Below are 57,671 nucleotides of genomic sequence, written 5' to 3'. Positions count from 1 at the left end.
GCGACCAAGACAAGATTGAAGCCGAATTTGGCGACGTTTTATTCTCCATGATAAACTATGCCCGATTTTTGAAAATCAACCCAGAAGATGCCTTAGAAAGGACCAATAAAAAGTTTATCAAAAGATTCCAATATTTGGAAAGCAAAGCTGGCGAATTAGGAAAACAATTGTCAGACATGACACTTGCGGAAATGGACGTTTTCTGGAATGAAGCCAAGAAGCTAAAATAAAAAGAGGCCCAACTGAGCCTCTTTAAATGAATTATAATTAACCGAAAACCTAGATATTATTTTCAATAATAGATTGCCATTTTTTTGCAATCATTTCATTTTCTTGCCAATAAGCTTTTCCGAGCTTGTCATTTTCTAGGTCATAAAGCACTACCGAATTCGTATTTCCGTTTTTAAGCTTGAACGTAAAAAGGATTTTATCGTCGTTGCCTGTTGATGTTTCTTCAACTCTGCAAGAAGTCACTTCTTTTAAGTCTACAAAAGAAGCTCTGTCGTTTTCTTTGTTTAAGTCGATAAAAAGAAATCCTTTGTTCGCCTCATCTAAAGCATAGATTTTCTTATAATGCGTTTCACGCGTTGAGAAATCGTATTTTCCTTGGCGGAAATGGTCAAAGATTTCCTTAATTTTCTTTTTGTTTTTTGCTTGACTATTGGCGATATAAAGTAATGGCAAGACGCAAACCAAAGTAAGCACTAGCCCTATTGTTAGAGATGCTGTATCCATTTTTTAGATTTTTTGTATAATGATGATTTGGCTGATAGAAGTATCAGCCCTAAATTTTTAGTGTACGATAAAAATCACCAAAAAAAGTGGAAGGGAAAAAGTAAGATTGAGACATTGTCACATCGATTGATGTCCTGTCTCAGAAAAGCTGCAGTAGCTTTGCAGGTGCTGAAACCTGAAAAACTTATGTCATAATACGATTCGAACCATTTGGCGTAAACAGGAAGATCTGCTCTCGGATTCGAAATAGAATGGATGCTTATTTCTTGATTTACAAAAGCCGAAGCTCTAAGATAATCAACCTGCTCAATGGATTTTTTATTGTTTTGTATAGCACCAAAAGCTTTTCCTTCGTCGCTATTGACAAAGAGAAAGGCTACCAGAAAAACGGAGAACAGCGCTATGTTTTTAATCCATTTCATCGGGCAAAGATACTTTTTATAAAAAAGGTATAAAAGGATTAGAGGCATAAATGCCACAAAATCATAAAAAAAGCCCTGCAATTTGCAGGGCTTTTGGAAATATACTTATTCTGTTTTTATATTTCGAATCTGTTTCAGTTTGTCTTTCCACATCTGAAGGCTTTCTTTATGTCGCTCGATGTTTTTCTTTACTTCAAGAACCATTGGATTGTCCTTTTTTGCATTCGCAAAAAACTGGATGTTATTCTCTAACTGGAAGATTTCTTGCTGTACTTCTTCAATCTTGCGAATCAAGAAAATCTTCTCGTTTTCAAGTTTTCTTGTATCATCAGAGCCAGAAAGCTGGTCGATTCTACTATTGAAACGAGCCATTTCAGAATCTTTTTTGCTTAAGCTCAATTTGTCGAACAAAGCATCTAGAATCTTATTGAATTTTCCTTCGATATGACGTCTAGCATGTGGCACCTTTCCGAAGCCTTTCCAAGTTTCGATATGCGCTTTTATGGCATCCAAATCAGCTTTGTGCTCTCCAGTCAAAGCAAAGTCTTTGATGGTTTCAAGGTACGCTTTCTTTTTATCGAAAGCTTCGATTTCTTCTGAATTTACCTCGTTTCTTTGTGCATGAAGCTTATCGAAATAATGATTGCAGGCTTCTTTAAAGTCTTTCCAGATGCTGTCGGAATATTTTCTTGGCACATGTCCAATCTGTTTCCATTCTTCTTGAATCTGCTTCATTATCGGAGTCGTTGCGGCAAAATCTTCGCTGTCTTTTAACGCATTTGCTCTTTCGACTAAAGCTAATTTCTTATTCAGATTGTCTTGTTGGTCTTTTTTGATATCCTTATAAAATGAATTTTTCAAGGCATTAAAGTCACGCACGGCATTTTTGAAAGCCGACCAAGTTTCTTCGTTAACATCGGAAGGCACTTTTCCGGTAGAGAAAAATTCGTTTCTCAAGGCTTCTACTTTTTCAATCTGACCTTGCCATGAAGAATGTGCTTCTACTTTTTCTTTCGCTAATTCTTCTATTTTTGAAATGATTTCTTTTTTCTTCTCAAGGTTTTCTTGCTCTGTGCCACGTTGTTTTTCGAACAGAAGTTCTCTTTTGTCATGGATTTTTTTAGTCAGTTCGCTAAACGTATTCCAGATGGCCTCGCGGTGTTCTCTTGAAACCGGACCGATATCTTCTTTCCAGATTTTATGAAGATCTTGCAATTCGCGGAATGCTTTGTTTACATCCGGCTCATTTACCAGCACTTCTACTCGAGTAATTATTTTTTGCTTCAACTCTAGGTTGTGCTTGAAATCCAAATCCCTAGCTTCTCTGTCCAAATGCAAGTAGTCATAAAAGTTTTCTACATGGAAATGGTAGTTATTCCAAACGTGGTTGTATTTGTCTCTCGGAATAGGCCCTGCATTTTTCCATCTTTCACGCAATTCATTGAAATGTTTTAGCGTATCCTTGATGTTTTCTTGAGGATTGATCAATTCTTTCAGCTCCTCTACGATAGCCAAACGTGCATCCAAGTTAGATTTCAAGTTGTTTTGAAGGCTCTTGAAGTGTGTGTTTTTCTTATCTCTATATTGGTTAAATAAAGTGTCAAATTTGACTTTTAAAGGAAGATGGTAATGAAAATCTTCAGTCGTATCTGGATTTTCAGCTAAAAACTCTTCTCTTTTTTCTTCTATAAAATGATTGTATTTTGAGAGGAAAGCAGACTTGATTTCTTCCACATGGTCTTTTACAGACATTACTTTTTCAACAGCGACTAGCTTTTCTAATTCCTGCACAAGCGATTCCATGTCCATTGCTTCATAATCTTGCATCGGAATTTCATGACGTTCCTTAAGAGTTTCGTCTTCACTTTCTTCTGCATTGGAGTGAGCAATAGCATCTAAGGCTTCTTGGTTTTCGCTGACAGCAATGGTTTCTTCTAATTCTTCAGGAGAAATTTCTACAGTGTCTGCATTTTCAGCAGCAACAGTCTCAGCTTCTGCTTCAACAGCATCAGCATTGTTTTCGCTTTGTTCTTCTATCTGCGGATTTTCATTTTGAGACACATCTTGTGTTTCATTTTCTTGACTTCCATCTGCTTCATGCAGGTTATCATTCTTTTCTTCTAACATCATTAAATGTTTAAGGTTGGTAATTCTTTAGTTTGGAAAGATAGTAAAGGCGGATGAAAATTCAAAGAAAAACCAATATTTAAAGTAATTTTTGCCACTATAGATGTTTTTGTCGCAATAGAACTTTAGAGATTTTTGTTGAAAAAGCTACTTATTCCAAATTTTCCATGATTTCTCAGCCTGATAGCGCAGCATTTCTAATCCGTTTTTAGTTTTGGCTTCGTATTTTTTAGCTTTCTTCAAAAAGATAGTTTCTTCGGGATTGTAGATCAAGTCATGGGCGATATGCTTTGGAGAGAAATATTCATAAGGAATAGGAGGAAAGGCATCTACATTAGGTGAAGTGCCAAGCGGCGTGCAGTTGATTACGATTTGATGATTGTCAAAAGTCGTAGCGTTGACTAGATTGTATCCGATGCTTTCACCGGAAGCTTCTCTGGACACAAAAGTGTATAAAATTCCGAGTTCTTCCAAGGCGAAAGCCACGCCTTTGGATGCGCCTCCGGTTCCTAAAATTAATGCTTTCTTATGATGTGGTTCTAATAAGGGTTCTAATGATTTTTTGAAACCGTAATAGTCGGAATTATACCCTTTTAATTTTCCTTTTCGTGTAAATTTTATGGTATTGACGGCTCCGATTCTTTCTGCTTTTTTTGAAATTTTATCAAGATAAGGCATTACGGCTTCTTTATAGGGAATGGTGACATTCATTCCTTTTAAATTAGGATGCTGCTTGATGATTGCTGGAAATTCCTCAATCAACGAAATGTCAAAATTGACATAATCGTAATTGTTTAGATTCAAAGATTTGAATTTTTCTGCAAAATATCCTTTTGAAAAAGAGTATCCGATATTTTTTCCGAGCAGCCCGAATAGGTGTGTGATTTTCATGCGTCTAAAATTAAAAAGCCTGGCAAAAGCGAAATTAATCATTTTTGCCAGGCTTCTAAAAGATATTCTTTTTGTTATTTTTTATGAATCATTTTTTGGACATCTTTTCTTTCCCAAACAGTAGGGAAGAGGGTTTCAAGAATGGTGTGGTTTTCGAAACTTACTCTCAATCCATTGCTGAGATGGAATTTTCCTTTTGTTTCGTCATCTTCCATAAAATATAAACCAGCAAGACGGTATTCTAATTGAAACTCTTCTGGGAAATACTCTGAAGCCTGCAATAATGTGTGTATGGCCGCTTCGAATTCTCCTAAATACTGCAGGATGTCAATCCAATACAGCCAAGTATCCAGCTCATAATCGCCAAATTCTACAGCTTTTCTATAACCTATTTCGGCTTCTTCTAGAAAATCTAAGGCTCTGTTGATGGTTGCATAACGTTTCCAGTACAATCTATTTTCGTTATCAATTCCAATGGCCTTATTTACATAAAACAATGCTTTTTGATAGTTTTTCTGTCTTACGTAAAAATCGGTAATCGCAATCCACCCTTTGTCCAATAATGGATCTTCGTGAACAGTCTTGTGAAAATATTTAAGCGCCAATGGCTTGTTGCCTAATTTTTCATAACATTTTCCGATTCGAAGCAAGGCATATGACGTTGGATCATCTAATTCAATGGTCCTGTTATAGCTTTCAATCGCTTCATCATAACGTTTAAGACGTTCTAGAGACTTGGCTTTTTCCATAAAAGCACCCATGAACTCATCGTCGATCATGGAAGCGTAATCGAAACATCTCAAGGCGTTCTCATAATCTTGCAGTCCGTAATAAAGTCTGCCGCTTTGGTGCCATGCGATTTCGCTGTAAGGATTTCTGTCAATATAGTTCTCAAGAAAGGCAATAGCTTCCTTGTTTTGGTCTAAAAATTCAAAACAGTATACCACATTGTATAATGCGGCTTGGTCTTCTACGTCTTCTTCAAGACATTTGATAAAATTCTCTTTGGCAAACTCCAAATTGTCCATGAAAAGGTATTCCATGCCAATCAAGTTGTAGACATCTGCATAATCATCCGTCAGTTTTAGGGCTTCCTGCAATAATTCTACAGCCTTCTCATGATTGTCTCTTTTGGAGTAAATGTTGGCTTTTTGGATAAAAATTTCTTCGTTTTGGGGCTCAATGGCGTAGAGTTCGTTTAACAGCTTTTCAGCTGTTTCTAGCTTGTCATCATACACCAGCATTTCTACTTGTACTAGTTTTAAGCCTGTAGAACGAGGGTGCTGCTCAAGCGCTAATTTTAAGGCTTTTTTAGCCAGAGACGCTTTACCCATATCCAGATAGTGAAGAATAATTTCTTCAAATTCTTCCGAATCAAAGAAGAGAACTTTGTTAGTTTTCAACATCGATTCGAACTTGGACAAGGATAAATTGTAATCTTCTTCATCGTGACTCAAATGCATACTCTTTGTTTTTAAAATTATCCTTAATAAATTTAGGGAACGTAAATCTTTTTGCGAGGTAAGGCTGAAATTGTTGTGAACAATTTAATTAACAAAACTACTCTCTGTAAGTTACGGATTTTTATTGTTAAATCCTAATTTTTCAGGGCGGATTGCACTTCATCCATTACTTCTAAAATAATGGCACAACCTTCTCTAATTTCTTGTTCAGATATCGTCAGCGGAGGCGTAATTCTAATCGCTTTGCCTTCAAACAGCAGCCAGAACAAAATCAGTCCTTTGTCTTGGCATTTTAAAATTACTTGGTTCGTAATTTCGGCATCTTCAGTCATTGCGGCAAGCATTAATCCTCGCCCTCTTACTTCTTGTATCAAAGGATGTACCAAAAGCGAACGGAAAAGCTTTTCTTTCTCCAGAGTCTGCGGTATCAGGTCGGTTTCGGTAATTTCTTGTAATGTTGCCAAGCTGGCTGCAGCTATGACAGGATGTCCGCCGAAAGTCGTGATATGCCCTAATTTGGGATTATCGCTCAATAAATCCATCATTTCTGACGAAGCTGTAAAAGCGCCAACCGGCATGCCGCCACCCATTCCTTTGCCTAATATAATTACGTCAGGAACGACATCATAGTTTTCAAAACCGAATAATTTTCCGGTTCTTCCGAAGCCAGGCTGGATTTCATCGACAATCATCAGCGCACCAACTTCTGTACATCTTTCTCTGACTTTTTTCAAGAAGCCGTTTTCTGGCTGTATGAATCCAGCGCCACCTTGAATACTTTCTAATATTATTCCTGCAGTTTTTGTCGTTATTTTCTGTAAATCTTCTTCGTTGTTAAACGTGATAAAATCGACATCAGGTATTAGCGGACGGAAAATTTGTTTTCTTTCCTCAAATCCCATAACGCTCATGGAGCCCATTGTATTGCCATGATAGGCATTATTGCAGGAAATCAATTGGCTTCTGCCTGTAACTCTTCTCGCGAGTTTTAAAGCACCTTCTGTAGCTTCTGTTCCCGAATTGACCAGATAGGTTTTTTCTAACGGTTTTGGAAGGAGAGAAGCTAATAGCTTGCAAAATTCGACAGCTGGATTTTGGGCATACTCGCCGTAAACCATAACGTGAGAATACTTGTCGAGTTGATTTTTTATGGCGTCATTGACTCTTTTGTTCTGGTGGCCTAATGTACAAGCGGAAACGCCGGCGACAAAGTCAAGGTATTTTTTGTTATTGGTATCGTAAATGTAAGAACCGATAGCGTGAGAAACTTCCATTCCCAAAGGATAAGGAGATGTTTGCGCTTGGTATTTGTGAAAATCTTTAATCATTGAAATCTATATCATTGTACTGTTTGATTGCTTCGCTGCAATCCTAAATCTGCAATCTAAAATCTTATTGCACTTTCGCTTTCTTCTCAGGATTCTTTTTGTCATATTCCAAAGTTTCTTTCCGGACCTCCATCGGGACATCTTCTTTGGCCTTGTCAATCTTGCTTTGCTTCACAATTTTTTCATGGAGCTCTTGTTCTTCTGGCGGAAAAATATCATCCTTGCTTTTTATAATCTCGTCGCCCCGCCAAATAAATCCTCGGAGTTTCCGGGCATTTTCGGGCAGGTCTTTTTCGGGATAACTTTCGCTTTCTGTATTTTTAAACGCGGTTACCGTCGTGATTTTGTTGTCTTCTAACTCAAGATGTATACTGCTGCTGATTCCTTTGTCGATAGCAGCTAATTGGCCTTTATCATAGGCATAATAAATCTTTTCGGTATTCTTGACGAGATCGACCTCATAGAGCTTATTGTCCCGAAATTTACCGTATAAATTGACGCCCTTGACCTGATTATATCCTTTGCCTAAGGTATCTTTGGAGGCAATAAAAGCATCTGTCAATACCTTGAGAGAATCTAATTTTTCAGTTTCTGTATTCGAAATAAGATGGATTACTTTTCCTGTCAATTGATTTTCTCCATTCCAAACTACTGGCCTTCCTATTAATTGCGTGAGTCCGTTTTTTTCGTTCGAGTGTAAGGAATCGCATTTTCCGCTCATGTCGATTTTATAAAAACGTACGTTATTGAAAGCCCGCATGATTCTATTTTCTGGCTTTCCGGTAACCATCAACTTTTTGCCATGAATATAAAGTGTGTCTTTTTCAATTAATGTCGCAGCAACAGCTCTTTTGGTCATCACTAAAGAGTCTTGGTTTCGATACACTTCGCCATAATGGCCTCGGACAATTCCTCTGTTGATAGAATCGGTGATTTTGACGTTGTTGGTTGCTGAAGCAAATTCCCTATTTCGGTCATAATACAAACTGTCGCCTTCGATAAGCCGGTTGTTGTATTTAATATAGGAATTCTTTACAAAATGAGCATAATTCTTTTTGGTGTCATAAAATCCTTTTTCGGTGTAGATAAAATTTTCCTTGCTGGTAATCGTCGACGGACCGAAAAGATAGGAGTGGCCTGAATTTGAATAATAATCCAAATGATTTGACTTGATGACGTATTTTGGATTTGTAATCGTAACGGCGGTCAGGAACTGGAATTTCTTTTCATTCAGGAAATACCTTCCGGATTTGCTTACTAAAGTGTTTTCTTGGTCTTTTATTGTGCCATATGTGTTATAATACGCCTGCTGGATTCTCCTGTCAAAATTAATCGTATCCGTTGTCAGTGTCATTTTTGGATCACGCATGACCACATTTCCTGTGGCATAAGCGAATTTTATGTTTCCTTGATATTCCGCATAGCGGCTGTCCATGAAAACCGTATCGCCTTGGTTCATTTTCACGTCGCCAAAAGCCTTTACATAGTTTTCTTTTTGGAATAGATAAGCCGTATTGCAGGTCATCCTAACACCATCGTGCAGAATCCTGACATTTCCTCTATATCGAATTGCGCCTGGAATTTCTTCCTGTTGGATATCGACAAAATCGGAATTTTCAACTACTATTTTTTTAGGAGGTGCCTGTGCTAGCAGTGTGTTGAAACTCAGTAGGATAAAAAAGCTTGCAAGAAATAAAAAGTTCTTCTTCAATGGATCGTATTTTGGCTCAAATTTAAGTAAAATCTCCAAATCTGATTTTTAATTAAGAATTATTTATAGGTAGCATAAAAAATAAAACGCCTTGACATTATCAAGGCGTTTTTATTATTTTGTAATAGTCTGGGTTCTGTCTGGCCCGACTGAAATTACCTTGATCGGAACTTCTACAAATTTCTCGATAAACTCGACATATTCTTTTAATTCTGAAGGAAGCTCGTCGTAAGAAGTCATTCCCGTCAAATCAGCTTTCCAGCCTTTTTTCTCAACATATACTGGAGAAACGTTTTCTGGTTCTATGTTGTAAGGAAGATGGTCGATTTCTGCTCCTTTGTATTTATAAGAAGTACAGATTTTTAGGGTATCAAATCCTGAAAGTACATCACCTTTCATCATGTATAAAGCAGTTACTCCGTTTACTTGAATTGCATATTTCAAAGCTACTAAGTCTAACCAGCCGCAACGTCTAGCACGACCTGTTACGGATCCGAATTCGTTTCCGACTTTTGCCATGGTTTCGCCGTCTTTGTCAAAAAGCTCCGTTGGGAAAGGTCCGCTGCCGACCCTTGTCGTATACGCTTTGAAAATTCCGAAGACTTCTTTTACACGGTTTGGAGCGATTCCTAAACCAGTACAAGCGCCTGCTGCAGTTGTATTGGAAGATGTCACGAAAGGATACGTTCCGAAATCAATATCTAAAAGTGAGCCTTGCGCGCCTTCTGCCAATATTGATTTTCCTTCTTTCATCGCTTTGTTGATGTATTCTTCACTATCGATGAATTGCAATGTTTTTAATACTTTGATAGACTCAAAAAACTCGTCTTCCAGTTCTTTCAAGTCGTATTGAAGATCGACATCATAAAAAGCAATCATAGCTTCATGCTTGTCGGCTAAAGTTCTATATCTTTCTTTAAAATCAGCCAGTTCGATATCGCCTACGCGAAGACCGTTTCTTCCTGTCTTGTCCATATAGGTTGGCCCAATTCCTTTTAAGGTTGAACCGATTTTAGCTTTGCCTTTTGATGCTTCAGAAGCAGCGTCAAGCAGACGATGCGTAGGCAAAATAAGGTGTGCTTTTCTTGATATGATCAATCTTGACTGGATGTCGATATCAAATTTTGCCAATCCTTCCAATTCTTTTTGGAAAACAACAGGGTCAATCACGACGCCGTTTCCGATAATGTTGATTGATTTTTTGTGAAAAATTCCAGAAGGGATAGTTCTCAAAACGTGCTTGATTCCATCAAATTCAAGCGTGTGTCCAGCATTTGGGCCGCCTTGAAAACGGGCAATAATATCGTACTTTGAAGTGAGAACGTCAACAATTTTTCCTTTGCCTTCGTCGCCCCACTGCAATCCGAGTAGTAAATCTACGGTCATTTTTTAGTTGTTTGTGTTTATTTATTCTTTAGGTGTAGTCTTTTTGTTTCCGTAAAGGTATAGAGAGTGGTTGTGGATTTCGATATCAAAAATTTCTTCAATAGTTTTTTTGATGCTTTGGATTCGCGGATCGCAGAATTCAATCACTTCACCAGAATCGGTCATGATGATATGATCGTGCTGTTTATCGAAATAAGATTTTTCGTAATGTGCCTGGTTTTGCCCAAATTGATGTTTTCTTACCAATGCACAGTCCAATAGAAGTTCAATCGTGTTGTAAAGCGTAGCTCTACTAACGCGGTAATTCTTGTTTTTCATCTTGATATAAAGAGATTCAATGTCGAAATGCTCTTCATTATCATAAATTTCCTGAAGTATAGCATAGCGTTCAGGAGTTTTGCGATGTCCTTTAGTTTCAAGATATTTTGTAAAAACATTTTTTACAATCTCTTGATTTTTATTGTTATCTACGGAAATTAGTGTCATATCCTGCAAAGATAAATTATTTTATTCAAGTATCAAGTTTCTCGTTTATTGATTTTTATATGTTTAACAAAAGATATAGACTATGAATTTTAATGAAGGATTTTGCTTGTGAAATTTCTGCGAAAATTCGAAAAACCGATTCTGAAACAAGTCTTTTTGAGGCTAGTTCTTGTTAATTCGGGTTACTTTATCAATTCCGTCTATCTTTTTAATGTTTTCAATCAATTTTTTGAGAATCGTATTGTTTTGTACAACAACTACAACTTGCCCGTTGAAAATTCCGGCATCACCGCTCAACGAAATACTTTGGATGTTTACGTGCATGTTGTTGGAAATTACTTTGGTCAATTCATTCGTCAGACCAAGCGTATCCATTCCAGTAATGTTCAGGATAGCCTTAAATTCTTGCTGCGTTGAGTCGATCCATTTCGCCTTGATGATTCGGTAAGCATAGTTAGATTGCAAGCTGATAGCATTTGGACAGTCTTTTTTATGGACTTTTATGCCTTCGTTGATAGTCACAAATCCAAAAACATCGTCTCCTGGAATCGGATTACAGCAAGTAGCTAATTTATAATCAAGCTTATCTTGTTCTTTCCCAAAAACCAGCATGTCATAATTGTTGCTGATTTCGGGCTTATTGATGATTTCAGGATTTGTAGTAGGAGAGCGCTTGATCTTGTTTTTGAAAAAGTTCATAAACGTATTGCTCTTCTGCGCGGCATAATCTTTCAACTGCTGGTTGTCGATAGCACCAATTCCCACGCGATAAAAGAGATCAAGGCTTGTTTTTAGCTTGAAATAATTGACCAGTTCATTGACAGTCGTTTCGTTTAAGGTCACTTTTAGATGACGCAATTTTCGAGTCAACAATTCTTTTCCGTCTTCAGCGGTTTTCTTCGTATTCTCGTTTAATACGTTTTTGATTTTCGTTTTTGCGCGCGAAGTTGTCACATAATCCAACCAATGCGATGTCGGCTTTTGGTTTGGAGAAGTGATAATTTCAATCTGGTCACCGCTGTTTAAGACATGATTTAGCGGGACTAATTTTCCGTTGACTCTTGTTCCGCGTGTCCTGATTCCGATTTCGGAGTGGATACTGAATGCAAAATCCAACGATGTGGCACCTTTCGGCAGCGACTTGATTTCGCCTTTCGGCGTAAATACATAAATTTCTTTAGAATATAAATTTAGCTTGAAATCTTCGACAAAGTCAACAGCATTTGTTGAGGCGTTTTCGAGAGCTTCTTTCAAGAGATTTAACCAGGTATCCAAACCGTGCTCTTCGTTGCCGCCCTGTTTGTATTTGTAATGGGCAGCGTAGCCTTTTTCGGCAATTTCGTCCATTCTTTCGCTTCGGACTTGAATTTCTACCCAACGGCCTTTTGGTCCCATTACCGTAATGTGCAAAGCTTCGTAGCCTGTCGATTTTGGCGAAGAAATCCAATCACGCAAACGGCTCGGGCTGGGACGATAATGGTCGGTAACGATAGAATAGATTTTCCAAGCCAAGAATTTCTCTTCGCTTGGTGCTGCTTTGTAAATGATTCGTAAGGCAAACTTATCATACACTTCGTCAAAGCTTACGCCTTGTGCCAGCATTTTCTTCCTGATTGAAAAAATGGATTTTGGACGACCTTTTATGATGTAGTCGATTCCTTCTGCATCTAGCGATTCTTTCAGTACATCTGAAATGGATTTGATGTATTCGTCCTGCTGTTCCTTGGTTTCTTTTATTTTGCTGACAATGTCATTGTAGATTTCAGGCTCGGTATATTTCAGGCCTAAATCTTCTAACTGATTTTTTATATTGTAAAGTCCCAAACGGTGGGCAAGAGGCGCATAAATATAGAGTGTTTCGGATGCAATTTTTGCCTGTTTGTAATCGACCATCGATTCCATAGTCTGCATGTTGTGCAAACGGTCGGCAATTTTGATAAGAATTACACGCACGTCATCATTCAGCGTCAATAGCATTTTGCGGAAGTTTTCCGCCTGCATCGAGATTTCGTTATCAGTTTTTACTTGGGCTATTTTGGTCAATCCTTCGACGATTTTTGCAATCTTCGGATTGAACATCTTTTCGATGTCTTCTACAGTAATATCAGTATCTTCAACAACATCATGCATCAGTGCAGCGGCAATAGAAGTGGCTCCCAGACCGATTTCTGATGCGACAATTTTTGCCACAGCAATCGGGTGGAAAATATACGCTTCGCCAGATTTTCTGCGTTGGTCTTTATGAGCGTCTACAGCAACATCAAATGCTTTGCGGATTAGTTTTTTATCATCTTCTGAAAGCGTCTGGTAACTGATTCGCAAAAGTTCTTTGTATTCTCTAGCAATTGCCTTGTTTTCTTGTTCTAAATCAATCTCTACCATGGCGTTTCTGATATTTGTTAGCTACTCACTAAAAGTAAAATAAAGTTTTGGATTTTCCAATTTTTTTGCTAGTTTGTATAGAAGCAAAAACCGCTCCAAATTGGGCGGTTTTTTTGTTGTATGGAGTTGTGTTTTATCGCTTTTATTTTATCCTGAAAAAGTTAAGGTCTTGAAAATCATAACTAAAATCTGTAGCAGGAGAAATAGGCTTCATCGTGAATTCTGCATTGTCTTTTTCGAAGAAGATATGCGCATCAGCGTGGAAATAGCGGTTGTCCCATTTTACAACGAAATTATTGTCTTTGTAAAAGAAAATTTCGCCTTTTAATTGCGGAGAACGCTTAGAAGCAAAATACATTTTTCCTTTCTTTTCTGTAATCGTAATTTCTCCGAGCCAATTGTCTTTATAGGTTCCAATATACTTCTTGAAATCGATTTTCTGGTTTTTATTGTTTGTGACAGTTTGCCATACTTCATCTGTAATTTTGTCTGCTTTTTCTTCGGTAGCTTTATTTCTATCGCTGTAGATTTTTACATGATCAATCGGTTCGATTCCGAGATAGCTGTCTTTAATCGTATTGGTGATGGCCGAAAAAGCAGCGCCAGATTGCTGATTCGTAAAAACAATGATTCCGAGCTGCAATTCGGGAATTAAAGTTACTTGGGTAACGATTCCTTCTAAACCGCCTGTATGTGAAACTTGCATCTTTCCTTTCACATCGGTTAATTGCCAGCCGAGACCATACGCTTTGAAAAGAGAATTATAAGGAGGCGCAGGCTTATTAGGCATCAGGGTTTGCGGTGTCCACATTTCTGCGTGTTCTTTTTCCGAAAACAATTTTTGTCCGTTACCGTATTTTCCTTTATTCAATTGCATGATGGCCCATTTGCTCATATCGTTTACGCTGGAATAAATACCCGCGGCTGCGTCAAAAGTTTGATTTTTATAGCGTGAAATGACCTTTAGCTTTCCATCGATAGGAACATGAGGTACGATTACGTTAGAAGTGTCTTTTAGGCGTACCCACGTAGAAGCTGTTTTGGTCATTTCCAACGGTTTCAGGATTTTAGTTTCTATAAAATCATTCCATGTTAGGCCGCTAGCTTTATGAACAACTTCTCCCGCGATGATATACAACAGATTGTCGTAATCGTATTTTGTCCTGAATCCAGAAACAGGCTTTAAGTATTGGATATTTTTAATAATGTCTTGTGCTTTAAAATCAGAACCGTCAGGCCAGATCATTAAGTCGCCTGCGCCAAGTCCGAGGCCGCTTCGATGTGTCAGCAGATCTCTGATAGTAAACTCGTTGGTCACATACTCATTATACATTTTGAATTCTGGCAAGTATTTGATGACTTTGTCGTCCCATTTGATTTTACCTTCGTCAACAAGCATTGCCAAAGCAGCGCTGGTAAAAGCTTTGCTGTTGGATGCAATTCCAAATAAAGTATTTTCGTCTACTTTTTGTTTGGTGATTATCGATTTGACGCCATAGCCTTTGGAATGGATTACTTTTCCGTCTTTTACGACAGCAACCGCGATACCAGGCACATCAAAAGTTTTTAGTGTTTTTTCTACGACTTCGTCAATTTGCGTAGGCGTAATCTGTGCCGAAAGAGTAGTGCTTATTAAAATAGCGAATAGGCCTAATTTAAAATTCATAAGTTGTAATTCATAAGTGATTAAAATCCTCTTTGTCTTTTTGCTTCAAATATCAAGATTGCAGCGGCCACAGAAACGTTCATGGAATCAATTGCGCCTTGCATCGGGATGATTATGTTTTGGGTCGCAGTGTCGCGCCATTCTTGCGTGAGTCCGGTAGCTTCCGTCCCAACAACTAAAGCGGTCGGGGTGGTATAATCTTGCGTATGATAGCCTGTAGAATTCTGCAATGTAGCACAATAGATGCTGATGTTTTTTTCTTTTAGGAAGGTAATAATTTCTTCAGTAGTTCCTGTCGCGATGTTGTTTGTAAAAAGACAGCCCACACTCGAGCGTACAATATTTGGATTATACAAATCGCTTTTTGGGTTGGCTATGATAACCGCATCTAGGTGGGCGGCATCAGCAGTTCGCAGAATGGCTCCAATATTGCCTGGTTTTTCAGGTGCTTCGGCGACAAGAATGAGCGGGTTTTCACCTAAATCTAATTCAGATAAAGAAAGATTTTTGGATTTTGCAATGGCTAAAATTCCTTCCGTAGTATCACGATAGGCTAGTTTTTGGTAAACTTCTTTGCTGATTTCAATCAAGTCTGCAGAATGGGAAAGTTTTCCGGCTTCGTTTTCAGAAATGATTTCCGGCAGAAATAAGATGGTTTCGATTTCATAACCGCCTTTCTGCGCCAGTTCGATTTCTCTTTGCCCTTCGATTAAAAAAGTTCCGGTCTGCTTTCGGGCTTTGGATTTTTCCTGAAGCAGCACCAGCGATTTTATAAATGGATTTTGGACAGAAGTGATTTGTTTCAAGATTGTAGTTTCTATGTTTCTAAGTCGCTAAGGTACTACCTTTTCTAAAATCATAAAACCTAAAATCATAAATTAAAGTATTCCTCTAGCTTTAATTTCCAAATATTTATTAATCGTGTCCAAAGTAAGATTTTCGGGTTGTGTCAATACCGAATAGATTCCGTATTTTTTCAATTCGTTAACGATAAGACGTTTTTCAAAAGCAAATTTTTCAGCGATGACCTTGTCATATACTTCTTGAACTGTAACTGCCTTCGAATTGATAATTTCGTTTAGTTCTGTGTTCTGAAAGAAAACAACAACCAGCAAGTGGCTTTTTGCAATTCCTTTTAAATACGGAAGCTGGCGATGAAGACTGTCTAGAGTTTCAAAATTTGTATATAAAATGATAAGGCTTCGGTGGTTGATATTTTTCTTTATGTCGGCATACAATCGGCTGTAATCGCTTTCAAAGAAATCGGTTTTGATGTTGTAAAGGCTTTCCAAGATTTGGTGCATCTGTGAAGAGCGTTTTTCAGCTACGACACGATTTTCTACTCTTTTTGAAAAGGCAAACATTCCGGCCTTGTCTTGTTTTTTTAGAATTACGTTAGATAAAACCAAAGTCGCATTTATAGCATAATCCAACAGGCTTAGGCCGTTAAAAGGCATTTTCATCACACGGCCTTTGTCTATAGCCATATAAATGGATTGCGATTTTTCATCTTGGAACTGATTGACCATTAACGAATTCTTCTTTGCCGTGGCTTTCCAGTTTAGCGTACGGATGTCATCACCTTGCACATATTCTTTAATCTGCTCAAATTCCATCGTATGGCCAATTCTTCTGATTTTTTTTACGCCGTATTGAAACAGGTTGTTCGAGAAGGCCATCAGGTCGTATTTTCTCAACTGAATATAAGACGGATAGGTTGGGACCATCTGGTTTTTGTCAAACGTAAATCTTCGAGAAACCAGTTTTAATGGAGAAATCACATAGATGTTGAGGTTTCCAAAAACATATTCGCCTCGTTCTGTCGGACGAAGATAATATTGGATGTCGTCTTGAGAAGAAGCTTTTATTTTTCGCTTGATTTCAAAATTACGGACTTGGAACTGCTCGGGAATTTCGTCTATGATTTTTATCCCGATAGGGAAGGTATAATAGTTTTTTATATGTACCCCAACTGGATTTTCATCGCCGTTTGATAGCTTTTCGGGGGCGATTCGAGTTCCGTCTATTCCGGTTTTGGCCGCAAATAAGATCAGTATGTCAAGGACTAGAAACGCCAAAAGCATCAGCAATACATATCCTGCCGCATTGTAGAGTGCCGGAAACATAAAAGCAAAGCAATAGATGAATCCGACGCCAATCAGCGCGAAAAAAAAGAAATTGTTGATGTATAGTTTTTTGAGCAGTTTCAAAGCAGCAGTGTTTTAAATTATCTAGGAATTTCGATAGCTTCAATCACCTGCTTGATGATTTCTACGCTTGTAATTCCTTCCATTTCACGTTCCGGCGTTACGATAACTCGGTGTTGCAGAACTGGAATTGCGGCTTCTTTGATATCTTCTGGCGTTACGAAATCTCTTCCGCGAATAGCAGCATATCCTTTGGCAGCATTTAGGATGGCAATTGATGCACGAGGCGAAGCTCCTAAATACAAGAAAGCATTTTCTCTTGTGTTTACGACTAGCTTGGCGATATATTCCAAAAGCTGAGGTTCTACAATAATCTGTTTTACTAAAGATTGGTATTTCTGAATTTCTTCAGAAGTCAGAACCGTCTGGATGTTATCTAATTTTCCATGATTCTGCAATTGGTGCTCTTTTTGGATAATCAGGATTTCTTCATCTAATTTCGGATAATCGATATTCACTTTGAAAAGAAAACGGTCTAATTGGGCTTCTGGCAAACGATACGTTCCTTCTTGCTCAATCGGGTTTTGGGTTGCGATAACCAAAAACGGAGCTTGCATTTCATAAGTAGTGCCGTCCATTGTAATTTGGCGCTCTTCCATGACTTCAAACAATGCAGCCTGTGTTTTGGCAGGAGCACGGTTGATTTCGTCAATTAAGACTAGATTGGAAAAAATCGGTCCTTTTTTAAACTCAAATTCTGATTTTTTAAGATCATATACAGAAGTTCCCAAAATATCAGACGGCATTAAATCGGGCGTGAACTGAATCCTGCTGAATCCGATGTTTAATGTTTTAGCCAATAATTTTGCCGTAATGGTTTTGGCAACTCCAGGAACTCCTTCCAATAGAACGTGTCCGTTTGAAAGGATAGCGACCAAAAGCTGATCGATCATCTTGTGCTGGCCTACAATAACGCTTCCGATTTCAGTCCTGATTTTTTCGATGCTTTCTTGCAATTGGCTCAAATCAATTCGAGATTGAAAATTTACGTTTTCAGTTGCATTTTCGTTTTGGCTGTGTTCTATATTTTCTTCCATTGGATATGTGGATTATGTTTCTTAATTGTCTTTTTCTTTTGCGAAAATCTTTTCGATGGCCGTATTTAAGGCTATCAAGTCGCTTTCAATACTTTGATGATAGTTTTTTCGGTACTGGTTTATAAGATAGACGGCTCGTTGTATATCTTCTAACTTCTTGCCTGTTTTCTGCTGTAACTTTTTCTCGAAATTTTCATCCAGAACAGTAGTATCAAGCAGGTATTCGTTTCTAACTTTTTCTAGGAAATATATGATTTTCTTTTCAATTATGTTGTCGTGATTGCCTTCTTGGAAATATAAATTTCCGATGGTCTTCGTAAAATCGACTGTTGTGTTTTCTAAAGGCTTTATGATCTTGACGATTCTTTGTTTTCTTTTTGCATTGAATATAAGGAAAACCAACATTCCTAGCAAAAATATATACCATACGGCTTTTAAAGCGGGCTGACTAAGTATATAGCGCAATGGGGAATTTGAAATGATTTCCCCAGTCTGGTTTTTTACAAGCCAGAATATTTCTCCGTCTGCATAGCTCAAGGCTTTAGCAGCATATTTTGAGTGATTGTCTTTTAAAAGATGATAGTTCGTAAAGACGGTCGGCTGCGTGTGCAGGTAAAATTCTCCTTTGCCATAAGGAATTTTTATAAAATTGACCAGCTTTTCCGATTTGTTTCCTTGATATCCAAGAACAGTGGTATTAAGCGTGTCTATTTTATTGAAATAGGAATTTCCGGATCCGACGGTGATATTGTATTTTTCTGAACCTAGATTTGGATTGGCCAGCCATGCCGAGATGGAATCCCTGCCTAGAAATTTTGAGGAATACTCGAATTTCAGGCTGTCCATTAATTTTTGCGGAAATGATTTTGAGCTGATAAAAATCTTATTTCCATGTTCGGCAAAATATAAGATTTCCTGCGTCGATTCGTCGTCAATCAAGTAGTTTTCTGAAATCGAAAGAATGGTTCCCTTGGCTTTATAGGTATTGACAAGACTGTCATAATCGTATAACGGTTCAAGATATTCGTAGGCGGTTTGTGTAATCCTATTCACTTTTTCATTATCAAACAAAGCTGGTGCTTCTTGATTAAAGATATACATCCCAAAAGGAATTTTATCGTTAATTCCAAAAGTAGACGACCAGTTGATCGGTTTCGGCCGTGTAGCATCAATATAAACAATGCCCGCTAAAAGCAGTACCAAAAACACGATGTATATTTTGATAGTCTTGTTCATTTATAGGGCTTTGATGGTTTTTTCAAATGATTTTACGGCTTTTGACAAGGTGTCTTCTTCTAGTTCAAATTCGCCATACCAGATGTAATTGTAGAGATAAGAAAGGTATGAAAAATCGTTCCTTAGTTTTTCGCTTTTTATTTCGTAGAGATAGTCGGAATTTGTTTTCTCTACATCCCATTCGATGATTTCTTTTTCGGCTAGCTTTTTCAGCAGCCATAAATAATAATAGCGCACGACCAATCGGCTTTCGCCTGATTTTGTGGCTTCTTTGATGAGCTTTTCGAAATCGACCAAATGAAGATTCTTCTCGATTTCGTCGTAATGAATTACTTTTTTGTCTGAAGATTTTCCAAAAATCCATCGGCCTTCATCATTCATAATAGCCTTCACGATAAGGTAGATTACGAATAGGATAATGATTACGGCTAGAATCTTCAGAAATAGTTCAACAAAAGACATGGAAGCTTCCTCGCTGCTCAAGCTGAAAATTTTCCCAAACCAATACGAAAGCCATTCCTTGAAACGATCCCAAGCATTTTTTTCTTGTGTCTTGGTTTCGTACTCAAAGCTCGAATCGCTGTATTTCTCTTTTAATTTGCTAAACGAACGGCTTTTTATTTCGGTGCTGTCGATTGCGATGTCTTTTTCAGAAAACTTAGAAATAGCAGTAACTGTGTCGGTTTTTTTTTCCGGCGGAGGATCCTGACTGAAAGCGGTATTCAGGCAGAAAAAGAAGAGAACTATGTAGAGTAGCTTATTCAAAATCTTTTCCGATACTGTCGATTTCTCCAAACGAAGTTTTGTTTTCCTCATGTTCTCTGCGGCTGTAGTAAATTAGGCCTTGGTTTACAATAAGGAGATTATTCAATACGTAATTTGCCAAGATTACAATTACAAAAATTATAGCCATCACGATTCCGATTGTAGAGAGCGCTTCTGTTGTTCCGTCAGCAGTCCCAGATTCAATTGAAGTAAAGAGGACAATCATAGAAATGACATACGGAATCATCGAAAAGATGGTCAAGACAACTTGAACAATCATATACATAATCATCGTGACGCCAATAATCGGCCAAAATTGTTTCTTCAAGTATCCTATAGCATTTCCAAACGAAGTAAAATAGCCGTTTGAAGTATTGAGATAATCAAATAATGTAAGTGATAGTATGCTGAATAGTGCAGGAATGGCAATGATAAGCAACGGGATTCCGATAATGATAAAAGATAGAAATACTAAAACCACGAACAAAATCATTACAAGCGGCGTAATTACAAACATGGAGATAATAAAAAACAGCACTATTTTTCCTGCTTTAGATTTTAAACGGACAATTATCTGTTTGGTCGTGAAATTGCTTCCTCCGTTTTCGTCATATTGTTGCAAATAAACAACTGGATAGGCAAAATTTAATAAGGTAAGAAATAAGGAAAGAATAACAAATCCGACTAATGATCCAATAAAAAGACCTAAGTTTTCATTAAAAAGCTTTTCGGTAAAATTATAACCAGGATTTGTATTGTCTATTGAAGAAAAAATAGCTTCAAAATAAATTTTTGAAAGAAAATAGATGAAAACTGTCAGCAACAACAGGAATATTCCGTTGATGACAAAATAGTTTTTCAGGAAATGCTTTCCATCTTTTTTGAAAAAGGAGAAAGTGTCGTTAAGATAATCGCTAAAATTTCTTTTCTTGAATAAGGCTATCATTTGGCGGATTGGATTTTTTTGTTGACGATAAAAGGAAATATCAGAAAATAAAAAGAAATCAGGGATAAGGTGGACAGAATAATAAAGACGTTCAGCCAATTCGGCATCTCTAAGGAATATCGGGTGACAAAGCCTTCAAGTATTCCAGCAGCAATGGTAAAAGGCATTGTTCCCATAAAAATTTTCAAGCTGCTCTTGAATCCTATCTTAAAAGAAGTCATTCTGGAATAGGTTTTCGGGAACAGTATAGAAGCACCTAGAATAAACCCAGCGGCTGCTTCAATCACTATCGCAAAAATTTCCATAGAGCCATGAATCCAGATGCCTTGAACACTTTCCCAAAAAACACCTTGTTCGTAGAAAAAGTATTGGAAAGCACCGAGCATTATGCAGTTTTGAATCAAGATGTAAAAAGTGCCCAAGCCTGCAAAAATACCATAAAGGAAGCATCGCAGTCCTACATATAAATTGTTTAGGGTGATTCCGATCGTCATGCCCCAATTGCTTCCGTCTTTATAGATTGCAACAGGATTACCGTCTTTGATGTTTTCTAAAGTCTTATTGACATAGCCGTCGCCTAAAATCAGTCGTACAAAATCAGGGTCGTATTTTGCGGATACCACGCCAATTGCTGTAGTCAGGAAGAAAAGGAGGAAAGCGTATAAAACATACCTTCGGTATTGGTACACCAGCAAAGGAACTTCGATAGAAAAGAAATACACGAACCTGTTGGTTTCTGTCCTTTTAGTCTTGTAGATTTTTTGATAAATCTGTGCTGCTAGATGATTCAGATAGACAACTGTCTTGCTTTTAGGATAATAGGTTTGTGCATACGATAAATCGTTGACCAAATGTATGTACAAACTGGCCATTTCATCAGGATTTTTTTTAGCTTTACCAAAAATTGCTTGTTCAAAGTCAAGCCATTTTTCTTTATTTTGCTTTATGAATGCAACTTCTCTCATCTGATGCTAAAATATAAAATATGACACAATTATCTATAAATACGACGCAAAATGTCAATATTAATTTTACGGCAGCCTCTATAGGTGATAGGATTTTAGCATACCTGCTTGATTTTCTGGCTAAAACAGCCTATGCTATTGTTGTGTATTCCATTTTTTTCTATGGATTGGGCATCAATAAGCTATTGGACAAAATGGATAATTGGTCCAGAATCTCAATATTAGTTTTGTTTTATATGCCGGTCATTTTTTATTCGCTTCTTTTGGAAAGTTTATTAGAAGGGCAGACTTTAGGCAAAAAGCTTATGAAAATAAAAGTCGTTAAAATTGACGGCTATCAGGCTTCTTTTGGCGATTATTTGATGCGTTGGGTTTTTAGGATTGTTGATGTTAGTTTCAGCGGCGGTATTGTGGGATTGATAGCTATCATTTCTAGCGAAAAATCGCAACGCCTTGGAGACATGACTGCTGGGACTTCGGTAATCACGCTAAAAAATAATATCAACATCAACCATACGATTTTGGAGGAAATTGACAATAGTTATGTGCCGACCTATCCGTTGGTGATAAAGCTAAGCGACAACGATGCACGAATCATTAAGGAAACGTTTCATAGCGCAAGAGCAAACCGCGATTTCCACATGCTTTCAAGATTGAAGACGAAAGTAGAAGATGTTACCGGTATCAGAAACCAGTCTGGAAATGATGAAGATTTCATCAAGACGATTTTGAAAGACTATAATTATTATACTCAAAAAATGTAATTAGAATTACGAATTACGAATTACGAATTACGAATACACTAAATAATTTCCTGAAATTACTATGTTTTATCTTTTAGATATTATTGGAACCATGGCTTTTGCGCTATCTGGCGCACTGACGGCAATGAACAAGAAACTCGATCCATTCGGGGTTTTTATTATTGCTTTTGTGACTGCTGTTGGTGGCGGAACACTAAGGGACATCATGATCGGGCGTACTCCTGTGGGATGGATGCGCGACTTGAATTATGTGTATTTTATCATTGCCGGCTATTTTATCGCTATTATTTTCAGGAAGAAACTAGACAGGCTCCGAACTTCTTTGTTTTTATTTGATACGATTGGCTTGGGCGTCTTTACGTTGATTGGCCTTGAAAAAGGATTAGATACGAATCTTCATCCGATTATCTGTATTGCTTTGGGGACGATGACAGCTTGTTTTGGCGGTGTCACACGAGACATTCTATGCAATGAAATACCTGTGATTTTTAGAAGAGAAATTTATGCCACAATCTGTATTATTGGCGGAATTTTGTTTTTCATCTTAAAACGATGGAATCTTGATAACGATATTCTTTATCTGATAACTTCCTGCGTGATGATCGCAATTCGCTTGATGGCTGTCAAGTTCAAATGGTATCTTCCAGCCTTGAACCAAAAATAATTATCGGGTCAGATAAACATAACCTGTTAGAGGAGTTTTATAATCTGGATCGTTGAGATCCAAGACATAATAATAGGTGCCGTCTGGAAGATTGGTCCCGTTGATTTCAATTCCTTTAGTTGCTTTCCCATACCAGTTTTCGGTATTATTATTTCCTGTCCACACCAACGTGCCCCAGCGGTTATAGATAAGCAATTCGAAATTCAAAAAGATATCTCGTAATCCGTCTATAAAGAAAAAATCATTCCACCCGTCATCATTGGCAGTAACAGCATTATAGACTGTTGGCGGGCAGTTTTTTGTGTCTAATAAAAAAGAAGTAATACTATAGCAGTTTTCATCTTCGATCCTCACAAAGATTTCTTTTGGCGTTACCGAAGCAATATAATTATGCGAATTAAGAATCGGATTTTCGTTAGATTCAGCTTCCTCTTGAGACGCAAAAAAATGAACTACATGACTAGGATCAATCTTTACAGCGTCTTCATAATGCGAAAAATTGAAAGTTCCTTTTTTTAAGCCTTCATTGCAAGCGAAAATTGTTTCGAGCGGATTAAATTCTGGAGAAACCAGAAAAGAAACAGTAACAGAAAAATCGTTGTTCATTTCATTTAATTCGGTTACGATTCCTGTTCCATTTCCGCCATCGTCGACTACAAATTTTAGAGTAAAATCATTCGGAATTTCATCAGGTATTGTAAGATGGATACTATCGCTATAGCTTCCTCCAATCGGGATAGGAGGGACTGTCAAGGTTTGCTCAATCAAGATTCCGTTCGCATAAATCGAAATAGGTACTTCTGCGATGAGAGGATCGGTGCTATCAATATTGTATACGGTATAATCTACAATGATGCGTCGCGAATTGCATTCTAAAGCAACATTATCAATTGAAATGGTTGCATCTGGAAGCTGGTTATTTAGTTTGGTAAGGACAGTGCTAATCATTACAAAATCCTGCTGCGAAGTAAGCTGAATTTCTACCGATTCGTCTCTGATATCTATAAAGTCTTGGATTTCATAAACATCCAGATCCATATTGTATAAGGTGCTGGAGCCTGTAAAAGTATTAGTGCCGTTAAAGGCATTATTTGGAGGATTTAAGGCATTGCTTAAAGTATTTCCGTTAATTTTTAAAGATTCCGTAAACCCAGGATTAGGGAGGTTAACATCGCCTTCCCAAGCGATGAATCCAATTTTAGAACCGACATTATCAATTACATTCAGGCTATTTAACGTCAAAGTCAAGTCATTCTGTGTTCTTGAAACACCCTGCAGTCCGTCATAGACATTGATTTGGTTCAGTGGAAGGCTTTCGTTTTTGTAGATGATTACGATGGCCCAACCGGCAAAGTTTGTACGGTTGTTGCAATAATGCGTCGGATTTAAAAACGGAGAAACATCCAAATCGGATAACGTATAATTTCCGTTTCCAGTCGTGCGGATTTGTGCCGTTACATCTGTAAAAGCGCAGAAATAGTCTAAATCGTTTTGGAAGAAAGCAAAATTCCTTTCAGAAGTTATAGGCGTTCCGTTTAGAAGCACATTCAAATCGCCTGTGCCCGAACCTGCCCAATAGAGATAAGCTTTTTCAATTTCATCTGTTGTATCCATTGTCAAAATTGCAGAAGAGGAAGTAGAAATAGAACATAGGGTGTTGAGATTATTTTCTGAAGTATTAAGCGTATTTCCTACAATCGTGAAATCATAACGGCCGTTGAATTGTTGGAATAAAGCTACATCTTGCGCTAGAACGGTGCAAGAGAAAAGCAGAAAGACGATAATGTTTCTAATTGGTAGTTTTAGATTCACTCGATAATCAATTGAAAGTTATAAAGATAGTATTTATTTATAATAGAGTATGTTAACAAAATAAAATTACCTTTTGCGAATGCCTTAATCTTATCTAAAAAATTAGTACTTTTCCAAAGCATAAAAATAGGCCGTGAGAAACTATACCGTTAGAAAATATAAAGCCGAAGACTACGATAATTGGAACGCTTTTGTGGATAAAGCCAAAAATGCGACATTTTTATTTCATAGAGATTTTATGGAATACCACAGCGATAGGTTTCGGGATTTTTCATTGATTATTTTAGATGGTGAGAATTGGGAAGCGGTTTTGCCAGCTAATGTTGTTGGCGGCGCTATTTTTTCTCATCAAGGCTTAACTTATGGAGGAATTGTGTGCGATGAAAAGATGAAACAATCCATAATGATTTCAGTTTTCAAGAGCGTATTGCAGTTTTTAGAATCCAACGGAATCCAAAAGCTTCATTTCAAGATGATGCCTTCTATTTATTTTGATTTTCCTTCCGACGAATTAAATTACGCTTTATTCTTAGTCGATGCAAAATTGACACGAAGAGATGCTTTGTCTGTTATTGATAATTCTAAACCATACAAGATTTCTAGAGCTAGAAGAGCTTGCGTAAGGAGGGGACAGCAGTTGGGCTTGATAATCAAAGAAGAGCCTAATTTTAAGTTGTTTTGGGAGGAAATATTGATTCCAAATATCTCAGAAAAGCATAGTGCAAAACCTGTTCATACTGTTGAAGAAATAGAAAAACTACATCGTTTATTTCCAGAAAACATCAGGCATTTTAATGTGTATTATCAAGATAAGATTGTTGCAGGGACAACTATTTTTATTTCTAAAAATGTTGCTCATCCTCAGTATGTTTCTGGGCAAAATAATAAAAACGAGCTAGGTTCGTTAGACCTTCTGTACCATCACTTGATTGTTGATGTATTTCCTGATAAGCGGTTTTTTGATTTTGGAATTTCTAATGAACAAAATGGACAAAAACTCAATGAAGGACTTATTTTTTGGAAGGAAAGTTTCGGGGCAAGGACTCTGACTCAGGATTTTTATGAAATCTCAACCTCCAATTACAACAAGCTAGAAAATGTTTTGATATGATAAAATTTCTGGATTTAAAGAAAATAAACCAACCGTATGAAGCGTCTTTCCAAGCAAAGCTAAAAGATATCTCAGACAAAGGTTGGTACATTTTAGGTGAAGAAATCAAAGCTTTTGAGCATAATTTTGCGGCATATTGCGGCGCAAAATATTGTATTGGCGTTGGAAATGGCTTGGATGCTTTGGTCTTGATTTTCAAAGCGTATATTCAATTAGGCAAAATTCAAAAAGGAGATGAGGTAATCATTCCTGCAAATACCTACATTGCGAGTATCTTAGCGGTACTTCAAGCAGATTTAGTTCCTGTTTTAGTCGAGCCAAATCTTGAAACCTACAACATCGACCCAAAAGAAATAGAGAAGGCCATTACGCCAAAAACTAAAGCAATTTTGCCTGTTCATTTGTATGGACAGTTGTCTCCGATGCAAGAAATTAATTCCATAGCAAAGAAATATAAACTGTTGGTGATCGAAGATGCGGCGCAAAGTCATGGAGCCGTTTTAAATTCAAAAAAAGCAGGAAGCATAGGCGATGCCGCAGGATTTAGCTTTTATCCAGGTAAAAATTTAGGCGCTTTGGGCGATGCGGGGGCCATTACCACAAATGATGAAGAATTGGCAAGAATGGTTTTTTCTTTACGCAACTACGGATCCGAAACAAAGTACGTTAATGATTATATCGGAATTAATTCTAGGCTGGATGAATTGCAGGCGGCATTTTTAAGCGTAAAATTGCCAAATCTTGATGCCGAAAATACAATCAGGAAGAAAATAGCAAGACGGTATTTGTCCGAAATAAAAAACAATAAGATTACTTTGCCGTTTTATGACGATTCCGACAATCATGTTTTTCATCTTTTTGTTGTCAGGACAGCTGATAGGAAAGGATTTCAAGAGTATTTACTGAAAAATAATATCCAAACCTTGATTCATTATCCGATTCCACCTCACCAGCAAAAAGCGCTTTCTTTTCTCAAAGAATTATCTTTCCCGATTACTGAAAAGATTCACAGGGAAGTTTTAAGCTTGCCGATAAGTCCTGTCATGAGCGAGGAAGAGGTTGGCTATGTGATTGAAATTATTAATAAATTCTAATTGATTTCTATAAAAAAAATAGTAGCATCGTCACTGTTCAAGGTAACCTCTTTGAATAGTATCAGTGTTGTCATAAAAATTTTAATAGGAATTCTGTCATCCAAGATCATTGCTCTTTTTTTAGGAGCTCCCGGAATGGCGTTGGTCGGAAATATGAGGAACTTTTTTTCTTCGGTAGAAACGATTACGACCTTAGGCTTCCAAAATGGAATCGTAAAATATGCAGCAGAAAATCAAAATGACGAAGCTCATATCAAAAAAATAATTTCCACCACTTTTATTACGTTATTGTGCTCTTCGATACTATTTGCCTTTGTCCTTTTTTTATTTAGTGGCTACTGGAACGAGCAGGTTTTCGGAGCTCATCACAATTTTGATTTTGTATTTATTGTCTTAGCTTTTTCTGTACCGTTTTATGTCCTCAATGTTTTTTTGGTGAGCATACTGAATGGTTTTGGAAAATACAATAAGATAATCTACATCAATATTTTTGGTAGTATTATTGGACTCATCGTTTCTGTAATCTTAATCTGGGAACTCAACATAGCAGGTGCCTTGATTTCGGTAGTTGTCACACCGGCCTTACTCTTGTTTGTTACCTTTCTTTATTTTAGAGCCGAGATGGATTTATGGAAGTATATCAGCTTCCATTCTTTTGATTTTGACATTATCAAAAGCCTATCGTCCTTTTCACTGATGGCTCTAGTTTCGGGATTCTTAGGCCCATTGGTCTTTCTGGCTATTCGGAACAATGTGATTGAAAAATTAGGAACAGAACAAGCCGGATATTGGTCAGCAATGGAAAGAATTTCATCCAATTACTTGATGTTTATTTCTACCTTACTGACTGTTTATTTTCTGCCAAAATTAATATTAGCTACCGCAAAAAAAGAGACTAAAGCTGTTTTTTATAGCTATTATAAGACCATTTTGCCGATTTTTATTTTTACCGCTGGTATCATTTATGTGCTAAGGCATTTCATTGTGGCTTTTCTGTTTACGAAAGACTTTATGCCCGTCGAAAACCTGTTCAAGTGGCAGCTGATAGGTGACACGCTTAAAGTAGCATCGCTTATTCTTGGATTTGAATTCTTTGCTAAAAAAATGACAGTAGCTTTTATTATTTCTGAACTATTATCTTTAGCCGTATTATACGCCTCAACTCTATTTTTTATAGCGGATTATGGTATAGAAGGCATAGTGATGGCACATGCCTTTACATATCTGCTGTATTTTTTGGTGTTGAGTGTTTATTTTAGAAGCACTATGAAGCTATAATACCTTTATTAATTTTAATACTAAGAGCTTTAGAATGAACAAAAGTCTTTTTATAATACCCTTTTACAACGAAGAAAAAAGAATATCATCTGATGAATATCTCCAAATCATTGAAGAATCAAAAGAGATAGATTTTTTATTGGTAAATGATGGTAGTTCAGATGCTACTTTAGGTATTTTAAAAGAGCTTTCTGATAAATTATCAAATTGTGAAACTTATGATTTGCCTCAAAATTCAGGGAAAGCCGAGGCCATAAGAAAAGGTATACTTCATGCACAAAATGAATACGAATATATCGGTTATCTTGATGCTGATTTTTCAACACCAGTATCAGAAATGATAAAACTATTGGACTATGCAAAAACAAACCCCCACCTAAATATTGTCTTGGGAAGCCGCGTAAAGCTTTTAGGTAATCAAGTTATAAGATCGCAGGTAAGGCACTATTTCGGACGAATTTTTGCCACTGTAATAAGTAAATTCATTTTGCGTGTTCCAGTTTATGATACCCAGTGTGGTGCAAAAATCATAAAAGCTGACGTCGCAAAAACACTTTTTGAAAAACCATTTTTAACGCGATGGATTTTTGATGTCGAAATGCTATTACGCTATAAAACAACATACCCCAACTTTCTAACAACTGCTAGCGAATATCCATTGGATATTTGGATCGAAAAAGGCAAAACATCTATAAAACTAAAAGAGTTCTTGATTTTTCCATTTCAAATTTTAAAGATATATTTTCACTATTCTAAAAAAAATAATTGATATTTTTTAATGAACTGACTTTCTTACAATAACAGGAAATTCTTCATTTTTTTCTATCGTGTTGTAGATTATGAAATGTTTTGTTTCGTCTATCTTTTTGAAGTTTTTATAGATGTATACGGCAATTACGCTAAAATCTTCTTTTTTGTCAAACATAAACTCCTCACTACCATCAAGAAAACTTTTTTCTAAAAAGATAAAATTTTCTTTTTCTGACGCAATCTTTAAAAAACGACTTGGGTCTCTGTTTACTTCGTTATTTGTTAGCCAATCTGCAGGTAAAACACTTTGAGTATTGAATACGTAATGTGCCATCGGAAAACTTGGAGCAACAATAAAACGATTGCCATATTTTTCAACCAGAGACTTAAGATCGAGTAACTTGTTTCTGTTGTCTTTATTGGTCTTGAGGTATTTTAGCTTTGGAGAAACAGCATCTAGAGGGTAATTTAATTCAGAAATTTGTTTTTCTCTATAAGGCCTAAAGTTGGAAGAATAGGCTAATAGTAAAATGATACTTCCACCTAAAATAAATAACCTTGAATTATATACTTTATCTACATCTTCTGAAAATAAGATTGTTAATGATAAGATTATGCCAGTAGAAAAGAAAATAGGATAATTATAGCCCATGCTTATTGAACAGCTCCAAGCTATCAAAAGCGTCAGGAGGATTGGAATATAATACCTGAAGTTATTTCGGTCTTTAATTATTTTACTGATTACAGCAAAAGCAGCAGAAAGCATTGCAATTCTTGAAGCCATTAGAAATTCTATAAAAAAGCATAAAGCAATAGAAACGACAAGCAGAACAATAGAGAGATTTTTTAAATATTCTGGAAAAGTGATTGCTTTCTTTTTTGGAAAATACAATAATAAATAAGCCAGCAGAATGATTAAGGGCAGTAAAAAAGATACTTTAGGATAGGTCCATACATAATCTAAAAAACCTGAATAGAGAAGGTCTTTAAAATGCGTCTGTCCAGTGGTTTGCTCTAGAAAATCAGCAATAGATGACGTATGCTCGATCCACAAAAAGAATAGTAAAACAAAAACAAGCAAAAAAGCTAAAAATTGCAGTCCCTTTTTTATTCCTTGCATACAGGCAATCACTAAAAAGAAACCAAAAGGAATTAAATAAAAGGATTGTTTTGTAAGTGCCGATAAGAGACAGAAAAAAGCGATTGCCAAAAGTTGAACTATACTCGATTTTCCATTCCTGCTTAAAGAGAGAATATATAAAGCAATTACAGCAAAGAGCAGGCCATCTGTTGTAGGCCACGGATACGCCGTGAAATTCAATAATGAAATGACAAACCCTACCGTCATTAACGCCCACTTATTAAATTTAAATTGAAGCGGGTAAAAATTAGTAAAACTTTTAACCGCTAAAAATACTTGCAAAGCAAACAGCAAATAGTTGACAATTTTGATATAATAAAATTGACCCGCTATAGGAAGTATTTTAATAAAAATGGCCTGAAAATATAAAGTTGACGGTGGAGCTTTATAGACAAAATCTTTATAGACATCTTGCCCGTTTGCAATTCTCCATGAAAAACTGGGAAGATATCCAGTATCCCAAGTTTCAAATCCATAACGTGCAGTGAATAAACAATAAATGACTACAACGATAAAAAATAAAGAACAGTAGATGGTATTTGTTGAAATTGTTTTCATGAATTATTTTTTTTCGACTATAGATTTATTGCCAGTTTTCTAAATACCTCTCAGCAATTTTAATAAAATGATGCTCCTTTTCAACGAACGCTCGTGCATTCCTACCCATTTTAGCTAATTCTTCTGGATTTTCGATTAAGAACGATAGTTGATCTACTATAGAATCTACATCTGGCAAAGCATTTACAGCCACTTTATCGGTTAATTGATAATGCTCATAAAATTCAGATTCAGCTCCCGTAAAAACGACTTTTCCTTGCGCCATGGCTTCCAAGGCATTATATCCTTGGTCAAAAGAGTAAATTTGGTCAAGAAGTATATGAGCCGATTGCAAATACTTTTGATATTCGTCATAAGCCAAGCTATTCACTATTATGATTTCGACTTTGTCTTTGTACTTTACTTCTATTTTTGATAACGCCTCTAAAAAAACAGCACTTCCTTTTTTGACAGAACTGTATTTATTAATACCATGGAAAATGATAATCTTTGAATCAATTTTTATCGACGAGAACTTAAGCTTATCCGTATTTATCGGATTTGGAATCAATGAAAAATCAATATCTGTCTGTTCCATCGGGATCTTATAATCCAAATCAGAAACCAATATTCCATCGCAGTTAGATTTCAAGAAATCAAAAAGCTTTTCCTGCTGCTTTCCAACATAACTCAAAGTATAATTGTAATATTTTTTATTTGAAGCATCATTAAAATAAGGCGTAAGTACCGAATATTTTAAATTGTTTTTTAATAAGACTTCTACAATTGGAGTTTCGTCCCCGCAAATCAAAAGGAATTTTTTGTTGTTTTGTGCAAATAGTTTTCGGTAAAGTTTTTCCGCTAGTCTAGGCGAAGTTTCAATTGCATTTGAATTAATCAATTGAACGACATCGTAATTTTTCAGTTGAGGTAAAAGCTTTCGGAATCTAGAGGCTCTTTCCAATGCTTCCAAATCCAGCATAAAAACTTTCTTGAAAACCTTGTTGCAGAATCGAAATAAGCCATTAGAAGGAATTACTCTCGAAGCAATTGAGAAATCAACAGGATATTTTTTAAAATCATCTCCGGTACCTACAATATGCACTTCATGTCCTAAAGCAGTAAGTCCTTCCTTTAACGAATTGTGTAATCGGCTGAATTCTCCAACGAGTAGAATCCTCATAATTGTTTATATTTGTTTCAAAAATAATTAAAAAAGTAGCAACAGATGCATCAAACGAAAATATGTTTGATTGGAAATAATCTTTCAAATGGCGGTGCCGATAAGATTCATGCTATTTTATCAAATTTTTTTTTCAGCAAAACCATTGATGTTCATAATGTGATCATCACAGATGAGATAACCTACGATTTCTCTGGAAAATTGCTGAACCTCGGCAAGCTGAAAGACAATGGCAATGGGCTTTTAAACAATCTCAAAAGATTTTTGGTGCTTAAAAAGTATATCAAGCAACATAATTTTGATTACATTATCGACGTACGCGCTAGAAACAACCAGCTTAAGGAATTTTTAATTGCGAAGATGATTTATAAAGTTCCTTATGTAGTGATGATTCATAGCTATAATACGGATTGGTATTTTCCGAAAAATGATTTTATAGCAAAGACTATTTTTTCTAATGCTTACGGAATTGTCTGCGTATCCAAAGAAATTGAAGCAAAGGTTAAGGAAAAATACGGCTATAAAAACCTAAAAACAATTTATAATCCGCTTGAAATTGATAAAATTACAGTTCTTTCAAAAGAAAATATCGATCTGGATTTTGAATACGTTTTGGCCGCCGGAAGAATGGTTTTTGACAACAACAAGCAGTTCGACAAGATGATTAAGGCCTATGCCGCTTCAAGGCTTCCGATGAAAAATATAAGATTGGTTCTGCTAGGCAATGGCCCTCAAAAAAAATACTTGCAGGAATTAGCCAAATCCGAAGAGGTTGAAGATAAAGTGGTGTTTTTGGATTTTCAAAAGAATCCGTTTAAATTTATAAAACGTGCTAAATTTACGCTGCTAACGAGCAAACATGAAGGGTTGCCTAATATTATCACTGAATCTTTAGCCTGCGGCGTACCGGTTGTTTCTTTTGATTGCAAGTCGGGACCTAATGAATTAATAGAAAATGGCAAGAATGGACTTTTGGTCAAAGATCAAGATTTTGAGGAATTTGTGCATGCTATGGATGAGATGGATCAAAACGAAACCCTGCTAGCAACTTGCAAAGAAAATGCATTGGAAAGCATACAGCGTTTTTCTGTAGAAAAAATTGGTGCTGAATGGCTAGAATATTTAAAAATTAACAAATAGGTAAATGAATATCGAAATTATTGAAATCCCAAAAATTGAAGATTATAGAGGAAATATTGCCGTTATCGAAAACGACGTCGTTCCTTTTGATATCAAGCGTGTTTATTACCTATTTGATGTCCCGAGCAATTCTCATCGCGGCGGGCATGCGCATAAAAACTTGATACAGCTGCTGATTCCGTTATCAGGAAGCTTCGATGTTGTACTAAACGATGGCAGAGAAAATCAGATAATTACGCTCAACAAACCAGACAAAGGACTTCTTATAAAACCAACAGTCTGGAGAGAACTAGAAAACTTTTCATCAGGAGCAGTATGCCTTGTTATTGCTTCAGAAGTTTATGAAGAAGATGATTATATCAGAGAGTTGGATCAATTTTTAGCGTATGTAAATCAATCATAGATTGAAATCAAGATATTTTTTTGTTCCAGATATTTTTTGAAAGCATATAACTTTCGAATCAAAAATGTCGGCATTGCCAATATAATTTTCGTCTTGAAAGGAATATTAGAACGATCGACAGACTGCATATAAAAATCAAAAGTCTTTGCATCTCCGGCTAGTTTATGGCGTATTGCAAAGAAAATCCGATGCAGATCTAAATATTTTTTTAATGACGGATTATTTTTTTCTTCCTCTTTAAATTCGTCAAGTTTCGCAAAAGAACGCTTCAAAGTACTTGCCAGTGAAACCCTATTTTCAGCATCCAGCATGTGCCTTGCCGAAATTTCATTGTCAAAAGCAACATCAAATCGTAAAGCAATTCGTAACCATAAATCGGTGTCTTCTCCGGCTCCTAAAGTAATTGTCGTTTTAAAGTTCCCAACCGTATCAATAACTGTTTTGGGCACAGCTACCGCAGATGTCCATGCAATTCTGTCGATATAGCTTGACTGAAAAAAATCGTTTACAATGCCTTTCCATGGATGATGAGGAATAGCTACATAGGTTGGTTTGATAATCTTATTCGGATTGTAAAACCGTTCATAATTTGTGCAATAAAGACCACATTGTGGAAACATTTCATAAAGTTCTGACAGTTGTTTCAAATGATTTGGAAACCAATAGTCATCTGCATCCAGAAAAGCGATAAGAGTTCCCGAAGCTTTTGCAATTCCATAATTTCGTGCAGCTGAAACACCTTGATTTTCTGTTGAAAACAGCCTAATTCTGGAATCGTTAATTGCGAGTGCTTTGGATTCGCTTTTATCGGTAGAGCCATCATTTATGATTATGATCTCAAAGTCAGTAAAGGTCTGGTCCAGAGCACTTTTTAAGGTGTTTTGGATGCTTTTCTCTTTGTTGTATAATGGAACTATGACAGAGAATAAAGGCATACTACTTTGTTTTTAAATCACAAAAATATCCTAATCGGAACAGGTCAAAAACGAATAATGATGGATTTTTTCCTAAAAGATTATTTAAAAAAGCGGACTTGAAAGTTTTATAAAAGAATAAATATAAGCCTTTCATGCCATATTTTTTCAATGTTTTGTAGTATTCAGATAACTTGACGTATTCTGGAACAATCAATTTGTTGTCGATCAAATAGTCGAGTCCGATTAAAGCTTCTTCGGATTTTCTTAAAAAGACCTTGCTACTTTCCAGTCCCAGATGATAGACTGGGTTTTCAATGTGGACGACCTTGATGCCAGTTTTTTTTAAATCATAAGAAAACAACGTGTCTTCATGCCTCAAATTTGGAATTTCCTCATTAAAAGAAACAGTTTTGAAAACTGACTTTTTGATCATAAAATTTAAGGTCAGAAACGCTAGATACGGATTCTTCTGACGTACTTCAACGGGAAGAGCTTCTCTTGAATTGCCGTAGACCCATCTTAAAATCTGGTCTTTGCTTGGTTTATCCTTTTGATAGCGGATGCCGCCGTACACTACTTTTTCTTCAGAATCAATTTGGGAAACATAATTGGAAACAAAATCTTCCTCTATCGGAATTACGTCAGCATCAAGAAACAACAAGTTTTCAAAGCGTGCTTTTTTTGCCAAAAGATTACGTATGGCGCTTCGACCGATATTTTTTTCTAAGATAGTATACGAGCAATGATCTAGTGTGTTAATTTTTTGATTTTCAATATGATAATTTTTTGAAGCATCGTCCAAGCATATAATTTCGTATTCAATAGTTAGCTTTTTTGCTTGTTCGTGTAAGGAAGAAACAAGCGGGAAAATATCAAAATTATATGTCGGGATTAAGATTGAAATCATTAAACCGTTCTCTGAACTACTTCAAATACAGAACCGCTATCGCATTTTAAGGTCTTGGCAGGATATTTCATCAACAACGCATAATCATGTGTTGCCATGATGATAGTCTTTCCGTTCATGTTGATTTTTCGCAATACCTCCATGACTTCAACGCTAGTTTGCGGGTCAAGATTTCCCGTAGGCTCATCGGCCAAGATAATTTCCGGATCGTTTAGCAAAGCTCTTGCAATGGCAATTCGCTGCTGCTCGCCTCCTGATAATTGGTGCGGCATCTTATTCGCGAAATTTTTCATTCCGACTTTTTCTAAAACTTCTTCAATTTTGTCTTGCATTTCTTGCTTGTCTGTCCAGCCAGTGGCTTTTAAGACAAATACCATATTCTCGTTTACATTTCGGTCGGGAAGCAATTTAAAATCTTGGAAAACAATTCCGATTTTGCGTCTCAAATACGGAATGTTTTTTTCCTTCAATGCCGCCAGGTCATAATCAACAATGCTGCCTTGGCCTTCAGTTAACGGAAGATCCGCATACAAAGTTTTCATGAAACTACTTTTTCCGGAACCGGTTTTTCCAATAATATATAAGAATTCGCCGTGTTTTACTTCAATATTTACATTCGATAAAATGAGATTTTTCTCTTGATAGATATTTACGTTTCTCAAAAAAAGTACTGGTTGCGACATAATAATTTCGTTTATGTGGTAAAAGTAATAAGTTAACGTGCTTTATCAAAATTAAATTGTAAATCACTTTCTAAAGTTTCAGAATTATCTTCTAGTTTTTTGATGAATTTCCAATATTATTTTTCCAATAAATTCAATTCCATCTGAATATTGCATCGTTTGTAGGGCGTTGGAAGTCCGGCTACTTTTTGAAAACCCAATTTATAATAGAGATTAATGGCAGGTTTCAATATCGTATTGCTTTCCAAATATAATTTTGAAGCGCCTAATTCTTTTGCAGTTTTGACGATAGCCTCGCCGAGCAAAAAGCCGATATTTTTCCCTTGTGCTTTTGGAGAAACAGCCATTTTCGCCATTTCAAAATCGGTATCGTTCATTTTGATCAAAGCACAGACGCCAACAGGTTCATCATCATAAAGTGCGACAAGTATTTTTCCTCCTTTGTCTAAGATGTATTCTTTTGGATTGTCCAAGGCTTTGTAATCCGCTTCTTCCATTTCAAAATACGTAGAAATCCATTCCACATTCAGCGACTTGAAGGCGGAGTGGTATCGACTTTCATAGTCTACGATTTGTACATTTTTACTTTCACGAAGTTTCTTTTGCTCTTGGACTCTTTTGAACAATGTTTTTTGTTCTAATAAAAATTCCCATTCTTCAATAGCTTCCCATAAATTGTGAGTCGCTTCGCTCATGATACTCTCAATAGCGTTGCCTACATCTTGGTATTGTATGCTGAATTTTTCAGACAGAATTTTGCCTTTTTCGGTCAGAGCAACCATATTCCGACGCTTATCGCTCGTCTTCAGGTTTTCTTGAACCAAGCCAGCAATAGTCATTTCCTTGATGATTTTTGTAATTGATGGCTGTGAATGGCCTACATCGTTAGCAATTTCCGTAATTGTTTTTTCGCCTTCTTCTGAAAGTATAAAAAAGATAGGGAACCATTTTGGAGAAAATTCCACATTGTACAATTCGTATATTTTTGAGGCATCTTCGGTCACTTTTGCTGTAAGCAAGCGCAACCGACTTCCTAATGCCATCTTTCCTGTTTTTTCGAATAAATTCATTTTATAATTAAGTATATAATTAGTTATGTAAAATTATAAAAAAATTAAATTCCCGTGATATGTATTTTTATGAAATTTAAAAGAAATTTATGATTGGCATAAAATTTACAGGTTCTAAAACGCTCTCTTTCACGCGTAAACCTTGTTTCTGAGAAATGTTAAAAATTTTGTTTACAATAAACCCAAAGAGGCTTCCGTTATAAACTTAAGAATTTGATATATTTGAATCTTAAACAAAACCATTAAAAATGCACAGACTCTCAAGGTTATTTCTGTTGTTTTCATTCATAGGAACCACTTCGGTTTTTGCACAGCAGACGGCAATTTACACTAACGATCTAACAGAATACAATAAGGCAGTTTCGCTTTACAATGATAAGCAATACCAAGCTGCACAAATTATTTTCGAAAAAGTAAAAGCTGAAAATAATACTAAAAATTCTGATGTTGAAGCCGATTGTGCCTACTACATTGCCAATTGTGCTATTCGTTTGAATCAGGCCAATGCCGATCAGATGATGGAAAGTTTTGTAGAAGACTATCCAACAAGCACAAAGCAGAACCAGGCGTATATCGAGGTAGCGCATTATTATTTTGAGCAAGGAAAATATCCACAATCGCTTAAATGGTTTGATAAAGTGGATGAAGGTTCATTAAGCGACAGCGATAGAGAAAAATATAACTTCCAAAAAGGCTATAGCTTTTTTACTGCTGGAAAGAAAAAAGAAGCCACTAACTACTTCAATCAAGTGCTGAATTCTAAGGAATACGGTTCCCAAGCAAAATACTATTTAGGATTTATGGCTTATGAATCGGATGATTATACCAAAGCAACAAAATTATTTGATGAGGTTTCTGGTGAGGAAAAATACCAAGAGAAAATGTCGTATTTCCAAGCAGACATGAATTTTAAGCTCGGCAAATTTGACAAAGCAATCGAGTTAGGAAAAGCAGCTATGGCGAAATCCAATGCCATGGAAAAATCAGAACTAAACAAGATTATCGGGGAAAGTTATTTCAACCTAAAACAATACGACAAGGCGATTCCATACTTGAACGAATACAAAGGCAAAAAAGGGAAGTGGAACAATACCGATTTTTATCAGTTAGGCTACGCGTATTACAAGCAAAATGACTACGAAAATGCGATTTCCCAATTCAACAAAATTATCGACGGACAAGATTTCGTAGCACAGAATGCCTATTACCATTTGGGAGAAAGCTATTTGAAAACCGATAAGAAACAGCAAGCTTTAAATGCGTTTAAAAATGCTTCGGAAATGGTTTTTGATACAAAAATTCAAGAAGATGCCTATTTGAATTATGCCAAATTGAGTTATGAAATTGGGAACTCGTACCAAAGTATTCCAGCAGTATTGAATGGATTTATTGAAAAATATCCAAATAATCCGAGTAGGCCAGAAATCGAGACACTTTTGATCAATTCGTATATCACTTCAAAAAACTACAAGGAAGCTCTAGTGTTGTTAGAAAAAAACAAAGGGTCGAACAGGGAAGCCTATCAAAAAGTGACTTTCTATCGAGGTTTGGAATTGTATACAGACGGCAATTATCAAGAAGCCTTGGCGATGTTCAAAAAATCATTGGGAGAAAGGAGCAACGCTAAATTTACAGCACGAGCCACTTTCTGGAAAGCCGAAACAGAATACGTTTTAGATAGTTTTAATGAAGCCGTCTTGACATACAAACAGTTTCTAGGCGATGCCGAAGCTAAAAACACACCAGAATACAAAAACATCAATTACAACTTGGGATATGCGTATTTCAAGCTGAAAGACTACGACCAAGCGGCGACTAATTTCCAAAGCTATATTTCAGGGCCTAAAGATGATAAAGTACGTTTGAATGACGCTTATCTACGTTTAGGAGACAGTTATTATGTTTCGGCAAAATACTGGCCAGCGATGGATGCGTACAACAAGGCAATCGAAATCAAAGGTATCGACGCGGATTATGCGGCCTACCAAAAAGCAATCAGCTACGGATTTGTTTCCAGAAACGATAAAAAGATTGAAGACCTGAACAATTTCGTCAAAAACTTCCCGAAATCGCAATTGCGCGATGATGCGCTTTATGAGCTTGGAAACACCTATGTGACTGAAAAGAAAACTGAAAGTGCCGTTCAGACGTATGACAAATTGATAGCAGAATACAAAGGAAGTTCTTATGCTTCAAAAGCAATCTTGCGTCAAGGTTTGGTATATTATAATGCTGAAAAAGACGAGTTGGCTTTAGCGAAATTAAAAAAAGTAGCGGCTGAATTCCCAAATACTCCAGAGGCTTTAGAAGCCGTGTCTACCGCCAGATTGATTTATTTGGATAACGGAAAAGTAGACGAATATGCTACTTGGGTAAGAACACTAGATTTCGTTGAGGTTTCTGATGCCGAACTAGATAATGACACTTATGAAGCCGCAGAAAAACAATACCTGCAGAATAATGTCAAGCCTGCAATTACAGCTTTGAGCGGTTATGTGGCGAAATTTCCAAACGGAATCAATTCCCTAAAAGCAAATTTCTACCTGGCACAGTCCTATTTTGCTGATGGTTTAGAGAATAATGCAATTCCGAATTACGAGTTTGTGATTGCAAAACCACGAAACGAATTTACAGAACAATCGTTGGCACGCTTATCGCAAATCCTGCTTAAAAAAGCTGATTATGCAAAAGCAGTTCCAGTATTGAAAAGATTGGAAACAGAAGCAGATTACCCGCAAAATATCACTTTTGCGCAATCGAATTTGATGAAATCATACTATGAGCAAAAAGATTATGAAAATTCGGTTGTCTATGCCGAAAAAGTCTTAGCAAACGCAAAAACAGATGATAAAGTAAAAAGTGATGCTCAAGTAATTGTGGCGCGTTCTGCTATAAAAATCAACGATGAGGTGAAAGCAAAAGCAGCGTATGCAAAATTGCTTACGATTGCTAAAGGAGAGCTAGCAGCCGAAGCCTTGTTTTATGATGCCTATTTCAAAAACAAAGACGGAAAGTTTGAAGCTTCAAACACGGCTGTTCAAAAATTAGCAAAAGATTATTCAGGATATAAGTATTTTGGAGCCAAAGGTTTGGTCGTTATGGCGAAAAATTTCTACGGACTGAAAGACAGTTTCCAAGCAAATTATATCTTGGAAAGTGTTGTCAAGAATTTCAAAGACTATCCAGATGTTATCGAAGAAGCCCAAAAAGAATTGGATATTATTAAAGGAGAAGAAGCAAAACGCAACTCATCCATTCAAAATTAATCACATCTTATTCTAAATTCAATACAAGTAATATGACACATAAAATTCAATATAAAATTGCTTTACTGTTTCTTTTTGCAGGCGTACAGGCTGGTTTCGCACAAAAGAAGGATGAGAATATCGGGACTGAAGTCGTGAATGTGGTGAAGCCTTATACGCCAACTATTTCTGATGCCTTCAAGGTAAAAGAAACACCGACGTTAGAAGACGAGGACAATACCAAAAAAGAAGAAATCAAATACAATATTTTTTCCTTTCCTGTGGCCTCGACATTTACTCCAGCAAAAGGAAGGGCAGCTGCTGTCGATAAGACAAAACAAGAAAAATTATATAAAAATTATGCGACTTTAGGCGTCGGGAATTACGGCACGCTGAATGCCGAATTGTTTGTTACCGAAAACCTAAACAGAAATGAATACGTAGGAGGAATGCTCCGTCACCTTTCGTCTCAAGGCGGCATAGATGATATTTTGTTAGATGACAAATTTTATAATACATCGCTGGATTTGACTTACGGGAACCAGCAAAAAGACTTTTCTTGGAACGTAGATGCAGGCTATCAGCATCAAGTTTACAATTGGTATGGACTAAGAAACGATTTTGCTAATGACCTTGCCGATCCGCAAGACAGGCAAGACTTAATCAACAGTATCGATCCGCAGCAGACCTACCAAAATATTTATGTAGGAGGAAGATTCAGTGCGAAAGAAAGTATTTTTAAAGAAGCGAGTCTGAAATTCAATCATTTTTCTGATGCTTTCGGTTCTTCTGAAAATCGATTTTATGTGAAGCCGACTGTCGGTTTTGAAGTTTCTGGAAGAAAAATTAATGCCAATTTCATCATTGATTACCTAGGCGGTTCTTTTGAAAAAGACTATTTCGGCTTGACCGATATCAATTATGGATATACTAACATTGGTGTACAGCCAAGTTTTGTTTACCAACAAGATGACTTGACGGTTAATCTTGGTGCCGGACTTTTCTACAGCATGGATAACGAAAATAGCGACAATAAGTTTTTTGTCTATCCGCAGATTACGGCTACCTACAGAATCGTAGGCGATGTCATGATTGCGTATGCAGGAGCAGAAGGAAGCTTAAAACAAAATTCGTATCGTGATTTAGTACAAGAGAATTTCTTCGTATCGCCGACTCTAGGTATTGCTCCGACGGATCAAAAGTACGATGTGTATGTAGGATTGAAAGGTAAAATTGCAAATAACGTCGGTTTTAATATCCGAGGTTCATACAAGAATGAAGACCAGAAAGCAATGTTCTTGAACAATCCGTATAACAATGAAAACGCAAATCAAGAAGGCTATGCTTTCGGAAATTCGTTCAATGTTGTGTATGATAACGTAAAAACGATTAGCTTTTTTGGAGAACTGAAAGCCGATCTTTCTAAAAATGTTTCTTTCGGCGTGAGCGGTACATTCAATAGTTATACAACAGACGACCAGGCAGAAGCATGGAATCTTCCAGAACTTCAAATTGCAGCCAATCTGGATTTCAACATCACCGAAAAATGGTATGCAGGAACCAGCCTCTTTTTTGTTGGAGAGCGAAAAGACGTCTTTAGCTATACTTCGCTGTTGAGAAATGAATTGGAGACTGTTACTTTAGACAGTTGTTTTGATTTAAATGCCCATGTCGGATATAGATACAATGACAGGCTTACGGCTTTCCTAAAAGGAAATAACCTCACAAGCCAAGACTACCAAAAATGGCTGAATTATCCTGTACAAGGAATTCAAGTCATGTTGGGAGCTAGCTACAAGTTTGATTTTTGATAGTAATAATTAAATTTCTAAAAGCCTGCATTAAATTTGTAGGCTTTTTTATTTCAAAAAATCAGCGAGAAACAGCGTCTATGTTTTATCCACGTTTAAAAATAAGTATCTAATGACCCTCAAAGAAAAAACACTCCAATACTACAAACAATTGGTTCAAGATAAAATCGATGTTTTCCATGACATGATTTCGAACCTGACCGAAGATGCTAAAAACGATGCAAAAGGTTCTGCTGGTGACAAACACGAAACCGCGTTATCTATGATGCATCTAGAACAGGAAAAATTAAACCACAAGCTGAAAGAATTTCTAGAACAGAAAAACATTTTAGATAAAATTGATGCGTCTAAAACAACCAAGATAATAACTATCGGAAGTATCATAAAAGCGAATGGTATCCTTCTGTTTATGAGTGCTGCGCTTCCCAAAATAAAAATAGAAGAGAAAAACATTATTGCGCTTTCGCCTCAGTCGCCATTAGGAAGCAAGCTGTTGGGTCAGCAAGCTGGCTATAGTTTTGAAATCAACAGCACTAAATACCTGATTGAAAGTGTAGAATAACATTTTAGAAAAATATAAATTCTTAAAGCCATCCTATGCGATGGCTTTTTTTATAGAATAAAACCAAACAGACTATTTTTTGTGCCAATATGTTTATTAAATAATTAAAAATTACTGTTTCGGTTTTAATATGTAACTAAAAAATAAATTATACTTTATTAAATAAAACAAATACTTCAAATTTGCTTTATCAAAACAACCAAATTAAAGAATGAAGTTATGTGTGGAATTTTAGCAATTATAGGAAAAGGAAAAGATGAAGAATTGGTAAAACAGCTTTCAAAAAGGATGTCGCATCGCGGTCCGGACGAAAGTGATCTGCATATAACAGAAAACGGACATATCCTGAGCCATGAACGTTTGTCTATTATCGACCTGCATTCAGGAAGACAGCCGATAAAAGGCACAAAATCGGCCTATATGGTTCATAACGGAGAAATTTACAACCATCAAGAATTGAGAGATACGGTCTTGAAACACCATACGTTTCGCACAAAATCCGATTCAGAGGTAATCGTGCACTTGTACGAAGAATTTGGGTATGATTTTCTGAACATGCTGGACGGGGATTTTGCCTTTGTCGTAATCAATGGCGATGATTTTATTGCTGGTAGAGATGCGGTAGGAGTAAAGCCATTATATTATGGATTAGATGAAAGAGGACGTATTTATTTTTCGTCAGAAATGAAGCCGATAGCAGATCAATGCAAGACGTTTGCGACTTTTCCTCCAGGACATTATTATACGCAGAAAACAGGTTTTGTGAAATATTACAGACCAGAATATGAAGACCATGAAAAAGCAACTGAAGCTTTGGATTTATCTAAAATACGCGAATCTTTGACAGAGGCGACTCGCAAAAGACTAATGAGCGATGTGCCGATCGGGGTCTTGCTTTCAGGAGGATTGGATTCGTCGCTTACATCATCAATTGCGGCCAGACTGCTCAAGGAAAATGGAAAAACGCTTCATTCATTCTCAATAGGATTGGATGCAGAAGCGCCAGATGCAAAAGCAGCTCGAAAAGTAGCCAAATTTTTAGGAACGGAACACCATGAAATCCATTTTACGATTGAACAAGGTATTGAAATTCTAGATAAATTAATCTGGCATTTGGAAACCTATGACGTGACTTCGGTTCGTGCCAGTACGCCGATGTATTTCCTTTCAAAAGCGATTACGGATATGGGGGTGAAAGTTGTGTTATCTGGCGAAGGAGCCGATGAGATTTTTGGAGGCTATTTGTATTTCAGAAATGCGCCATCTACAGAAGATTTTCAGAAAGAAACTATCGAAAGGGTACAAAAGCTATTTACAGCCGATTTGCTTCGCGCAGACAAATCCACAATGGCTCACGGACTAGAAGCAAGAGTTCCGTTTTTAGACAAAGCATTTTTGGATTTAGCTATCAGAATTCAGCCAGAAGAAAAACAGCCAAAAACCTATGATGGAGTAGAGAAATACATTCTTCGCAAGGCATTTGACACGCCAGAAGATCCGTATCTTCCTCAAGAAGTGTTATGGAGACAGAAAGAGCAGTTTTCAGACGGCGTCGGTTATAACTGGATTGATACTTTGATCGAATACTGTTCGTCACAGATTACAGATTACCAATTAGAAAAAGCAGGAGAACGATTTACGTATAACACTCCAAAAACCAAAGAAGCTTATTTCTATAGAGATATATTCCACAAACATTTTCCACAATTAAGCGCCGCCCAGACCGTGAGAAAATGGATACCGAAATGGCAGGAAAACCAAGATCCAAGTGGCCGTGCAAATGCTGCCCACGTCCAAGCAGATACTGCAATTGCAAAGCCCAATGCTATTGCCTAGATATTAAATATTAGTTTAGTTTGTTTGTTGAAAAGCGTTCACTTTTAGTGGCGCTTTTTACGTTTAAGATACTTTCTGAAAATAAGTCGTAGCAAGTTAAAAAACTTATGCCAAAACCTTAAAAATGTTGATAACTTAAGTGCTAAAATCTCCATTTATAGCTGATTATCACTCCTGTTTTTATATATTTGTTCGTTAAACAAAAAAATACCTTTTTTAGACAAATTATATATGAGCGAAGAAATCAAGAAGAGCAATTATTCAGCCGATAGTATTCAAGCATTAGAAGGGATGGAGCACGTTAGAATGCGTCCGTCGATGTATATTGGAGATGTAGGTGTAAGAGGTTTACACCATTTAGTTTATGAAGTTGTAGACAACTCGATCGATGAAGCGATGGGCGGCCATTGCGATACCATATCCGTTACTATTAATGAAGATAATTCCGTTACCGTTGAAGATAATGGTCGTGGAATTCCAGTAGATATTCACAAAAAAGAAGGCGTTTCTGCACTTGAAGTTGTAATGACTAAGATTGGTGCCGGAGGTAAATTCGATAAAGATTCCTATAAAGTTTCCGGAGGTTTGCACGGGGTTGGGGTTTCGGTAGTAAATGCATTGTCAAATCACATGCGTTCTACGGTTCACCGCGATGGAAAAATCTATGAGCAGGAATACGAAAAAGGAAAAGCCCTTTATCCGGTAAAACAAATTGGAGAAACTACAAAAAGAGGTACTATCCAGACTTTTTATCCAGATGATACGATTTTCACTCAGACGACAGAGTTTTCATACGATACCCTGTCTGCTCGTATGCGTGAGCTTTCTTTCTTGAATAAAGGTATCACGATTACGTTTACCGACAGAAGAGAAAAAGATGACAAAGGAGAGTTCGTAAGCGAAGTTTTCCATTCTGACGAAGGTTTGAAAGAATACATCCGTTTCCTAGACGGCAACCGCGAGCCAATTATTTCGCATGTTATCAGCATGGAGAGAGAAAAAGGCGAAATTCCAGTTGAGGTTGCTTTGATTTACAATACCAGCTACTCAGAAAATATTTTTTCTTATGTAAATAATATCAATACACACGAAGGAGGAACGCACTTACAAGGTTTCCGTAGCGGTCTGACAAGAACGCTTAAGAAATATGCAGATGCTTCTGGACTTTTGGAAAAATTGAAATTCGAAATCACGGGAGACGATTTCCGCGAAGGTTTGACAGCTATTATTTCTGTAAAAGTTTCTGAACCGCAATTCGAAGGCCAGACAAAAACAAAACTTGGAAATAGAGAAGTTGTTTCTCCTGTAAGCCAAGCTGTAGCCGAAATGCTTGAAAATTATTTGGAAGAAAATCCAAATGATGCCCGAGTAATCGTGCAAAAAGTAATCTTGGCAGCACAGGCACGTCACGCAGCGAAAAAAGCTCGTGAAATGGTGCAAAGAAAAACCGTTATGGGCGGCGGCGGATTGCCAGGTAAATTATCAGACTGTTCTGAGCAAGATCCAGCAAAATGCGAAGTTTTCCTTGTCGAGGGAGATTCTGCAGGCGGAACGGCAAAACAAGGACGCGATAGAAATTTCCAAGCGATTTTGCCTTTGCGTGGTAAAATCTTGAACGTAGAAAAAGCAATGCACCACAAAGTTTTCGAGAACGAGGAGATTCGAAATATCTTCACGGCTCTTGGCGTAACTATTGGAACTGCTGAGGATTCAAAAGCCTTGAATTTAGAAAAACTAAGATACCATAAAGTAGTCATCATGTGTGATGCCGATGTCGATGGTTCTCATATTTCTACCTTAATATTAACCTTCTTCTTCAGGTTCATGAAAGAGTTGATTGAAAACGGCCACGTTTACATCGCAACTCCGCCTTTATATTTGGTGAAGAAAGGAAACAAAAAAGAATACGCATGGACAGACGCGCAGCGTGATGAAATCACAGAAAAAATGGGCGGCGGTTCAAACATCCAGCGATATAAAGGTCTTGGAGAGATGAATGCGGAACAATTGTGGGAAACTACTTTGAATCCAAATTTCAGAACATTACGCCAAGTAACAATCGATAGCCTTGCAGAAGCAGACCGTGTTTTCTCTATGCTGATGGGAGATGAGGTTCCGCCTCGACGTGAGTTTATCGAAAAAAATGCCGTGTATGCCAATATCGATGCATAGCATTCTTTCATTTTGAAACAAACAACAAATAAACAAATACAATTATTATGAAAGTTACAATAGTAGGTGCCGGAAATGTTGGCGCAACTTGTGCAGATGTGATTTCGTACAGAGGAATTGCCAGCGAAGTAGTTTTATTAGATATTAAAGAAGGTTTTGCAGAAGGTAAGGCGATGGATATCATGCAATGCGCTACCAATACTGGATTTAATACAAAAGTTTCCGGAGTAACCAACGATTATTCTAAAACGGCAGACAGCGATGTGGTAGTAATCACTTCTGGAATTCCTAGAAAACCAGGGATGACAAGAGAAGAATTAATCGGAATCAATGCTGGAATCGTGAAATCGGTTGCAGAAAATGTCTTAAAATATTCTCCAAATACAATCGTAGTTGTAGTTTCAAATCCGATGGATACAATGACCTACTTGACGTTAAAAGCGACAGGACTTCCAAAAAACAGAATCATCGGAATGGGTGGTGCTTTGGATAGCTCTCGTTTCAGATATTATTTGTCAAAAGCCTTAGATAAACCATCTAACGATGTTTCTGCAATGGTAATTGGAGGACATGGCGATACAACAATGATTCCATTGACAAGACTGGCTTCCTATAATGGTATTCCAGTTTCTGAATTCCTTTCTCAAGAAGCTCTAGATAAAGTTGCGGCTGACACAATGGTCGGTGGTGCTACCTTGACTGGACTTTTAGGAACTTCGGCTTGGTATGCTCCAGGTGCTTCTGTAGCCTATTTGGTTGATAGTATCTTGAATGACCAAAAGAAAATGATCGCTTGTTCAGTATTTTTAGAAGGAGAATATGGACAAAATGATATTTGTTTAGGAGTTCCTTGTATTATCGGTAAAAACGGTATCGAAGAAATTCTTGCTATCGACCTTGACGAAAAAGAAAAAGCATTGCTTGCGAAAAGCGCCGATGCGGTTAGAAATATGAATGCCGATTTAAAGTCGGTTTTGGCATAATTCCTGCCTTATAAATTAAGAGACTGCTTCTTGCAGTCTTTTTTTTATGATATAATTAGCAAATTAATTGGTTAATCTTTTGGTTAATTATATATTTGCTCGTTTTAAAAAAAAGCGAATAACTCAAGTAGTAGTATTATTTTTGATAACTGCTTGATTTAGCTTGTTTTATTTGTTTAGACACACCAACAATAAGAAATTTAATTAATTTTTAGTAATAATGCAGAATAGAGGACTCGTTAAATTTTTTGCAATTTTATTTGCATTGGTAAGTATTTACCAACTATCATTCACATTTGTCGCCAATCGCGTTAAGAGTGATGCAAAAGCTTTTGCTAACGGAGATGAGAAAAAAGAAGTAAAGTATCTCGATTCAATCGGGAAAGAAGAAGTCTATAATCTTGGCTTCACAAAATTTACTTACAAAGAAGTTTCTGATAAGCAGATTAACAAAGGGCTTGACCTTGAAGGTGGTATCAATGTGATTTTGCAAATTTCTGTAAAAGACGTTTTGAAAACGCTGGCTAACAACACAAAAAATCCAGTTTTCAACAAAGCTTTAGAAAATGCCGATAAGAACCAAGAAGGTAATCAAGATTACATCGATGCATTCTTTATCGCATTTGACCAAGAGTCTAAAGGAGCAGTGAAATTAGCTGATCCTGAAGTTTTTGCACACCGTAATTTAGAAGAAGTTACTTTTAATATGACTGATGCTCAGGTAAAAACGATCATCAAGAGAAAAGTAAAAGAATCTGTAGAAAGTGCTTTTAGAGTATTAACAGAGCGTATCGATAAATTTGGAGTAGTACAGCCAAACATCCAAATGCTTGGTGAATCAGGTAGAATCTTGGTAGAGCTTCCAGGAGCAAAAGATGTTGATCGTATCAAAAAATTATTGCAAAGTACAGCTCAGTTAGAGTTCTGGGAAACTTACAAAGTAGAAGAGATGAGCAATTTCTTGATGGCTTCAAACGAAGTCCTAAAGAAAACAGAAAAAGCTATCGATACAAAAGAAACGCCAAAGACGGCTAATGATACTATCGGTAACCTATTGACTGATGCTTCAAAAGATTCAACTGCTGTAAAAGGTGGTAATCCTTGGATTGACAAAATGGTTGCTTTCGGAAACGGTCCTATCTTGGGTTATTTCTCTCCAAAAGATACCGCTAAGATCAATGGATATTTGAAAATGCCAGAAGTAAAATCACTTCTTGTAGGAGAGCAGCGTTATGCAAAATTTGTATGGAGCAAGCCGCAATCTATAAATGTTCTTAATCAGCAAATCGTTGACCCAACTAAAGCAGCTAACTCTAAAAAGATAGAAGCATTAGAATTATATGCACTAAAAGGAAACAGACAAAACACACCTGCAATGAGCGGTGGTGTTGTGACTGATGCTAGTGATAAATTTGACCAGATGGGTAAACCGTCTGTAGAAATGGTGATGAACAGCAAAGGTGCCAAAGACTGGGAAGCCTTGACTGGAAAAGCCTATACTGAAAAAGGATTCATTGCAATCGTTTTGGATGATGTAGTATATTCTGCACCAGGTGTAACAAGCGGTGCTATTACAGGTGGTATTTCTCAAATCACAGGAAACTTTGATATCTCTGAAACAAAAGATTTAGCGAACATTCTTAGAGCTGGTAAATTGCCTGCTTCTGCAGATATCGTTCAGTTCGATGCAGTAGGTCCGTCTTTAGGTCAAGAAGCTATCGACAATGGTATTACTTCAGCTTTAGTTGGATTGCTATTGGTTTCTCTTTGGATGATTATCTATTATGGGAAATCAGGATGGTATGCTAACATTGCTTTGGCAGTTAACTTACTTTTCTTATTTGGTATCCTAGCTAGTATTGGTGCTATCCTGACATTGCCAGGTATCGCAGGTATCGTATTGACAATGGGTACAGCGGTCGACGCCAACATCATTATATACGAAAGAGCAAAAGAAGAATTGCGAATGGGCAAGACACTAGAAGAAGCCGTAAAAGTTTCTTTCAGCTGGAGAGGTGCGATGTCGTCTATTACAGATGCAAACGTAACTCACGTACTGACTGGAGCGGTATTGTTCATCTTCGGAACAGGACCGATCAAAGGTTTCGCAACTACTTTGTTGATTGGTATCTTTACTTCTCTATTTACATCAATCTTCATTACAAGAATCTTGTTAGAGTGGAGTATTGCTAGAAAAAATAACCTGACATTCGTAACATCAATGTCTAAAAACTGGTTTACTAACTTCAACTACGACTTCTTGGGTAAAAAGAAATTTACATATATCTTCTCAAGCTGTGTAGTTATCGTGAGTGTGGCTTCGTTATTCATTAACGGATTGGACGAAGGTGTTGACTTCAAAGGAGGACGTACTTTTCAAGTTAGATTTGAAAAACCAGTTGAAGCTTCTGAAGTAGCTGATGAGCTTACTAAAGTATTCGACGGTGTAGTTCAAGCGAAAGTATTAGGTGATAAAGAACAATTGAAAATTGTTACCAAATACAAAATTGATGTTGCAAGCTCTGAAGCTGATGTTGAAGTAAACAAAATGTTATTTGACAACCTTAAGAAATACTACGGACCAAATTTGACGTATGAAAAATTCGTTAATGCTTATGACGGAAAGACTGTAGGTATTATGTCTTCTTCAAAAGTTGGACCAGCAGTAGCAAAAGATATCAAAACCAACTCTTTCTGGGCTGTTTTAGGAGCAATGGGAATCGTTTTCCTTTACTTGATGATAAGCTTTAGAAAATGGCAATATAGTTTAGGTGCGATTGCAGCTGTTGCTCATGACGTTATCTTCGTTTTAGGAATTTACTCATTGTGTTATAAATTCATGCCATTCCACATGGAAATGGACCAGCACTTCATTGCGGCGATCCTGACTGTAATTGGATACTCAATGAATGATACCGTAATCGTATTCGATAGAATTCGTGAGTACCTAGCTGGTAAAACAAAAGGAAGTTTCAACGAAATCGTAAATAGATCTGTTAATACTACAATGTCAAGAACATTAAATACTTCGTTGACAATGATTATGGTATTGTTAATCATGTTTATCTTCGGTGGTGAATCTATCCGCGGATTTATATTCGCGATGCTTGTAGGTATCATCGTAGGAACGTACTCATCATTGTTCATCGCAACACCAGTTCTTTGTGATACCATCTCTGATGCAGAACACAAAAGAATTGAAGACATGCATAACAATGCAGATAACAACAAAATATAAATAAAAAGATATTTTATATAAAAAGGGCCGATTTATCGGGCCTTTTTTTGTAGTTATAATTTAATGAGGCAGTCTAGTTCTTTTTCGGATTGCTAAGAGTGCGTATAAGCTCGCTAGCTTGCCCAATTAGTTGTTGGGTTAATATTTTCTAATAATAAAAAGAAGAGCCTTAAAAGCACATTTTAGTAAGAGGATAGCGGATAATCTAAAGATTGTACTTTTGTTATTATTGATAGTAAGATAGAATTACTATAAACATAAAAGAGGGCATTATAGCCCTCTTTTATGTTTTGTACAACGAATTTTTATAAAGAATTCACCTTCTTTTCTGCGCTAAAGATGAAATACAAGCCTGCAATTATAAAAGGAATACTCAACCATTGTCCTGTGGAGAAAAGCCCTAAGGATTCTTCTATACCGCCTTGGCTCTCTTTTACGTACTCGACAACAAAACGTACAGTCCATAAAAGAACTAAGAATACTCCGAAAAGATATCCTAATTTTTCTCTAGCTTGAGTTTTCCAATATGCAAAATATAAGATGATGAAAACGATGATATAACCTACAGCTTCATATAATTGTGCAGGATGTTTTGGAGTCACCTGTTGGAGAATCGCGGCGTATTCTGGATTCGTAGCAATCTGATGGTAAGCGTCATTTGCATTATTTGTCTTGGTTTCGATCATGGCCACATCCGGCTTGATACTGTCGCGTATGAATTTGATTCCCATAGGAGAGTCCGTCTTATTTCCTACAATTTCAGAATTGAAAAAATTACCTAACCTTACGAAGATTGCGCCGCAAGATACCGGAATTACAATTCTGTCCAAAATCCACAATAGCGGACGTTTGATTATATTTTTACTATAAAAATACATGGTAATGATAATGGCAATAGCAGCTCCGTGACTCGCTAATCCAGAAAAGCCAGTAAACTCAAAATGCGGTTTTGTCTTGAAAGGCAAGAAAACGCTCCAGAAATCTTCGCGGAAAAGCTCCGATTGGTAGAAAATTACATGTCCGAGGCGTGCTCCTAATAATGTTGCGAAAAAAGTATAGATAAAAAGCGTGTCCAATTTTTCAATGGATTCACCTTCGCGCAAATATATTTTTTTCATTAAATACCATCCTAGTACAAAAGCGATTACAAACATTAGGCTGTAATATCTAATTACAAAAAAACCTAAATCGATACCTTCTGATGGATTCCAAACCATGTTTAGAGCTGTAGTCATATTTTTATATTCTTAATTTATCTGTAAAAATAAAGATTTGTTTTAATAGGATTCAAAAAAAGGCGTTAATGTTTGTGCCCGCACGTTTTTTCGGGAACGGGATCGTAGCCTTTTCCGCCCCACGGATTGCAACTTAAAATTCTTTTGATTCCGAGATAGCCGCCCTTAAATAAACCGTGTATTTGCAATGCTTCTAGCGTATATTGCGAACAGGTTGGTTCGTAACGGCAAGCCGAAGGCAAAAAAGGGGAGATGCCGGCTTGATAAAACCGAATCAGGAGGACAAAAGGGGCGATAAGTATTTTTTTTAAGCCCAAGATGAATACTGTTTAAAAAAAATGATGAAACTTGTCAGCTTCATCATCGTTTGTTAGTTTATTGAGAACGTTGTTCCTTCTTTACCATCTTTGAGATTGATTCCAAGAGCGGTCAGCTGGTCTCGGATAGTATCGGACAGCGCAAAATCTTTGTTGGCGCGTGCTTCATTTCGCATTCCGATAAGCATGTTCACAACACTGTCTAATTTATCATTATTTTCAAGAGACTTTTCATTGGTCAGGCCTAAAACATCAAACAAGAAGCTTTCCATGGCTTTCGTCAGCAGACTTAAATCTTCTGCGGTAAGAGTCTCTTTATTTTCTTTTAATAAATTGATATAGCGGACAGCCTCAAAAAGCTGAGCAATCAAAATAGGAGTGTTGAAATCGTCATTCATGGCATCATAGCATGCGGCAATCCACGCCTGGATGTCGATTGTAGAGCTTTGTGAAGGAATGATTTCATTTATAGTATCATAAGCTTCCATTAATCTCACGAACCCTTTTTCAGAAGCTGCAATAGCATCATCAGTAAAATCAAGATTGCTTCTATAATGAGCCTGTAGCATAAAAAAGCGAGCTACAGACGGAGAATACTTTTTGCTTAAAAAAGGACTTCCGCCGGCATAAATTTCTCGTGGCAATATGTTGTTTCCAGTCGATTTTGCCATTTTTTTGCCATTTAGCGTAAGCATATTGGCGTGCATCCAGTAATTTACTGGGGATTGGCCAGTACATGCTTCATTTTGGGCGATTTCGCATTCATGATGCGGAAACTTCAAGTCCATTCCTCCACCGTGGATGTCAAAATGATTCCCGAGGTATTTAGTACTCATTGCAGTACATTCTAAATGCCAGCCTGGAAAGCCGTCACTCCAAGGAGAAGGCCAGCGCATGATATGTTCTGGTTCGGCTCTTTTCCACAACGCAAAATCTTGAGGATTTCTTTTGTCGGACTGTCCGTCAAGCTCACGCGTATTGGCAATCATGTCTTCAAGATTTCGACCGCTTAATATTCCGTAATTATGGGTTTGGTTGTATTTTAAGACATCAAAATAAACCGAGCCGTTTGATACATAACCGATTCCATTATCAATAATTTTTTTGATAATCTCGATCTGCTCGATGATGTGTCCGGTAGCGGTTGGTTCGATGCTTGGAGGCAGGAAGTTGAATTCCTTTAAGATTTCATGAAAATCGACAGTATAACGCTGTACGATTTCCATCGGCTCTAGCTTTTCGACACGAGCTTTTTTTGCAATCTTATCTTCGCCTTCGTCTTCATCATCAACTACGTGTCCGACATCGGTAATGTTGCGCACATAACGCACTTTGTAACCAAGATGCGACAAGTATCTAAAAACTACGTCAAATGACATGAAAGTCCTCACGTTTCCTAAGTGCACATTGCTATAGACAGTAGGCCCGCAAACATACATTCCGACATTGCCTTCGTGCAAGGGAATAAAAACTTCTTTTTCTCCAGAAAGAGAATTGTATATTTTTAGATTCTGAGTCTTATATAATGGCATACTTATGATTTTTGAAGCACTATGGCAGTTTAAAATTGAGTATCAAATTTAATATAATCTAGGAATTCTCTTCGAGTAGCCTCGTTTTTAAATTTACCACCAAATTCAGAAGTGATAGTACTGCTTTCGATGTCTTTGATTCCTCTTGAATTCACGCAAAGATGTTTGGCGTCAATTACACAAGCTACGTCTTCGGTATTTAATACTTTTTGTAATTCCTGTACAATCTGCATAGTCAAACGTTCCTGAACTTGAGGGCGCTTTGCAAAATATTCAACAATGCGGTTCATTTTAGAAAGACCCACTACTTTTCCGTTTGAAATATAAGCAACATGAGCCCTGCCAATAATAGGAAGGAGGTGGTGCTCGCAAGTAGAATATAAAGTGATGTTTTTTTCTACCAACATCTCGCCGTATTTGTAGTTGTTTTCGAAAGTGGATGCGCTAGGTTTTTTTGCTGGATTCAATCCCCCAAAAATTTCTTTTACAAACATCTTTGCAACACGGTTTGGAGTGCCTTTTAGGCTATCGTCGGTAAGATCCATTCCTAAGGTTTTAAGAATGCTTTCAACGTCTTTTTTTATAAGCTCAATTTTTTGGTCGTCTGATATATCAAAGGCATCACTTCTTAAAGGATTTTTTGCATTTGTAGCAATATGATTATCTCCAATTTCGTCTAGAAAATCTTCATTATTTGTCATTGAAAATGATATGTTATTTTGGATATGTATTTAAGACTGCAAAGATAAATAATTAATGGCAAACAATTTCCATGGATGTTAAATTTAAAAATTTTCAAAATTTAAGATAATTATTTCTTAAATTTATGTAAATTTCGCTCCTCAAAATAATCTAAAAATGAAAAAGAATTATCTTTTATTATTCTTATTTACTTTATTGTTAACAAATAGTTATGGTCAAGATTTAGGCTGTGTCAGCGTAAATGCTATAACTCCACTGCCAAGTTGTAACCCTGGTGACTGTAGAACTATAGTCGCTTCGCCGCCTCTTAACAGTATTCCAAAGCAGACTACAAGTTACGCTTTGGCGCAAACTCCTTTTGTATGGAGAAGCCCTGATAACGTAAATGATATCACGAGTATCACATCGGATGATAGATGGTCGGGTATAATACCACTTAGAGGAAAACAAACAGTGCCTTTTAACTTTTGTTTTTATGGTGAAAAATATAGCGAATGTTTGATAGGGGATAATGGGGCCGTGACCTTTAGTATTTTGGGGCATCCGGATTCTCCAGGAGGATTGTATAGACCAAGTTTTTTAGTGCCTGCCGAAAGCGGTAGTGGATGGGCTTTTAATAACCCGATTCCTTCGGGTCCAGGTTATGGTCCTCCTTATAAAAATGCAATTATGATGTTGCAGGATTTGAATATTGCCAATGGGCCTATTGCAAGTACTACAATTAACTACTTTACAGTCGGAACCTATCCATGTAGAGCATTTGTTGCCAACTGGCAAGATGTGCCTCTTTTTGGTAGTTGTGGTGCTTCAGGATTGCAATCGTATCAAATAGTATTGTTTGAGTCTACGAATGTTATAGAGATTCACGTAAGAAGAAGAACATCTTGTGCCGCTTGGAACGGAGGTAATGGTCTGCTTGGAATTCAAAATGCAGATGGCTCTTCAGCATATTCTCCATCCAGCCCAAATAGAAATACAGGAACTTGGCAAGTACTGGATACACAATCAGAGGCTTGGAGATTTACTCCAAACGGCCCTGCTGTTCCAGTTACTTATGAATGGACTGAAGCTGGAAGCCCAGGAACTGTTATAGGAACTGGTCCAACTTTAACTGTTTGTCCAACTGTAACTACTTCCTATTGTGTCAAGGCTACTTTTGGTAGCTGTGATGCAGCCATTCCGCCAATTACTGCGACGGATTGCGCAACTGTGAGAGTTAACGAAGATGAAATAGGTTTTACTCCTAAAGACATCAAGCACTGTACTACAGATACGGATCCTCGACACTTTAATATCGGTATCAATACCGATGTTGTCTTAGGTACTTTTGTGCCCGGGCCACCTGATAATTTAAATCCGTATGATTTTGAAATCAATTATTATGACGATTTAACGAACGCCCAAAATGATCTTTCTCCTATAAATACAGACTTTTATGATCCAGCCAATACAGCAGCTCCTATATGGTACGATCTTGTAGCACCGGCTACCGATAAGACGCTTTATATAAAAATCCTCGATATTATTTCAAATTGCTCTTATATAATTCCTTTTAAAGTTATTCTAAGAGATTGTGATGCGCAGGAAATTGCACCGCTTATTATTTGTGATATAAATAATGATTTACAGGAAAATTTTGATCTAAATGATGAATTGCCTGCTATTAATGCCGCCATTGCAGCAGAAACAGGTAATCCTCTTCCTTCGGATTATTCCATAACTTTCCATGAAAGTGAAGCTGATGCTGATGATGTTACAACAGCACTTACAGCAGCAGAGGTATTATCTCACCCTGGAGTACCAGGTGATATTATCTATGTTAGAGCAGAAAGTATTGCTGATCCTACAAACTACTTTGTCTATTTCTTTGACTTGGACTTAGTACCAACGCCAACTGCGACCATTTCTGGAACAACTCAGATTTGTGAAAATTCTACTGCAACCATTACGTTTACAGGAACTCCTGGTGCGACTATAGAATATACAGACGAAACAGGTACCACTAGAACTATTGTATTAGTTGATGATGGTACTGGTACAAATACGGGTACAGCTTCTATTACAACTCCGGCTGCTGTCGCTGGCAACTCATATACTTATACTTTGGTTAGCGGTTCTTTAACCACAAATGGTGTTACATGTACGCAGCCATTGACTGGTACAGCTGTTGTGACTGTTGGTGGTTTACCTACCGCCCAGATTACGACAGCGGATACTCCGATCTGCGAGGGCATTGGCATGACGGTAGACGTCCAGGGCACCCCTGGCGCTATCGTAACATACACCGACCCTTCAGGGACGCAGCAGACGCTCACCCTTGACGCTGCTGGAGCAGGTACGATAGCCATCGCCGCCTCGCTGGCTCCGGGCACCTATACCTACACGCTGGTGAAGGCCTCGACGGCCAGCACGCCTCCGTGCGAGCAGAACGTTTCGGATTCGGTGACGATCACCGTAAGGGAGATGCCTACGGCATCGATCCAGCAGATCGACGCCCAGGTATGCCTCGGCAGCCCGTCCAGGGTGAGGTTCACCGGACAGCCGAATGCTGAGGTGATCTACCTGCTTGACACCGCTGCGCAGCCTCTGATCACGCTCGATGCTGCCGGCGAATACATCCTTCTTGAGGTGCTTCCTTCGGCAGGTACCCATACCTACGATCTTATCGGGGTAAGATCTGCCGACGCTCCCTTCTGCACGCAGGCCCAGCCGGGCAGCGTAACGGTGGAGGTGACGGCAGCCCCTAGTGCGACTATCTCTACTGCGTCTCCTGTCATCTGCGAAGGCGGCAGCGCTACTGTCGACTTCTCGGGCACGCTCGACGCGGATGT

The 57,671-nt window shown here is 37.1% G+C and carries 45 protein-coding genes and 1 pseudogene (1 of these 46 running past the window's edge); 17 read left to right on the top strand and 29 right to left on the bottom strand.

The window, feature by feature from the left end; all coding sequences use genetic code 11:
• Positions 1-230: the 3' end of a nucleoside triphosphate pyrophosphohydrolase gene (mazG, locus tag GGR22_RS17000; RefSeq protein ID WP_182494612.1), read on the top strand. Its footprint begins 547 nt before the window's first position; the window shows 230 of its 777 coding nt (coding positions 548-777); its start codon lies off the left edge, out of view; its stop codon occupies positions 228-230.
• A 49-nt stretch (positions 231-279) separates the two neighbouring features.
• On the opposite strand, the gene GGR22_RS16995 is transcribed toward mazG, so the two are convergent.
• The 18 genes from GGR22_RS16995 to GGR22_RS16910 all read right to left on the bottom strand — a co-directional run bounded on the left by GGR22_RS16995 (position 280) and on the right by GGR22_RS16910 (position 21,753).
• A complete protein-coding gene (locus GGR22_RS16995; RefSeq protein WP_182494611.1) occupies positions 280-735 on the bottom strand; it encodes a hypothetical protein in 456 nt (151 codons plus the stop codon).
• A gap of 74 nt (positions 736-809) precedes the next feature.
• Complete coding sequence (locus GGR22_RS16990; RefSeq protein WP_182494610.1) at positions 810-1,157, bottom strand: hypothetical protein; 348 nt, start codon at positions 1,155-1,157, stop codon at positions 810-812.
• Between the two features lie 105 nt (positions 1,158-1,262).
• Entirely contained in the window at positions 1,263-3,284 is a 2,022-nt protein-coding gene (locus GGR22_RS16985; RefSeq protein ID WP_182494621.1) for a DUF349 domain-containing protein, read from the bottom strand.
• Positions 3,285-3,431: 147 nt separating this feature from the next.
• Complete coding sequence (locus GGR22_RS16980; protein WP_182494609.1) at positions 3,432-4,175, bottom strand: shikimate dehydrogenase family protein; 744 nt, start codon at positions 4,173-4,175, stop codon at positions 3,432-3,434.
• 74 nt (positions 4,176-4,249) lie between these two features.
• Complete coding sequence (locus GGR22_RS16975; protein ID WP_121377651.1) at positions 4,250-5,638, bottom strand: tetratricopeptide repeat protein; 1,389 nt, start codon at positions 5,636-5,638, stop codon at positions 4,250-4,252.
• A gap of 134 nt (positions 5,639-5,772) precedes the next feature.
• Positions 5,773-6,966 (bottom strand): aspartate aminotransferase family protein, encoded by a 1,194-nt coding sequence (locus GGR22_RS16970; protein WP_182494608.1) that lies wholly within the window; start codon positions 6,964-6,966, stop codon positions 5,773-5,775.
• A 64-nt stretch (positions 6,967-7,030) separates the two neighbouring features.
• Positions 7,031-8,677: an OstA-like protein gene (locus GGR22_RS16965; protein ID WP_121377689.1), complete on the bottom strand. Its 1,647-nt coding sequence runs from the start codon at positions 8,675-8,677 to the stop codon at positions 7,031-7,033.
• 114 nt (positions 8,678-8,791) lie between these two features.
• A complete protein-coding gene (locus tag GGR22_RS16960; RefSeq protein WP_182494607.1) occupies positions 8,792-10,063 on the bottom strand; it encodes an adenylosuccinate synthase in 1,272 nt (423 codons plus the stop codon).
• A 21-nt stretch (positions 10,064-10,084) separates the two neighbouring features.
• A complete protein-coding gene (locus tag GGR22_RS16955; protein ID WP_056072956.1) occupies positions 10,085-10,549 on the bottom strand; it encodes a Fur family transcriptional regulator in 465 nt (154 codons plus the stop codon).
• A 162-nt stretch (positions 10,550-10,711) separates the two neighbouring features.
• Entirely contained in the window at positions 10,712-12,931 is a 2,220-nt protein-coding gene (locus GGR22_RS16950) for a RelA/SpoT family protein (protein WP_121377654.1), read from the bottom strand.
• Between the two features lie 142 nt (positions 12,932-13,073).
• Positions 13,074-14,597 (bottom strand): serine hydrolase, encoded by a 1,524-nt coding sequence (locus tag GGR22_RS16945; RefSeq protein WP_182494606.1) that lies wholly within the window; start codon positions 14,595-14,597, stop codon positions 13,074-13,076.
• 20 nt (positions 14,598-14,617) lie between these two features.
• Entirely contained in the window at positions 14,618-15,403 is a 786-nt protein-coding gene (locus GGR22_RS16940) for a TrmH family RNA methyltransferase (RefSeq protein ID WP_182494605.1), read from the bottom strand.
• Positions 15,404-15,475: 72 nt separating this feature from the next.
• Positions 15,476-16,807: a DUF58 domain-containing protein gene (locus tag GGR22_RS16935; RefSeq protein ID WP_182494604.1), complete on the bottom strand. Its 1,332-nt coding sequence runs from the start codon at positions 16,805-16,807 to the stop codon at positions 15,476-15,478.
• Between the two features lie 17 nt (positions 16,808-16,824).
• Complete coding sequence (locus GGR22_RS16930) at positions 16,825-17,841, bottom strand: AAA family ATPase (RefSeq protein WP_182494603.1); 1,017 nt, start codon at positions 17,839-17,841, stop codon at positions 16,825-16,827.
• A 21-nt stretch (positions 17,842-17,862) separates the two neighbouring features.
• Positions 17,863-19,077 carry a DUF4350 domain-containing protein gene (locus GGR22_RS16925; protein WP_182494602.1) on the bottom strand — a complete coding sequence of 405 codons (1,215 nt, stop codon included), beginning with the start codon at positions 19,075-19,077 and terminating at the stop codon, positions 17,863-17,865.
• The gene (locus GGR22_RS16920) at positions 19,078-19,842 is read right to left on the bottom strand and encodes a DUF4129 domain-containing protein (RefSeq protein ID WP_121377660.1); all 765 of its coding nucleotides are present in this window, start codon (positions 19,840-19,842) and stop codon (positions 19,078-19,080) included.
• On the bottom strand, positions 19,835-20,788 hold the full coding sequence (locus GGR22_RS16915) for a hypothetical protein (protein WP_182494601.1): 954 nt from the start codon (positions 20,786-20,788) through the stop codon (positions 19,835-19,837). Before GGR22_RS16915 ends, GGR22_RS16920 begins: the two co-directional genes overlap by 8 nt.
• Entirely contained in the window at positions 20,785-21,753 is a 969-nt protein-coding gene (locus GGR22_RS16910) for a stage II sporulation protein M (RefSeq protein ID WP_121377662.1), read from the bottom strand. The genes GGR22_RS16915 and GGR22_RS16910 overlap by 4 nt, the downstream gene beginning before the upstream one ends.
• 20 nt (positions 21,754-21,773) lie before the next feature.
• Between GGR22_RS16910 and GGR22_RS16905 the strand changes: the two genes are divergently transcribed.
• The gene (locus GGR22_RS16905; RefSeq protein ID WP_121377663.1) at positions 21,774-22,517 is read left to right on the top strand and encodes an RDD family protein; all 744 of its coding nucleotides are present in this window, start codon (positions 21,774-21,776) and stop codon (positions 22,515-22,517) included.
• A gap of 61 nt (positions 22,518-22,578) precedes the next feature.
• Entirely contained in the window at positions 22,579-23,181 is a 603-nt protein-coding gene (locus tag GGR22_RS16900; RefSeq protein WP_182494600.1) for a trimeric intracellular cation channel family protein, read from the top strand.
• Here the strand turns inward: GGR22_RS16900 and GGR22_RS16895 are convergent, their stop codons facing one another.
• Positions 23,182-24,993, bottom strand: a complete 1,812-nt coding sequence (locus GGR22_RS16895; protein WP_182494599.1) for a T9SS type B sorting domain-containing protein — start codon at positions 24,991-24,993, stop codon at positions 23,182-23,184. It abuts the gene before it with no gap.
• A gap of 133 nt (positions 24,994-25,126) precedes the next feature.
• Between GGR22_RS16895 and GGR22_RS16890 the strand changes: the two genes are divergently transcribed.
• Genes GGR22_RS16890 through GGR22_RS16875 form a run of 4 tightly spaced genes read left to right on the top strand, consistent with a single transcriptional unit; the run spans position 25,127 to position 29,245 of the window.
• Entirely contained in the window at positions 25,127-26,104 is a 978-nt protein-coding gene (locus GGR22_RS16890) for a GNAT family N-acetyltransferase (RefSeq protein ID WP_182494598.1), read from the top strand.
• Positions 26,101-27,198, top strand: a complete 1,098-nt coding sequence (locus GGR22_RS16885) for a DegT/DnrJ/EryC1/StrS family aminotransferase (protein ID WP_182494597.1) — start codon at positions 26,101-26,103, stop codon at positions 27,196-27,198. Before GGR22_RS16890 ends, GGR22_RS16885 begins: the two co-directional genes overlap by 4 nt.
• Positions 27,199-28,476, top strand: a complete 1,278-nt coding sequence (locus GGR22_RS16880) for an O-antigen translocase (RefSeq protein WP_182494596.1) — start codon at positions 27,199-27,201, stop codon at positions 28,474-28,476.
• Between the two features lie 34 nt (positions 28,477-28,510).
• Complete coding sequence (locus GGR22_RS16875; protein WP_182494595.1) at positions 28,511-29,245, top strand: glycosyltransferase; 735 nt, start codon at positions 28,511-28,513, stop codon at positions 29,243-29,245.
• Positions 29,246-29,251: 6 nt separating this feature from the next.
• Here the strand turns inward: GGR22_RS16875 and GGR22_RS16870 are convergent, their stop codons facing one another.
• On the bottom strand, positions 29,252-30,925 hold the full coding sequence (locus GGR22_RS16870; RefSeq protein WP_182494594.1) for a hypothetical protein: 1,674 nt from the start codon (positions 30,923-30,925) through the stop codon (positions 29,252-29,254).
• Between the two features lie 25 nt (positions 30,926-30,950).
• Positions 30,951-32,087 (bottom strand): glycosyltransferase, encoded by a 1,137-nt coding sequence (locus GGR22_RS16865; RefSeq protein ID WP_182494593.1) that lies wholly within the window; start codon positions 32,085-32,087, stop codon positions 30,951-30,953.
• Positions 32,088-32,132: 45 nt separating this feature from the next.
• On the opposite strand from GGR22_RS16865, the gene GGR22_RS16860 reads away from it, so the two are divergent.
• Positions 32,133-33,227 carry a glycosyltransferase gene (locus GGR22_RS16860; protein ID WP_182494592.1) on the top strand — a complete coding sequence of 365 codons (1,095 nt, stop codon included), beginning with the start codon at positions 32,133-32,135 and terminating at the stop codon, positions 33,225-33,227.
• Between the two features lie 4 nt (positions 33,228-33,231).
• Entirely contained in the window at positions 33,232-33,630 is a 399-nt protein-coding gene (locus tag GGR22_RS16855; RefSeq protein ID WP_182494591.1) for a sugar 3,4-ketoisomerase, read from the top strand.
• Here GGR22_RS16855 and GGR22_RS16850 read toward each other — a convergent pair.
• The 4 genes from GGR22_RS16850 to GGR22_RS16835 form a co-directional block, all read right to left on the bottom strand.
• On the bottom strand, positions 33,621-34,565 hold the full coding sequence (locus GGR22_RS16850) for a glycosyltransferase family 2 protein (RefSeq protein WP_182494590.1): 945 nt from the start codon (positions 34,563-34,565) through the stop codon (positions 33,621-33,623). The two genes, GGR22_RS16855 and GGR22_RS16850, sit on opposite strands and share 10 nt — an antisense overlap.
• A gap of 1 nt (position 34,566) precedes the next feature.
• A complete protein-coding gene (locus tag GGR22_RS16845; protein ID WP_182494589.1) occupies positions 34,567-35,454 on the bottom strand; it encodes a glycosyltransferase family 2 protein in 888 nt (295 codons plus the stop codon).
• A complete protein-coding gene (locus GGR22_RS16840) occupies positions 35,454-36,137 on the bottom strand; it encodes a cell division ATP-binding protein FtsE (protein ID WP_121377676.1) in 684 nt (227 codons plus the stop codon). The genes GGR22_RS16845 and GGR22_RS16840 overlap by 1 nt, the downstream gene beginning before the upstream one ends.
• A 116-nt stretch (positions 36,138-36,253) precedes the next feature.
• Positions 36,254-37,207, bottom strand: a complete 954-nt coding sequence (locus GGR22_RS16835; protein ID WP_182494588.1) for a bifunctional helix-turn-helix transcriptional regulator/GNAT family N-acetyltransferase — start codon at positions 37,205-37,207, stop codon at positions 36,254-36,256.
• Between the two features lie 248 nt (positions 37,208-37,455).
• Between GGR22_RS16835 and GGR22_RS16830 the strand changes: the two genes are divergently transcribed.
• The 7 genes from GGR22_RS16830 (at position 37,456) to secDF (ending at position 51,054) form a co-directional block, all read left to right on the top strand.
• Positions 37,456-40,473: a tetratricopeptide repeat protein gene (locus GGR22_RS16830; protein WP_182494587.1), complete on the top strand. Its 3,018-nt coding sequence runs from the start codon at positions 37,456-37,458 to the stop codon at positions 40,471-40,473.
• A 32-nt stretch (positions 40,474-40,505) separates the two neighbouring features.
• Positions 40,506-42,263, top strand: coding sequence for a TonB-dependent receptor (locus GGR22_RS16825; RefSeq protein ID WP_182494586.1), 1,758 nt, complete (start codon positions 40,506-40,508; stop codon positions 42,261-42,263).
• 112 nt (positions 42,264-42,375) lie between these two features.
• Complete coding sequence (locus tag GGR22_RS16820) at positions 42,376-42,825, top strand: hypothetical protein (protein ID WP_182494585.1); 450 nt, start codon at positions 42,376-42,378, stop codon at positions 42,823-42,825.
• Positions 42,826-43,044: 219 nt separating this feature from the next.
• Positions 43,045-44,661, top strand: coding sequence for an asparagine synthase B (gene asnB / locus GGR22_RS16815; RefSeq protein ID WP_182494584.1), 1,617 nt, complete (start codon positions 43,045-43,047; stop codon positions 44,659-44,661).
• Between the two features lie 231 nt (positions 44,662-44,892).
• Positions 44,893-46,833 carry a DNA topoisomerase (ATP-hydrolyzing) subunit B gene (gene gyrB, locus GGR22_RS16810; protein WP_121377682.1) on the top strand — a complete coding sequence of 647 codons (1,941 nt, stop codon included), beginning with the start codon at positions 44,893-44,895 and terminating at the stop codon, positions 46,831-46,833.
• Between the two features lie 47 nt (positions 46,834-46,880).
• The gene (mdh, locus tag GGR22_RS16805) at positions 46,881-47,816 is read left to right on the top strand and encodes a malate dehydrogenase (protein ID WP_182494583.1); all 936 of its coding nucleotides are present in this window, start codon (positions 46,881-46,883) and stop codon (positions 47,814-47,816) included.
• Positions 47,817-48,036: 220 nt separating this feature from the next.
• Entirely contained in the window at positions 48,037-51,054 is a 3,018-nt protein-coding gene (gene secDF, locus GGR22_RS16800; protein WP_182494582.1) for a protein translocase subunit SecDF, read from the top strand.
• Positions 51,055-51,359: 305 nt separating this feature from the next.
• Here the strand turns inward: secDF and lgt are convergent, their stop codons facing one another.
• The 4 genes from lgt to folE form a co-directional block, all read right to left on the bottom strand.
• A complete protein-coding gene (lgt, locus tag GGR22_RS16795) occupies positions 51,360-52,289 on the bottom strand; it encodes a prolipoprotein diacylglyceryl transferase (protein ID WP_121377685.1) in 930 nt (309 codons plus the stop codon).
• Between the two features lie 65 nt (positions 52,290-52,354).
• Positions 52,355-52,606 (bottom strand): membrane protein insertion efficiency factor YidD, encoded by a 252-nt coding sequence (yidD, locus tag GGR22_RS16790; protein WP_121377686.1) that lies wholly within the window; start codon positions 52,604-52,606, stop codon positions 52,355-52,357.
• A 53-nt stretch (positions 52,607-52,659) separates the two neighbouring features.
• Positions 52,660-54,138: a cysteine--tRNA ligase gene (cysS, locus tag GGR22_RS16785; protein ID WP_182494581.1), complete on the bottom strand. Its 1,479-nt coding sequence runs from the start codon at positions 54,136-54,138 to the stop codon at positions 52,660-52,662.
• Positions 54,139-54,167: 29 nt separating this feature from the next.
• Positions 54,168-54,839, bottom strand: coding sequence for a GTP cyclohydrolase I FolE (gene folE / locus GGR22_RS16780; RefSeq protein ID WP_121377688.1), 672 nt, complete (start codon positions 54,837-54,839; stop codon positions 54,168-54,170).
• 157 nt (positions 54,840-54,996) lie between these two features.
• On the opposite strand from folE, the pseudogene GGR22_RS16775 reads away from it, so the two are divergent.
• Positions 54,997-57,671, top strand: a pseudogene (locus GGR22_RS16775) (hypothetical protein); the annotation flags it as partial.

This window comes from Flavobacterium gossypii (assembly GCF_014138495.1).
GTDB lineage: Bacteria > Bacteroidota > Bacteroidia > Flavobacteriales > Flavobacteriaceae > Flavobacterium > Flavobacterium endophyticum.
Note: the sequence above shows the minus strand (reverse complement) of the source record. Positions and strands in the feature narration are given on the sequence as shown.

Bases quoted from the DNA above. Each gene is read 5' to 3' on its own strand.
- GGR22_RS16995 (WP_182494611.1), bottom strand. From the start codon at position 735: ATGGATACAGCATCTCTAACAATAGGGCTAGTGCTTACTTTGGTTTGC.
- GGR22_RS16990 (WP_182494610.1), bottom strand. From the start codon at position 1,157: ATGAAATGGATTAAAAACATAGCGCTGTTCTCCGTTTTTCTGGTAGCC.
- GGR22_RS16985 (WP_182494621.1), bottom strand. From the start codon at position 3,284: ATGTTAGAAGAAAAGAATGATAACCTGCATGAAGCAGATGGAAGTCAA.
- GGR22_RS16980 (WP_182494609.1), bottom strand. From the start codon at position 4,175: ATGAAAATCACACACCTATTCGGGCTGCTCGGAAAAAATATCGGATAC.
- GGR22_RS16975 (WP_121377651.1), bottom strand. From the start codon at position 5,638: ATGCATTTGAGTCACGATGAAGAAGATTACAATTTATCCTTGTCCAAG.
- GGR22_RS16970 (WP_182494608.1), bottom strand. From the start codon at position 6,966: ATGATTAAAGATTTTCACAAATACCAAGCGCAAACATCTCCTTATCCT.
- GGR22_RS16960 (WP_182494607.1), bottom strand. From the start codon at position 10,063: ATGACCGTAGATTTACTACTCGGATTGCAGTGGGGCGACGAAGGCAAA.
- GGR22_RS16955 (WP_056072956.1), bottom strand. From the start codon at position 10,549: ATGACACTAATTTCCGTAGATAACAATAAAAATCAAGAGATTGTAAAA.
- GGR22_RS16950 (WP_121377654.1), bottom strand. From the start codon at position 12,931: ATGGTAGAGATTGATTTAGAACAAGAAAACAAGGCAATTGCTAGAGAA.
- GGR22_RS16945 (WP_182494606.1), bottom strand. From the start codon at position 14,597: ATGAATTTTAAATTAGGCCTATTCGCTATTTTAATAAGCACTACTCTT.
- GGR22_RS16930 (WP_182494603.1), bottom strand. From the start codon at position 17,841: ATGGAAGAAAATATAGAACACAGCCAAAACGAAAATGCAACTGAAAAC.
- GGR22_RS16925 (WP_182494602.1), bottom strand. From the start codon at position 19,077: ATGAACAAGACTATCAAAATATACATCGTGTTTTTGGTACTGCTTTTA.
- GGR22_RS16915 (WP_182494601.1), bottom strand. From the start codon at position 20,788: ATGATAGCCTTATTCAAGAAAAGAAATTTTAGCGATTATCTTAACGAC.
- GGR22_RS16910 (WP_121377662.1), bottom strand. From the start codon at position 21,753: ATGAGAGAAGTTGCATTCATAAAGCAAAATAAAGAAAAATGGCTTGAC.
- GGR22_RS16905 (WP_121377663.1), top strand. From the start codon at position 21,774: ATGACACAATTATCTATAAATACGACGCAAAATGTCAATATTAATTTT.
- GGR22_RS16900 (WP_182494600.1), top strand. From the start codon at position 22,579: ATGTTTTATCTTTTAGATATTATTGGAACCATGGCTTTTGCGCTATCT.
- GGR22_RS16885 (WP_182494597.1), top strand. From the start codon at position 26,101: ATGATAAAATTTCTGGATTTAAAGAAAATAAACCAACCGTATGAAGCG.
- GGR22_RS16875 (WP_182494595.1), top strand. From the start codon at position 28,511: ATGAACAAAAGTCTTTTTATAATACCCTTTTACAACGAAGAAAAAAGA.
- GGR22_RS16870 (WP_182494594.1), bottom strand. From the start codon at position 30,925: ATGAAAACAATTTCAACAAATACCATCTACTGTTCTTTATTTTTTATC.
- GGR22_RS16865 (WP_182494593.1), bottom strand. From the start codon at position 32,087: ATGAGGATTCTACTCGTTGGAGAATTCAGCCGATTACACAATTCGTTA.
- GGR22_RS16860 (WP_182494592.1), top strand. From the start codon at position 32,133: ATGCATCAAACGAAAATATGTTTGATTGGAAATAATCTTTCAAATGGC.
- GGR22_RS16855 (WP_182494591.1), top strand. From the start codon at position 33,232: ATGAATATCGAAATTATTGAAATCCCAAAAATTGAAGATTATAGAGGA.
- GGR22_RS16850 (WP_182494590.1), bottom strand. From the start codon at position 34,565: ATGCCTTTATTCTCTGTCATAGTTCCATTATACAACAAAGAGAAAAGC.
- GGR22_RS16845 (WP_182494589.1), bottom strand. From the start codon at position 35,454: ATGATTTCAATCTTAATCCCGACATATAATTTTGATATTTTCCCGCTT.
- GGR22_RS16840 (WP_121377676.1), bottom strand. From the start codon at position 36,137: ATGTCGCAACCAGTACTTTTTTTGAGAAACGTAAATATCTATCAAGAG.
- GGR22_RS16835 (WP_182494588.1), bottom strand. From the start codon at position 37,207: ATGAATTTATTCGAAAAAACAGGAAAGATGGCATTAGGAAGTCGGTTG.
- GGR22_RS16830 (WP_182494587.1), top strand. From the start codon at position 37,456: ATGCACAGACTCTCAAGGTTATTTCTGTTGTTTTCATTCATAGGAACC.
- GGR22_RS16825 (WP_182494586.1), top strand. From the start codon at position 40,506: ATGACACATAAAATTCAATATAAAATTGCTTTACTGTTTCTTTTTGCA.
- GGR22_RS16820 (WP_182494585.1), top strand. From the start codon at position 42,376: ATGACCCTCAAAGAAAAAACACTCCAATACTACAAACAATTGGTTCAA.
- asnB (WP_182494584.1), top strand. From the start codon at position 43,045: ATGTGTGGAATTTTAGCAATTATAGGAAAAGGAAAAGATGAAGAATTG.
- gyrB (WP_121377682.1), top strand. From the start codon at position 44,893: ATGAGCGAAGAAATCAAGAAGAGCAATTATTCAGCCGATAGTATTCAA.
- mdh (WP_182494583.1), top strand. From the start codon at position 46,881: ATGAAAGTTACAATAGTAGGTGCCGGAAATGTTGGCGCAACTTGTGCA.
- secDF (WP_182494582.1), top strand. From the start codon at position 48,037: ATGCAGAATAGAGGACTCGTTAAATTTTTTGCAATTTTATTTGCATTG.
- lgt (WP_121377685.1), bottom strand. From the start codon at position 52,289: ATGACTACAGCTCTAAACATGGTTTGGAATCCATCAGAAGGTATCGAT.
- cysS (WP_182494581.1), bottom strand. From the start codon at position 54,138: ATGCCATTATATAAGACTCAGAATCTAAAAATATACAATTCTCTTTCT.
- folE (WP_121377688.1), bottom strand. From the start codon at position 54,839: ATGACAAATAATGAAGATTTTCTAGACGAAATTGGAGATAATCATATT.